Annotated in this window: 48 protein-coding genes; 19 read left to right on the forward strand and 29 right to left on the reverse strand. The window is 38.4% G+C overall.

Going from position 1 to position 55,963, the window contains the following annotated elements; all coding sequences use genetic code 11:
• Window positions 1-307: 307 nt before the first annotated feature.
• The 11 genes from ystJ to GPDM_RS12520 all read right to left on the reverse strand — a co-directional run bounded on the left by ystJ (window position 308) and on the right by GPDM_RS12520 (window position 13,452).
• A complete protein-coding gene (gene ystJ / locus GPDM_RS12470) occupies window positions 308-1,552 on the reverse strand; it encodes an NADP-dependent malic enzyme (RefSeq protein ID WP_008431902.1) in 1,245 nt (414 codons plus the stop codon).
• A 245-nt stretch (window positions 1,553-1,797) separates the two neighbouring features.
• Complete coding sequence (locus tag GPDM_RS12475) at window positions 1,798-2,481, reverse strand: hypothetical protein (RefSeq protein WP_008431904.1); 684 nt, start codon at window positions 2,479-2,481, stop codon at window positions 1,798-1,800.
• Between the two features lie 46 nt (window positions 2,482-2,527).
• Entirely contained in the window at window positions 2,528-2,857 is a 330-nt protein-coding gene (locus tag GPDM_RS12480; RefSeq protein WP_008431905.1) for a hypothetical protein, read from the reverse strand.
• A gap of 124 nt (window positions 2,858-2,981) precedes the next feature.
• Window positions 2,982-4,268, reverse strand: a complete 1,287-nt coding sequence (locus GPDM_RS12485) for a nucleotide sugar dehydrogenase (protein WP_008431906.1) — start codon at window positions 4,266-4,268, stop codon at window positions 2,982-2,984.
• An 81-nt stretch (window positions 4,269-4,349) separates the two neighbouring features.
• Window positions 4,350-4,853 (reverse strand): sugar-transfer associated ATP-grasp domain-containing protein, encoded by a 504-nt coding sequence (locus GPDM_RS12490; protein WP_008431907.1) that lies wholly within the window; start codon window positions 4,851-4,853, stop codon window positions 4,350-4,352.
• An 18-nt stretch (window positions 4,854-4,871) separates the two neighbouring features.
• Window positions 4,872-5,807, reverse strand: coding sequence for an SDR family NAD(P)-dependent oxidoreductase (locus GPDM_RS12495; protein WP_008431908.1), 936 nt, complete (start codon window positions 5,805-5,807; stop codon window positions 4,872-4,874).
• Between the two features lie 33 nt (window positions 5,808-5,840).
• Window positions 5,841-6,536, reverse strand: coding sequence for a CpsD/CapB family tyrosine-protein kinase (locus GPDM_RS12500; protein WP_008431909.1), 696 nt, complete (start codon window positions 6,534-6,536; stop codon window positions 5,841-5,843).
• On the reverse strand, window positions 6,478-7,266 hold the full coding sequence (locus GPDM_RS12505) for a YveK family protein (protein WP_008431910.1): 789 nt from the start codon (window positions 7,264-7,266) through the stop codon (window positions 6,478-6,480). Before GPDM_RS12505 ends, GPDM_RS12500 begins: the two co-directional genes overlap by 59 nt.
• A 201-nt stretch (window positions 7,267-7,467) precedes the next feature.
• Complete coding sequence (locus GPDM_RS12510) at window positions 7,468-8,163, reverse strand: response regulator transcription factor (RefSeq protein ID WP_008431911.1); 696 nt, start codon at window positions 8,161-8,163, stop codon at window positions 7,468-7,470.
• Between the two features lie 18 nt (window positions 8,164-8,181).
• Entirely contained in the window at window positions 8,182-11,472 is a 3,291-nt protein-coding gene (locus GPDM_RS12515; RefSeq protein ID WP_008431912.1) for an ATP-binding protein, read from the reverse strand.
• Window positions 11,473-11,778: 306 nt separating this feature from the next.
• The gene (locus GPDM_RS12520) at window positions 11,779-13,452 is read right to left on the reverse strand and encodes a diguanylate cyclase domain-containing protein (RefSeq protein WP_008431913.1); all 1,674 of its coding nucleotides are present in this window, start codon (window positions 13,450-13,452) and stop codon (window positions 11,779-11,781) included.
• Window positions 13,453-13,716: 264 nt separating this feature from the next.
• On the opposite strand from GPDM_RS12520, the gene GPDM_RS12525 reads away from it, so the two are divergent.
• On the forward strand, window positions 13,717-14,475 hold the full coding sequence (locus GPDM_RS12525) for an NRDE family protein (protein WP_008431914.1): 759 nt from the start codon (window positions 13,717-13,719) through the stop codon (window positions 14,473-14,475).
• A 60-nt stretch (window positions 14,476-14,535) separates the two neighbouring features.
• Here the strand turns inward: GPDM_RS12525 and GPDM_RS12530 are convergent, their stop codons facing one another.
• Window positions 14,536-14,955 carry a GNAT family N-acetyltransferase gene (locus tag GPDM_RS12530; protein ID WP_008431915.1) on the reverse strand — a complete coding sequence of 140 codons (420 nt, stop codon included), beginning with the start codon at window positions 14,953-14,955 and terminating at the stop codon, window positions 14,536-14,538.
• Window positions 14,956-15,104: 149 nt separating this feature from the next.
• On the opposite strand from GPDM_RS12530, the gene uvsE reads away from it, so the two are divergent.
• Window positions 15,105-15,977: a UV DNA damage repair endonuclease UvsE gene (uvsE, locus tag GPDM_RS12535; protein WP_008431916.1), complete on the forward strand. Its 873-nt coding sequence runs from the start codon at window positions 15,105-15,107 to the stop codon at window positions 15,975-15,977.
• A 28-nt stretch (window positions 15,978-16,005) separates the two neighbouring features.
• Here the strand turns inward: uvsE and GPDM_RS12540 are convergent, their stop codons facing one another.
• Window positions 16,006-17,274: a sensor histidine kinase gene (locus GPDM_RS12540; protein ID WP_237704162.1), complete on the reverse strand. Its 1,269-nt coding sequence runs from the start codon at window positions 17,272-17,274 to the stop codon at window positions 16,006-16,008.
• Window positions 17,275-17,367: 93 nt separating this feature from the next.
• Entirely contained in the window at window positions 17,368-17,850 is a 483-nt protein-coding gene (locus GPDM_RS12545; protein ID WP_008431919.1) for a sigma-70 family RNA polymerase sigma factor, read from the reverse strand.
• 238 nt (window positions 17,851-18,088) lie between these two features.
• On the opposite strand from GPDM_RS12545, the gene GPDM_RS12550 reads away from it, so the two are divergent.
• Window positions 18,089-18,559 (forward strand): competence protein ComK, encoded by a 471-nt coding sequence (locus GPDM_RS12550; RefSeq protein WP_008431920.1) that lies wholly within the window; start codon window positions 18,089-18,091, stop codon window positions 18,557-18,559.
• Between the two features lie 70 nt (window positions 18,560-18,629).
• Here the strand turns inward: GPDM_RS12550 and GPDM_RS12555 are convergent, their stop codons facing one another.
• Window positions 18,630-19,151 carry a GyrI-like domain-containing protein gene (locus tag GPDM_RS12555; RefSeq protein ID WP_008431921.1) on the reverse strand — a complete coding sequence of 174 codons (522 nt, stop codon included), beginning with the start codon at window positions 19,149-19,151 and terminating at the stop codon, window positions 18,630-18,632.
• A gap of 240 nt (window positions 19,152-19,391) precedes the next feature.
• Between GPDM_RS12555 and GPDM_RS12560 the strand changes: the two genes are divergently transcribed.
• Together GPDM_RS12560 and GPDM_RS12565 are read left to right on the forward strand one after the other, a co-directional pair.
• The gene (locus GPDM_RS12560) at window positions 19,392-20,210 is read left to right on the forward strand and encodes a TetR/AcrR family transcriptional regulator (RefSeq protein WP_008431922.1); all 819 of its coding nucleotides are present in this window, start codon (window positions 19,392-19,394) and stop codon (window positions 20,208-20,210) included.
• 18 nt (window positions 20,211-20,228) lie between these two features.
• The gene (locus tag GPDM_RS12565) at window positions 20,229-23,369 is read left to right on the forward strand and encodes an efflux RND transporter permease subunit (protein ID WP_008431923.1); all 3,141 of its coding nucleotides are present in this window, start codon (window positions 20,229-20,231) and stop codon (window positions 23,367-23,369) included.
• Between the two features lie 216 nt (window positions 23,370-23,585).
• Here GPDM_RS12565 and GPDM_RS12570 read toward each other — a convergent pair whose 3' ends face one another.
• From GPDM_RS12570 to GPDM_RS12585, 4 genes are all read right to left on the reverse strand, one after another.
• Window positions 23,586-24,461: a DUF1028 domain-containing protein gene (locus GPDM_RS12570; protein ID WP_008431924.1), complete on the reverse strand. Its 876-nt coding sequence runs from the start codon at window positions 24,459-24,461 to the stop codon at window positions 23,586-23,588.
• An 88-nt stretch (window positions 24,462-24,549) separates the two neighbouring features.
• Window positions 24,550-25,368 (reverse strand): teichoic acids export ABC transporter ATP-binding subunit TagH, encoded by an 819-nt coding sequence (gene tagH / locus GPDM_RS12575; protein ID WP_008431925.1) that lies wholly within the window; start codon window positions 25,366-25,368, stop codon window positions 24,550-24,552.
• An 18-nt stretch (window positions 25,369-25,386) separates the two neighbouring features.
• On the reverse strand, window positions 25,387-26,193 hold the full coding sequence (locus GPDM_RS12580; RefSeq protein WP_008431926.1) for an ABC transporter permease: 807 nt from the start codon (window positions 26,191-26,193) through the stop codon (window positions 25,387-25,389).
• 49 nt (window positions 26,194-26,242) lie between these two features.
• A complete protein-coding gene (locus GPDM_RS12585; protein ID WP_081458213.1) occupies window positions 26,243-27,361 on the reverse strand; it encodes a CDP-glycerol glycerophosphotransferase family protein in 1,119 nt (372 codons plus the stop codon).
• 331 nt (window positions 27,362-27,692) lie between these two features.
• On the opposite strand from GPDM_RS12585, the gene tagD reads away from it, so the two are divergent.
• The 5 genes from tagD (at window position 27,693) to GPDM_RS12610 (ending at window position 32,697) form a co-directional block, all read left to right on the forward strand.
• Window positions 27,693-28,085 (forward strand): glycerol-3-phosphate cytidylyltransferase, encoded by a 393-nt coding sequence (gene tagD / locus GPDM_RS12590; protein ID WP_008431929.1) that lies wholly within the window; start codon window positions 27,693-27,695, stop codon window positions 28,083-28,085.
• A complete protein-coding gene (locus GPDM_RS12595; protein ID WP_008431931.1) occupies window positions 28,082-29,251 on the forward strand; it encodes a CDP-glycerol glycerophosphotransferase family protein in 1,170 nt (389 codons plus the stop codon). The genes tagD and GPDM_RS12595 overlap by 4 nt, the downstream gene beginning before the upstream one ends.
• A 238-nt stretch (window positions 29,252-29,489) precedes the next feature.
• Entirely contained in the window at window positions 29,490-30,686 is a 1,197-nt protein-coding gene (locus GPDM_RS12600) for a LysM peptidoglycan-binding domain-containing protein (protein WP_008431932.1), read from the forward strand.
• Window positions 30,687-30,856: 170 nt separating this feature from the next.
• Window positions 30,857-32,044 (forward strand): processed acidic surface protein, encoded by a 1,188-nt coding sequence (locus tag GPDM_RS12605; RefSeq protein ID WP_008431934.1) that lies wholly within the window; start codon window positions 30,857-30,859, stop codon window positions 32,042-32,044.
• A complete protein-coding gene (locus GPDM_RS12610) occupies window positions 32,044-32,697 on the forward strand; it encodes a class D sortase (protein ID WP_008431936.1) in 654 nt (217 codons plus the stop codon). The genes GPDM_RS12605 and GPDM_RS12610 overlap by 1 nt, the downstream gene beginning before the upstream one ends.
• Before the next feature lie 48 nt (window positions 32,698-32,745).
• On the opposite strand, the gene GPDM_RS12615 is transcribed toward GPDM_RS12610, so the two are convergent.
• On the reverse strand, window positions 32,746-35,412 hold the full coding sequence (locus tag GPDM_RS12615; protein ID WP_008431937.1) for a CDP-glycerol glycerophosphotransferase family protein: 2,667 nt from the start codon (window positions 35,410-35,412) through the stop codon (window positions 32,746-32,748).
• A 204-nt stretch (window positions 35,413-35,616) separates the two neighbouring features.
• Between GPDM_RS12615 and GPDM_RS12620 the strand changes: the two genes are divergently transcribed.
• Complete coding sequence (locus GPDM_RS12620) at window positions 35,617-36,717, forward strand: acyltransferase family protein (RefSeq protein ID WP_008431938.1); 1,101 nt, start codon at window positions 35,617-35,619, stop codon at window positions 36,715-36,717.
• 68 nt (window positions 36,718-36,785) lie between these two features.
• Here the strand turns inward: GPDM_RS12620 and GPDM_RS12625 are convergent, their stop codons facing one another.
• Entirely contained in the window at window positions 36,786-38,186 is a 1,401-nt protein-coding gene (locus GPDM_RS12625) for a trypsin-like peptidase domain-containing protein (RefSeq protein ID WP_008431939.1), read from the reverse strand.
• A 273-nt stretch (window positions 38,187-38,459) separates the two neighbouring features.
• Here GPDM_RS12625 and GPDM_RS12630 point away from each other — a divergent pair, with 273 nt between their 5' ends.
• Window positions 38,460-38,849, forward strand: a complete 390-nt coding sequence (locus GPDM_RS12630) for a DUF805 domain-containing protein (protein ID WP_008431941.1) — start codon at window positions 38,460-38,462, stop codon at window positions 38,847-38,849.
• A 46-nt stretch (window positions 38,850-38,895) separates the two neighbouring features.
• Here GPDM_RS12630 and GPDM_RS12635 read toward each other — a convergent pair whose 3' ends face one another.
• Together GPDM_RS12635 and GPDM_RS12640 are read right to left on the reverse strand one after the other, a co-directional pair.
• Window positions 38,896-39,261 carry a hypothetical protein gene (locus GPDM_RS12635; protein ID WP_008431942.1) on the reverse strand — a complete coding sequence of 122 codons (366 nt, stop codon included), beginning with the start codon at window positions 39,259-39,261 and terminating at the stop codon, window positions 38,896-38,898.
• 114 nt (window positions 39,262-39,375) lie between these two features.
• The gene (locus GPDM_RS12640; protein WP_008431943.1) at window positions 39,376-40,506 is read right to left on the reverse strand and encodes a cysteine desulfurase family protein; all 1,131 of its coding nucleotides are present in this window, start codon (window positions 40,504-40,506) and stop codon (window positions 39,376-39,378) included.
• 100 nt (window positions 40,507-40,606) lie between these two features.
• Between GPDM_RS12640 and nadB the strand changes: the two genes are divergently transcribed.
• From nadB to nadA, 3 genes are read left to right on the forward strand one after another with little or no spacing between them, the layout of a single operon-like run.
• Window positions 40,607-42,145 carry an L-aspartate oxidase gene (nadB, locus tag GPDM_RS12645; protein ID WP_008431944.1) on the forward strand — a complete coding sequence of 513 codons (1,539 nt, stop codon included), beginning with the start codon at window positions 40,607-40,609 and terminating at the stop codon, window positions 42,143-42,145.
• On the forward strand, window positions 42,142-42,996 hold the full coding sequence (gene nadC / locus GPDM_RS12650) for a carboxylating nicotinate-nucleotide diphosphorylase (protein WP_008431945.1): 855 nt from the start codon (window positions 42,142-42,144) through the stop codon (window positions 42,994-42,996). The genes nadB and nadC overlap by 4 nt, the downstream gene beginning before the upstream one ends.
• On the forward strand, window positions 42,993-44,087 hold the full coding sequence (nadA, locus tag GPDM_RS12655; protein ID WP_008431946.1) for a quinolinate synthase NadA: 1,095 nt from the start codon (window positions 42,993-42,995) through the stop codon (window positions 44,085-44,087). Before nadC ends, nadA begins: the two co-directional genes overlap by 4 nt.
• A gap of 241 nt (window positions 44,088-44,328) precedes the next feature.
• Here the strand turns inward: nadA and GPDM_RS12660 are convergent, their stop codons facing one another.
• From GPDM_RS12660 to GPDM_RS12685, 6 genes are all read right to left on the reverse strand, one after another.
• On the reverse strand, window positions 44,329-44,880 hold the full coding sequence (locus tag GPDM_RS12660) for a divergent PAP2 family protein (RefSeq protein WP_008431947.1): 552 nt from the start codon (window positions 44,878-44,880) through the stop codon (window positions 44,329-44,331).
• Between the two features lie 116 nt (window positions 44,881-44,996).
• On the reverse strand, window positions 44,997-46,085 hold the full coding sequence (locus GPDM_RS12665; RefSeq protein ID WP_008431948.1) for a threonine aldolase family protein: 1,089 nt from the start codon (window positions 46,083-46,085) through the stop codon (window positions 44,997-44,999).
• Between the two features lie 143 nt (window positions 46,086-46,228).
• Window positions 46,229-47,905 carry a glycerol-3-phosphate dehydrogenase/oxidase gene (locus tag GPDM_RS12670; RefSeq protein WP_008431949.1) on the reverse strand — a complete coding sequence of 559 codons (1,677 nt, stop codon included), beginning with the start codon at window positions 47,903-47,905 and terminating at the stop codon, window positions 46,229-46,231.
• Window positions 47,906-48,163: 258 nt separating this feature from the next.
• On the reverse strand, window positions 48,164-49,666 hold the full coding sequence (gene glpK / locus GPDM_RS12675) for a glycerol kinase GlpK (RefSeq protein ID WP_008431951.1): 1,503 nt from the start codon (window positions 49,664-49,666) through the stop codon (window positions 48,164-48,166).
• Between the two features lie 20 nt (window positions 49,667-49,686).
• Entirely contained in the window at window positions 49,687-50,517 is an 831-nt protein-coding gene (locus GPDM_RS12680) for an MIP/aquaporin family protein (RefSeq protein WP_008431953.1), read from the reverse strand.
• 181 nt (window positions 50,518-50,698) lie between these two features.
• Window positions 50,699-51,244, reverse strand: a complete 546-nt coding sequence (locus GPDM_RS12685; protein ID WP_008431954.1) for a glycerol-3-phosphate responsive antiterminator — start codon at window positions 51,242-51,244, stop codon at window positions 50,699-50,701.
• Window positions 51,245-51,829: 585 nt separating this feature from the next.
• On the opposite strand from GPDM_RS12685, the gene GPDM_RS12690 reads away from it, so the two are divergent.
• The 4 genes from GPDM_RS12690 to GPDM_RS12705 all read left to right on the forward strand — a co-directional run bounded on the left by GPDM_RS12690 (window position 51,830) and on the right by GPDM_RS12705 (window position 55,953).
• The gene (locus GPDM_RS12690; RefSeq protein WP_008431956.1) at window positions 51,830-52,540 is read left to right on the forward strand and encodes an MBL fold metallo-hydrolase; all 711 of its coding nucleotides are present in this window, start codon (window positions 51,830-51,832) and stop codon (window positions 52,538-52,540) included.
• A gap of 136 nt (window positions 52,541-52,676) precedes the next feature.
• On the forward strand, window positions 52,677-54,212 hold the full coding sequence (locus tag GPDM_RS12695) for a glucosyltransferase domain-containing protein (protein WP_008431957.1): 1,536 nt from the start codon (window positions 52,677-52,679) through the stop codon (window positions 54,210-54,212).
• Window positions 54,213-54,334: 122 nt separating this feature from the next.
• Entirely contained in the window at window positions 54,335-55,510 is a 1,176-nt protein-coding gene (locus tag GPDM_RS12700) for a DUF2157 domain-containing protein (RefSeq protein ID WP_008431959.1), read from the forward strand.
• Window positions 55,507-55,953, forward strand: coding sequence for a GDYXXLXY domain-containing protein (locus GPDM_RS12705; protein WP_008431961.1), 447 nt, complete (start codon window positions 55,507-55,509; stop codon window positions 55,951-55,953). Before GPDM_RS12700 ends, GPDM_RS12705 begins: the two co-directional genes overlap by 4 nt.
• Window positions 55,954-55,963: the final 10 nt, after the last annotated feature.

The following is a 55,963-nucleotide window of genomic DNA, read 5'->3' on the forward strand; positions in this document are numbered from 1 at the left end:
TCTCCGTGGACCATCCCAGTTGAAGGCTTCTTGCTACGAACAAAGTGAAATGCTTTAGTGCGCTTCACCGTATAAACAACGTGTTAAAATATTTTCCCTACTCACTCTAGGATTCGGAGCACCTAGTGGCGACTCCAGCGGAAAAACGAAGTGATGAGACCCCGCAGGAGCTTGCGACGAGGAGGCTCAGCGCGGAGTCCGCGGAAGGCGTCCACTAGGTGTGGAGAATCCCGCATGCATACAAAAAAAGAAGTAAATATTCTTTTGGCTACAAGCTAAAACCATCCGTCTTCGGATGGTTTTGCTTTTAACTATGCTTTTCTCCAATTGCCGATAAACTAGCTGTTTTTTGCTTTAAGTCATCTGTTGCAATTGTTTTCCGGGCTACTCCTGTTTCGATAGCTGCTTTAGCCACTGCTGCCGCTACCGCTGAAGCTACACGTAAATCAAATGGTTTAGGAATTACGTACTCTTCGTTTAATTCATCTGTTTCTAACAAGCCTGCAATGGCTTCGACTGCGGCGATTTTCATCGCATCGTTGATATCAGTAGCCAATACATCTAAAGCCCCTCTAAAGAGCCCTGGAAATGCCAGTACATTGTTGACTTGGTTCGGAAAGTCAGAACGACCTGTTCCCACAACTCTTGCTCCTGCACTTTTCGCCAAATGCGGAAGAATTTCTGGATTTGGATTTGCCATTGCAAAGATAATAGCATCGTTATTCATTGTCTGAACCATCTCTTCAGTCAATGCACCTTCAGCTGATACACCGATAAAGACATCCGCGCCTTTTATTACATCCGCTAGCAAACCTTCTTTGCGTTCATAATTACTCATTTCAGCCACTTCCGCTTTAAATGGATTCATACCATTTTTGCGTCCTTTATAAATGGCTCCTTTTGTATCACACATAATTAGATGGGCAAAGCCAAATTTGCTTAGTAATTTGACAATCGCAATACCTGCAGCTCCGGCACCGTTAACAACTATTTTCGTTTCTTGAACGTCTTTTCCAACCAATTTCAATGCATTGATCAATCCTGCTAACGTGACAATAGCTGTCCCGTGTTGATCGTCATGAAACACCGGGATGCCCATTTCCTTTTTCAGCCGTTCTTCTACAATAAAACAAGTCGGAGCGGCAATATCTTCAAGGTTCACTCCACCAAATCCAGGTTCAAGCAGTTTCACGGTTTGAATAATGGTTTCAGCGTCTGTTGTATCTAAACAAATCGGGAAAGCATCTACACCAGCAAACTCCTTGAACAAAATTGCTTTTCCTTCCATGACAGGTAGCGATGCTAAAGGACCAATATTGCCCAGACCGAGAACTGCAGTACCGTCTGTTACCACTGCGACCATATTGCTTTTCATCGTATACTCGTAAACTTTCGATGGGTCAGCTGCGATTTCTCTACACGGTTCCGCTACTCCAGGAGAATAAGCGAGACTTAAGTCCCTCTCGTTTTCTACTGCTACCTTTGAACGAATCTCCATTTTTCCCTGATGCGTTCTATGCAATTGCAGCGAATCATTTTTTAGATTGGACATTTGCCTCATCTCCTTAGGTTCATAATTGTTCATTATAAAGGGTATTTAGATAATTGAAAGACTTTTCAATCAATTCTAACAATAATCAGACTTTAGGCGGATAAAGCGTCAAAAGATTTAGTAGGTCCAACTAAATCTATTTACTCGAATACTTTAGCCAATGAACAAATTAGTGATGATATCCGCAGGCGATATTTTCTCACAAAAAAGCCTACCTAATATCGGTAGGCTCGTCATCTATGCGCTTACTCTATTTCAACACTTTCTAATACAGAAGTTACAACAAATTCTTCTTGTCCTTCTTCTTGCATCCGAAATTCACGCTTTACCTCACCATATCCCTCAGCAAAGTAAGTTTTATTCATCGCATTTTCAGTTTCTTCACTTTCAAGAACAATTGCGTTTTTAAATTTTTGAAAAGGCGTCTCACCGGTCGCATCTGTTTCAGTAACTGTCCAGTTTTCAATTACCGTTCCTACTTCTAACGGCAAAGTTAAATACGTTCGAATTGGTTGTAATGCCTCTAATTCTTCTGAACTTGCAACAAAGTCCTCATAAAATTCAGTTTGCTCTTTCACTAGTTCTACCGCATTTTCGCCCACTCTGTAAACTTTCAACATCACTGTTCCGCCATTGTCTTCATAAGTAGCGATATGTTGATCATCCATATAAACGGTCCGAAGTGTAAAACTTGCGTATTCATTTCCTTCTCCAAGAAAAGTAGCTGTAGAAGTGTCTGGCATAAAAAAAGTAGACAAATCTATATATACGGTTTCTTCATCGTCAGTTTGCTCTTCTACTGCATTTTCTGATCCTTCTTCAATTAGATTACTATCCTCTTCTGGAGACTGTTGTTCTTCTGAGCTTTCACTATTGCATGCTGTTAATAGCAACAGTATAGCTAAAGTAAAACTCATGAATTTCAGCATATCGAATCTTCTCCTTTAGGAAAGTCATGTGCATGATCGAATGCTTTTAGAGATGGAAAGAGTCGTCGTATAAAGGTTTCATATGCAAATCATATTCCTTTTTCACATCTTCAATATCGTAAATAGTTCCTGACTCATCTGAATGACTCATTTGTTCAATTTGTTCATGAACCAAATCGGCAAAATATTTTCCACAGGCTACATCATTCGGGTATTTTGCTTTTACTTTTTCCACAAGTTCCTCGTCTAGTATTTGGTTGAATGCATGAAACATTGCTGCATTTACAATCGTTAACGACTTTTTAGAAGCATACGATACCATGTAATAATTTCCGTAACGATCTTTTAGTAAATCTTTTTTCGGCACTATTTCCATAACTTCGCCCTCCTTTATTTCTATAGTATTCCATACCCTTCTGCTCTTCTGAAAAAACAGTTAGACTCTATAATACAAAAAACCCCCTGCCCTGTGCAGAGAGTTCCAATGGTGACGTATACTTTTATAAGCGCCATAAGTGAATCTTTTCTGGTTTTTTCGCTTCCTCTAGTACACCTTTAATATCAAATACGATTCCTTGTTGCTCGATTAATAAGTCTTCAAACAGTTTCCAACTATTGTTCCTATAAGCTTTATGTGGAACAGCTAACACCACTGCATGGGCCGGTTGCAATTCTTGATGAGGTAATAATTCAAATTTGTAATGGCTTTGCGCATCTTCAACAGAAGCATAAGGATCGGCTAACTGAACATCAATGCCATGCAATCTTAGTTCTGTAACAATGTCTACTACTTTAGAATTGCGTAAGTCAGGAACATCTTCTTTAAAGGACAGTCCTAAAATAATCACGCGACCCTCAGATAAAATAACATTTTCTTGAATCATTTTTTTCATCAAAGCTTGTGCAATAAACCGGCCCATACCGTCGTTAACTTTTCGCCCTGGTAAGATAACTTGAGAGCTATGTCCAAGCGCTTTCACTTTATCTGTTAAATAAAATGATGCGAGTTCGATCTCTTGTCCCCCTACTAAACTTGGTACAGTCTTCACAAAATCCCGTTTGCTCCCAGCTGTCGCCAATACTTCTTGTGTGTCAATTTCTAAATGCTCACAAATTAACGCCAATTCGTTTATCAAAGCCACATTAACATCTCTTTGAATGTTCTCGATTAACTTTGCTGTTTCAGCAACTTGGATAGAAGGTGCTTTGTAAATGCCTCCATTCACTACACTGCCATATACTAACGCAAGAAAAGCAGTGACTTCTTCGTTTTGGCTGGCAACTACTTTTTTCATATTCTTGAAGTTATTCTTTTTATCTCCTGGTAATGTTCTTGCCGGAGAATAGCCTACAAAAAATTCCTTGCCATTTTCGTAGCCTGAATACTTTTCTAGCAAAGGAATACAGATGTCTTCAGTCATTCCAGGTCCGACGATTGTTTCATAGACCACAACTGCTCCTTTTTTCATATGTTGTCCTACGCATTTACTTGCTATTTTTATAGCAGATATATCTGGCAACTGATCTTTATCCAGAGCAGAAGGTACCGCTATAATAATAAAACCTGCATCTTGTAAATCTGCAGGGTCGGTTGTAAAAGCAATTGTTGCTTTTGTCAGTTCCTCACGGCTTATTTCATGAGTCTTATCCACACCTAGCATTAATGCCTGAATTCTGGCTGTACTTATGTCGTAGCCTGTAACTGGATATTTTTGATTAAAAGCAACCGCTACGGGCAATCCGACATAACCCAATCCAACTACTGCTATTTTCAGATTGTCTAACATAGTGACAGTTTTCCCCCTTTTTTACTTTCCCATTGAGCTATTCGGATTGCCCTCTCTCATTGTTCAAATTGTGTTGCATTTTTAAAGTAAATTTTCTTTTTCTCTCAACCACGTAATTAGAATAGCTTGTCCTTTTGAATCTAGTGCAAACTTCCAAGAAATCACATCATCTACTTTATTTTCGATATGAAGGTTAATAGCAAAAGCCTTAAGTTGGTCAAAATTCGGGATTTTACCCCCTTCAAAGACAAACCGCGTTTGCGGATGCTTGTCGATTTTTTGAAGAGTTTTTAAATGATAAGCATACGGTTTCAAATTTCCTTCTTGATCCAAACCACATGAAACTTCTCCAATTTGCTTTTCTACGTCCACATTACTATCAACTGTCCCAATTTCTAAACTTCCTGATAGCAATGCAACTGTATTGTTTTCGCAATACGTTACCAAATGGATGATATTCAACGAATAGGGATAAATTTTGTTTAAAAAGGGATGTTGTTCTATCATATCGTCATTTTGGAATGGCACACTTCTTCCAAAAACTTCTTCGAAAAGATACTCATTATGATATTTTTCTGCTCCCATTTCTTCCACCCTTTCTTTTTATTGCTTAATAATTGATATTACAAGTTCTTGTACTTCATCCTCAGAGGCTGTTTTCAGCTGCTTTAATAGACGTGCCATCTCTATTTGACTAAGCTCTTCCTGTTGTTGAAGTTCTGTATAAACAAACTTATTTTTGTATTGCGTTAAGTCTCCTTTATCAAATGCAGTTGTTGTACCACCAATTTGAAGAACCTTTTGGACTGCATTAATAACTTCTACTTGCTGCTCAAAAACTGGATAAAACTTTGAAGCTAACTGCTCAGTAAAGAAAAACCCTGGTAATCGAATAATGATGTATTTTGTTAAACTGGTTTGTGAAATACTCTCCACAATAACTTCTGATAATCTTTTAGTAACTTCTAGTAAGTTACTGGGGTTTTCTGCCTGTCCCGAGGAAACTAGAACAAATACCCCCACATTATATCGGTTCGCTGCTTCTGCAATATTATTTGTTCCTAGTGCATTCGCGTATACAGCTTCAGCAAATTGTTCTTCTGTAAAATCAATTTGATGATTGCCTGCTGTGTGGTAAATCACATCTGGCATATACAGTTCAACCACTTCAAAAATTCTTTTTTTATCTTGAATATTCATAATGATGGGGATGATTTCTGTTTGATCCCCCAATTGTTTTCTTAGCTCATACTCGATTGTATAAATCGATTGTGGACCATGTCCGACTAGCAAAATACGTTCGGGAGAAATTTTCAGTAACTGACGACTAATTTCTGAACCGATCATTCCCCCTGCTCCGGTAATCATCACGACTTTTCCTGTGAGATGCTCCATCTTTGACAAGCTTTTGTGCTCAAATTTTTGTTCGAAATGTTCAAATCCTTCCAACACAAACGTACGGAACTGCCGATAAGCAAGAAGGAAAGTCTTTTGAGAACGATGAAGGCTTTTGCGTATACGTCGTTTATCGATCTTCATACGTTTTCTTCCTTTCCTTTTGAGTCAGCTTTTTCAATCATTATAATTATGGTAATAATAATTTTCGCTTGTTAACGGATAATTATTCAAAACGACCCCTAAAATAAATGCTTTCGCAGTTGCTAAAGAATCTCGTGCCTTTTCGACACTTACTTTTTCTGATTTTCCTGTGTTTACAACTAATACCGTTCCATCGCATCTGTTCGCTAAGATTTTAGCATCGGTAACGGAAAGGATTGGCGGTGAATCAAAAAGAACATAATCATATAGTTCCCGCATCTCTCCCATTAATTCATCCAAAGTATCTGACTCTAGTAATTCAGCTGGATTTGGCGGAATTTGTCCACTCATTAGCAAATCCAAATTTGGAATTCCACTCGCTTTAACCGAATGTTTCAACGTGCCTTTCCCCAACAGTAAATTAGACAGACCTGTATTATTGCCTAATTGGAAAGTTCTAAATAATGTCGGACGTCGCATATCTGCATCAATTAATAAAACTCGTTTTCCAGTTTCTGCAAAAACAATAGCCATATTTGCAGCAGTGGTTGATTTACCTTCTTCTTTTGAAGCCGATGTAAACAAAATAATTTTCGAAGTTAAATCAGGCATTGAGAAGTTAATGTTCGTTCGTATTGTTCGATATTGTTCAGCTGCAATTGAATGTGGATTAGTACGAACCACCAATTTTCGTGGCATTAATCTTTTTGTCTTGTTCGCTGTCCGCATAATTATCCTTCTCCAATCTATCTGATAAATTTAATGGCTTTTCCATTTTCAAGTTGCTATCTACGGGACTTACGATTCCTAATACTTGAAGTCCTTGCATGTCTTCTATATCCTCTTCTGAACGAACTGTCGTATTTAACTGATCCAAAATTAGCGTTATGCCTACCCCAAAAACCAAACCAACCACTGCGCCAATCGCCATATTAAAAATAGGATCGGGACGAATCGGTTTTGGATTTGCCGTCATCTCTGCTGTAGCTAATATACTGACATTATCAACTTTCATCATTTGTTGGATTTCTTCTTGAAAAACTTTGGCAATCGTATTAGCCAAAAGGACAGCTTGCTCCATAGAAGAGTCTTCAACGGATAACGTTACAACTTGAGAACTTTCAATATTGGTTACCGTAATTCGATCCGTCAACGATTGAACCGTTTCCTCAAGTTTTAACTCTTCAATTACAGTAGTTAAAATGGCTGGACTTTTAATAATGACATTATACGTTCCAATCAATTGAAGATTGGTATTAATATCAAGACTGTTAACATCTTGGCTATTAACTGTGTTTTGGTTTACTAAAATTTGTGTCGTTGCTTTATAAACGGGTTGCATGATGGTGTAGCTTGCTACTGCCGCAAACACCACAAAAGCGAGAGTAACAAAAATGATCAAAGCTTTTCTTTTGTGCATCGCTTTCAGGAATTTATTCAGATTAAATGTACTCTCCATAACTAAATCCTCCTAAGGTTCATCCTTTATAACTAGTATATTAGAAGTCCAAGGTTAAATAAACGTTAAATAATCTAAAAATTCAAATAAAAAGGAAAAATATAGTCTTAGACAACTCCCGAGCAGTTCTTTAGTATTGCATTATTTTCAAAAAAAGCAGGATATATATAAAAAACACTCGGTTTTATAAACCGAGTGCTTTTACTCCCATATAAACTTGTAGCCAAAACCTCGAACCGTTTGAATGAATTCTGGATTTGCTGGGTCTTTTTCAATTTTTTTACGTAGTTTGCTAATGTGTACTTTAACTGTCTGCACATCACCTTCAGAATAATAGCCCCACACTTGATCGTATAATTGCTCAGCCGTCCAGACTCGATTTGGTGTCTGAGCTAATAGCAGCAATAATTGAAACTCTTTGTGGTAAAGCTTTACTTGAGCTCCTTCCAAATACAGTTCACGAGCATCTACATGAATGTGGAGATCTTTGTATTTTAAAATGGTCAATTGATCTTCTACGTTATTTCTCCAACCGTTTCTCCGAAGAATTGCACGTATACGAGCCTCCAACTCATTAAAGTCAAAGGGCTTTGTAATATAATCATCCCCACCAGCTTCTAACCCTTGAATTTTATAAACCAATTCTTTGCGGTAACTGACAAATAAAATGGGCAAAGTGGTTTTCAGACGAATTCTTCTGCATACTTCCAGTCCATCCATGCCCGGCATTTCAACATCCAGTAAAATAAGATCAGGTTTTTCTTTTTCCAATAACGCTAATGCTTGAAATCCATCTTCTGCTTGCACAACTTCGTAACCTTTTTTAAGAAGAAATAATCGCAGCAGTTCACGGATACCATCGTCATCTTCTACAATCATTATAGTCGCAGCATTCATCTGTCTTCCTCCTTTCCTCTATTGAAAAGTTAATGGCAGTACAATGATAAATTCGCTTCCTTGCCCTTCTGTACTGTCTGCCCAAATTTGTCCTTTATGCGCCAAAATAATTTCTTTAGCAATTGCCAGTCCAAGTCCGCTCCCTTTATAGTTAGCAGAATTATTGATTTTATAAAACCGTTCAAATATATGAGGTAATGATTCTTTCTTAATACCACTGCCATTATCTGCAATTCGAATAAAAAGCTCTCCATCGCAATCTTCATCTAAAAGAGCATTGTCGCTATCTTTAGCTAAAATTTCGATCATCAACGAAATTTTTCCATCTTCAGCAGAAGTATGCTTAACAGAGTTCCATAAAATATTGGATACTACTTGATCTAATCGATCTAAGTCTACTTTTAGTAATGTATGGGTAATACCATCTTGATTTTCTATGCCCAAAAATTCAAAAGCTCGCCCACTTTGTGTAACGTCAGATGCCATTGATTCTACTAGCCTCGTTACCCACTCATCCAAGTTTCTTTCTACAAAACGCAAAGTCATATGTCCTGACTTGTATTCTGTCAACTCTACAAGATCTTCTGTAAGACGTTCTAGAAGTAATAGCTTTTTATGAATCATATCCAAATAACGCGGATTATTTTCTTCGATTAAACTTTCTTTAACTGCCTGGATATAACTATGAATCAAAGTAATCGGTGTACCTAATTCGTGTGAAATTGCGGATAACATTTCATTTCTAGATTTCTCAATTTCTTGTATTTCATCATTAACTGTTAACAAATTTAGGTTGGTGATTTCAAGCTCCATTGTTCGCTCTTTCACATTACGTTCCAGGAAAAAATTCAAATTGCTGATTTCCTGCGTTAAACTGCTGGTATTCGCTAAAGTTCCAACACGCAGTAAAAACTCTTCTTTATCACAAGGCTTTAGTAAATAATCATTGGCCCCAGCTATAAAGGCTTCCTTTTTTTCCTGAAGACTATCTACGTTGGACAACATTAAAATTGGCAACTCCGTTAAAGTAAATTCTACACGGATGCGCCTGCACAATTCATCACCCGTCATATCGGTTAAGAATCCATCCATCACGATTAAATCTATGGGTTTATACGACAGTAGGTGCATAGCTGACTGTCCATCCTCTGCCCCTATGGCGTGATAACCTTCTGCTGATAATTGACGAATTAATACGATTCGATTAATTTCCTGTGAGTCGATGACAAGAATGTGCAACTCTTTGCTAGATGAGTGTTGTTTCATGATTGACTCAGCTAGCTGCGGAGCTGTCATCTCTTTAGTGATTGACTCATAATTTTTTATAAGTGTTACTGAACCATCCTCTTTTTGTAACGGGACGGTAAAGCTGAATAGTGAGCCAACTCCTTCTTGTGACTCAACGTTTATTTTGCCACCTTGAAGCTCTACTAAATTTTTAGTAATTTTCAATCCCATGCCATGATTTTCATACGTTTTCCCTTTTGATATATCCCACTCAAATAATGTTGGAATCTTTTCTTCTTTTATACCTATCCCCGTGTCTTTTACTAAAATTTCTAGTTTTTCTCCTAAAACACGAGCTGATACAACAATTTCTCCTTCATGCGTATGACGAATCGAATTGTCGACCAGATTGTATAAAATCTGTTGCAAACGATCTGCATCTGCAACGACTTTAGGCAATGTAGATGGAATAGTATGATATAGCGTTACCGATTCTGTTCGAAGCAAGGGGCGACAAAGTGCTAAAACTTCGTTGCATAACTCATCCACCGCTAGAGCTTTAACATGAATGTGCGACAAATCTGGTTTATGTTTTGAAGAATTGAGGAGCTCATTTACTAAATGCGCCATATTTTTTCCATTTGTCACTAAATCATTTAATTGATTCATCATAGTAGGTGTGATTTTTCCATTAGCTGATGCCCGGAGCGTTTCTGCAATGCCGATCATGCCGTATAGAGGTGTTCTTAAGCCGCTTGATGTATGCGCTAATAATTCCTCTTTTCGTTTATTGGCATTTTTGAGTGCTTCTATTTTCATCAATTGACGTTCATTTGCTTGACGCTCAAGTAGTTCATGTTTCTCAAGTTGTGCTTTTTCTTTTGAAAATAATGCTTTTGCAGTAAGCAAGATAATCAGGTAACTACAGAAACAAAGGAGATATTGAACAGTTTCAGCATAAGGCAAAATTGCTGCAGCCGTTAAAAAGGAAATAACGAGGATAGTAATGGCTAACAATAAAGCTGCAACATATGGGCTAATGTAAGAAACTCTTTTGTTCCAAGCATATAGAGTCGCACTTAAAGACAACACTATAACTAGAGCTGCTAATGCAAATAGCATGGCGCATGCTACTGTATAGGTAAAAAAAGAAAGAATGAATGAAATTAAGATGTAAACTCCTGTCACCTTGGTCATTTTTGAAAGCCAGGATAATTCAAGCACATTTGCTAAAAGTTCTTTAGTAAGCAAGATAAGCATTAAACTTACTGTACCGAAAGTAACTAAAATGGTTTGTCCATACCACCATTCTACATCCGGCCAAATATAGGAAAAGCTCCACCCTTTCCAAGAAGAAGAGGCAACTAGCACTGAAAAAGCTAAAAAGATGAGGTAAAGAAAGCTGACTTGTCGAGAAGTTCTATACCATTTAATGCACCATAAACAAAAAATGAGGCATAGCCCGCTGATTAATCCGATTAATGCCATTGTCTGGTTAGATTTTGTGTTGAATGCTGTATGTTCCCAAATTGTCAAAGGAAGATGCATGCCGCCTTGTGATTCTACTCTCATATAAAATGTATTTCCGTTCTCATTCGGTAGAACTAATTTGAAAACAGGAGGCTGTTTTGAATACACACCTTCTGAAGCTGTCTGTCCATTACTTAATACAATAGAAGAATATTCTCCAGAAGGTTCTGGAGAATATAGAATCGCATTATCAACAAAGGCGTTTGCAAGTTCAAGTAGCCATTCTTCGTTTTTTGAATTGTTTTCCACAGTAAATCTCACCCAATAAACATCAGAATAAAATCCCCCATTTGGAACTCCCTTTTCATTTTGAACAAACTTCCAACTTCCAGGAGGATCTAACAAGTCTTCTAAGTCGTATGTCCCTTTTGGATCTTTCAGAATCTGAAGATTTTCTGATAGAGAGACTTTGCTAATAGTGTCATTTAATCGAACCGTCTCTTCATGACTATCGGCGCTTACTATTTTTTCATTGGCGAGGACTGAGAAAAAAATCCAAAAAACACAAAAAAGCTGAATAATCATCAAAATTTTCGAATGTGTTTTCTTCATTTCCTCACCTCAACTAGTTAAAAAACCTTATTATTTGAATCATATAGTAAATTTTTTCTCTGCCTACAATAGTAAGGATACATATAGCATCTTATTACTATAAATAAGTGGTAATAAGGTATATATAATTACAAAAACGACCATTATTTGTATTTTAAATGGTATTAATGATTTAACAAAATCATACCATTTTTCATATTAAAAGAAAACTTATTTCGTTTCTGAAAATTCAAACACAGCTTGATCTTTAACGTAATTTTGTAACACTTCGTTAACTGTCAACAAAAAAACATGAACCTAATTGGTTCATGCTGGACTTACTTGAAATGAATTTTTTTCCTGCCGTTTTGCTTTATACATAGCTAAATCTGCTCGCTTCATCATAGTTGAAATAGACACTCCCTCTTCAGGAGCCATCGTAATACCCATGCTAATGGATATCTCAAAAGATAAATCCTGTACGATAATTGGCATCTTCATTGCTTGGTAGATAACATCAGCTATTTTTGTCACCTGCTCTTTGCTCTCTATCTCAGTTAAAAGAACAATAAACTCATCTCCACCTAAACGAGCAGCGATATTTTCTCCAAGTATGCAGTGATTTAAGCGCTTTCCAAATTCTTGAATAACCCCATCGCCAACTTCGTGTCCCCATTGATCATTGATCTGTTTAAAATCATCGATATCTAAAATAAGAACAGCCAATTTTTCCCGGCTTTCATTGCTCATTTCTAACCTTTTAGTTGCATACTCCTGGAAATAACGACGATTTGGCAATTCTGTCAAGGTATCGATATAGGCAAAATGTTTGAGTTGATTTTCGTATTCTTTTTGAATCGAAATGTCTCTTGCGACGATCACCATATGATTGAATTTATTATCTTCTCCTAAAACAGGAGTCCCCGCTACTTCTGTCCATATCCATCCTCTATTTTTATGCAATAAACGAAGCTGCTCACGAAACGTAATGCTATTTTTAGCAGCATGATCAAAACTACTGCCAACTCGTTTAATATCATCAGCATGAATTTGATAATAAGCTTTCTTTTGAACAATTGACTCAGCTTTAAAACCAAATATATTTTCAGAGGATGGCGACACATATAGATATTGTCTATTTTGATCCATCAAGACAATGACATCGTGAACATTTTCAGCAATAATTTGAAAGTTTTCTTCCCCTGCCTTGTAAAGTCCCGAGATTTCATCTAATTCGGTCATGTCTTTTGCAGACATATAAAACCCTGTAATCATTCCTTTTACATTGATTGGGATAAACTTCACTAAACAAGATATCAACTGCTCAGATTTGTTAGCGATTCGAAGACGTTCGTCTTTCATTTCCCCTACCTTTGACAGCTGAAAATGTTCTTTTGCTAGTTTTCGATCTTCCACACTGATCAAGCGTACAAAATTTTCTTCTAACAACTCTTCCTTCGTGTATCCACTAAGTTCTAAGCTTGAAGAGTTACCTCCTATAATTCGCCCATTAAAATCTAATGTGAATATAGCACTCGCATTGCTATCAAATAAGGATTGGTAACGCGCACTACTTTCTTCAAGTCGAGCGTGAACCTCTTTACTTTCTAACAAAGCTCTTTTTTCATTTGTAATATCTTTTACTAGACTAACAACATGCGTACATTCTCCCGTTTCATCGCACAGTGGAGTAAGTAACGTCTCCGAATATAACAACTTATTTTCTTTAGAATAAAAAGAGTCTTCATAGCTCGTTTTTTTCTTTGTTTCAACTACTGCTTTGTATTTATCATATAAAAAGTTGGCCATTTCTTTGGAACAAACTTCGCTAAATGCCTTGCCCATAGCATCAGAAGTTAAACCCGTTTTTTCTACTACTGCCTGGTTAAAAAAGTCATATGTGAAAGAGTCGGCTTCATCAACTTTTACAACGAATACCATTTCTTTAATTCCTTCCATCAATATACGCATAAAAGATAATGAAGCTGTTTCTTCCACCATAGCTTTACCTCCTGAATACTTAAAAATTTCCAATTCCTTTGAATTCTCTTTTAATAGTATAACAGAAGAAATTTTGGATTGAATCGATAGTCCTTACTTTTTTCTATTAAATCAATAAAACATAGTTTTATAGAATCAGAACTGGTTTCTATGCATACACCTACTCTTATTATTTTTACTATGGAAGTCTGCATTTGTTCACAAGGTGCTCTTCTGTCATTGATAATAATTATTGTATATAATAAATCAAAAAGGGGATAAGTTATGTGCTTGATAAACCTGCAATTTCGAAATCACCCAAGCTATAAATTGATCATCGCCGCTAATCGTGATGAATTTTATAGTCGTCCTGCAGCTCCTGCTCATTTTTGGAAGGATGAACCTTCCATATTGGCTGGTCGCGATTTGACACAGTTAGGAACATGGTTAGGCGTTACGAAGCAGGGGCGCATTGCCGCTTTGACAAACTTTAGAGATCCGACTAATTTAGAAGCAGGCCCTTTATCAAGAGGAGCTGTTGTTAAAGATTTTTTAGCTAATAAAAGTTCTCCAGAAGACTACTTACAGTCGATTGATCCAAAGCAATACGCCGGCTTCAACCTTATTGTAGGGGATGCTGAAAAATTAGTTTACTACAACAACATTCAAAATGAATCTTACGAGATTCCCCCAGGTACCCATGCTCTCAGCAACCATTTTTTGAATACACCATGGCCAAAGGTTACAAAAGGCAAAGAAAATCTTGCTTCCTATATGGCCCAAACAGAAGAGGCTGATTTAGAAGAGCTCTTTACGATTTTGGCAGATGCGGATCATGCACCCGATACACATCTTCCCGATAGCGGAGTCGGCTTAGACTTAGAACGAATGTTATCGCCTATTTTTATTAAAACTCCTGATTATGGTACACGCTCTGCAACTGTTGTTTTAGTTTCCCATGATAATACACTTACCTTTGTTGAAAGAAATTTCGATAAAGGTAAATTTAAAGAAGATCATCAATTTAATTTCAAGATCAATTAGGTGGATTACTATTCCACTCAAACTAAAGAGCAACGCCAATCAAATGATTGGCGTTGCTCTTTAGTTTAGCTCTTTATACATATAATAATGCGTATACCCTTTAGGAAAATCTTCTAATTTCCCCATCTCTTTAAATCCTAATCGTTTATAAAACTCTGGTGCTTGAAAGCTGAATGTTTCTAGACGGATAAAGCGGCAGCCCTTTTTAATCGCTACCCCTTCTGCTTCACGGATTAATTCTTGTCCTTTTCCTAATCCACGTAACGACTCATCGACCCATAAGATATCGACAAAAAAACATTCCCAATCAATATGACCTACAAGACCTCCAAGTATATTTTCTTCATCATCTTTTAAAATGAGGTTAATTTTTTCTTCTTCCGTGTAAGCTACTTTCCCTTTGTTATGTTTAATTAATTGGTACTTTATAAAACATGTTTCTTCTTCTTGATAGCCCGTATGCAAAGTTAAACGAGTCATGTTACTCACCTCTTCTTTAAATGTGCTTTACTATAAACTAGTATACCTCGCTTGTTATGGCACTCACTATACAATTACTGGATTTATCGAAAGAATAGGAATGCAGAAGGTAGAGAAAGGGTATACGTTGAAGAAGGAGTTGAAAATGCATGAGATTAGGCTATGCCTGCATGAACACAGAATTGAAAACCGTATTTAAAACTTTGCGTGTAGCAACTGCAGAAGCAGAAGGTACTGACAAAATAAAAGAATTGACGCTAAAAAATTTAAACACCACACTTGAAGTCATCCATTGGAATTTAGAACACGATATTTATTTTTACCGAGCTTCTAGCTCAATTGTTCCGCTTTCCACTCATCCCATCAATGACTGGATATGGTGGGATGATCCGGACGTATTAGCCATCACAGAAGAAATTCGATCTTTTGTCGAAATGCACAATATGAGAATTTCCGTTCATCCCGGTCAATACACCGTCATTAATTCACCAAAACCTGAAGTTGTTCGAAAATCTATAGAAGATCTTGAGTATCATGACAAACTCATTCAATTGCTAGGTGGCACTGACATCATTCTCCATACCGGTGGCGCATATGGTGATAAAGAAGTTGCCAAACAGCGCTTTGCTGATGTTTACCTTGAATTATCCCCTAGTATTCGCCAGCGATTGCGCTTAGAAAACGATGATAAAACCTACACGGTGCGTGACGTTTTAGATGTTCATCGTATGTGCGGTGTGCCTATCTGCTTTGATATCCATCATCATAATTGCAATAATGATGGAGAATCTGTAGATTTTAAAGAAATTCTTACTACTTGGCAAGGATACGGTAAGCCGAAGGTTCATATTAGTACAGGAAAAGAAGGATTTACAGACCTTCGCCATCATAATATGGTGTCTGAAACCGACTTCCAAGAGTTATTGCTTGTATTAAATGGCATCGATGCCGATATTATGTTCGAAGCTAAACTAAAAGAACAATCTGTTCTTCCTTTTATCCATCAATTTACTAATAAATAAACCAGCATCCTCTTCGGAGGACGCTGGTTTATTTATTAGTGGAGTTTGTAAGATTAGGGAATTCCAATCGAAATTCGGTGCCTTTATCTTTTTCTGAATCCACAAAAATATGTCCGTTCATTTGGCTAACGATGCTATAAGTTACCATCATCCCAAGTCCGGTTCCTTTAATTTTGCTTGAGAAATATGGCTCGCCTAAACGTCGCACCTCTTCTTTTGTCATGCCAATTCCTTCGTCGGTTACGTGGATGCTTACTATAGCCGGTGTCGATTTAACCGCAATCGCCAACATTCCGCCATTTGGCATTGCTTCAATACCATTTCGAATGATATTGACTATGGCTTGTTGAAACTTATGACGGTCCATTAAAGTTTCAGCATCCCTGTCCATTTCCGTAATATGCATTTCTATACCTTTTCCATTTGCATAAGGCATCATGATTTTTAAAACATGTTGAACTTCACAAGAAACGTTAGAGGCTTCCAACTGACCATAGGTAGGTTTTGCATAAACAAGATAATCATCGATTAAATCTTCTGCAGATTCAATTTCGTTTAACACCATTTCGTGAAACTCGATTTGTTTGTCACGACTGTACTCGTACTCTTTCATTAGTTGAACAAACCCTTTAATACTTTGTAGAGGATTTCGCAATTCATGCGAAACGGCTGCCGCAAAATGACTCACAGTTTCCATCTTTTCGTGTTTTAACAAAGAATTATACATGTATTCCTGTCGCTGTATATGTTCAATCAGTAAGGCCGTTAAAGCAGTTATCGCTCCTTGGTTAAGCATTAACATGAGCCATATACCAATAATGTCATGAATTGGATCTCCAAAAAAGAAATAACCCGCAAGCATATTAAACAGTAACGAAACTATCGATATACTAAATACCAACCCGACCTTCATTAACCGATTTATGCGCATATACATTGGCCGTAAAAAAGGAACTCCTGCTGCAATGATCAATTGATTGAGTACCGCAATGTACATTCCATCTCCACCGATGATAATTCGACTAATCGCTGCAACCAAAAATAAAACAGCTGATACGAGTGGCCCTCCGTATAACGCCCCTAGAATCATTGGAACTTGACGCAAATCAAAAATATAGTCTTCTGAAACAACTTGATAAGGAAAAGTCATACAAAGAACAATAGAAATAGAAAATAAAATGGTCAAGCTTAAGCGATGACTACCAAAAAAATTCCGTTGACCTGTTGTCGTCAACAATTGATAAACAACAATCGGAAAGATGATGAAGAAAATATTATTGATCATGCCAGTCATCATTGCTTCCAAATTTTCCATCTCCACTTCTTTCCATCAGTTTCTATTAGTATACAATTCCCTTTTGTTCCCTACCACCTTTTTATGGCGCACACTCTACTTCTTATAAGGATGAGGTGTTGTCTCTCGTAACTTAGTTATTAAGCGCTCTCGCCTTTTTTTCATGCCTGCCAGCGAAATATTTTCAATAACAGCCAATTCTCTTAAGCTACATTCTTGTACATAAAGTGCATTTAGCAACCTTTTTTCATGCTCACTCAACATGTCGATTCCGAGCCATTCTGGCAGACATTCTTTGATTTCTTCTATATTCTCTTCCTTCATATCAGGTCCAAGATAACTGATCTGTTCATTTCGTTTTGTTTCTCTTTTTAATTCATCGAGCATTGCTCCTTGAATGCTGCGATAAGCAAACGGTGTAAAGTTTCCTTTAGTATCATCAAAACGCAGCCATGCTTGCCATAAGGCGATATTGCCGAGTTGACGGAAGCTTTCATAATCACGATAAATATGCAATTTGCGAATGATCGCTGAAATCATTGGCGCATATTGAACTGCTACTTCTTCAAAATTTCTCATTGTCTTATCCTTTTGAACGTTCGTAGATTCCCGGGTCAGTTCAGAATAAGATATGAACTTACTAACAGCCACTCACCGATCATAACGTTTTCTATGGCAAACTATCCGTTTCTCTTTATGAAACAAATTGTTCAAGCAGATAAATAGTCAGAACAGTATCTATTTTCTAAAAATATATTGTCACTTAAAGTTGGAGGTGGTAAAATTTTCATGTGTTGAGAAAGGGGAGCTTTTGATAGTGAAGAATTATGATGACAATTTACTTGATCGATCCGTGTTGTTTGTGGAAAACTATTTTGAAAAAGATAAAAAATCAAAGATTACAACAAAAGACGGCGTGTTTTACTCCCGCCATTCTGTTTTAACTTTGATTGATAAAACATGTATGATGTTCGCGTCTACATACGAAGGCCGTGTCAAAGCAACACGCCATAACCTCAAACAACATAAAAAAACAACACTTCTCATCTCAGAAGATGGACTGGCAGCCTATCCCACCAAATCTCCAGATCATCCTGACTGCGTATGGATTTTCAATCATCATTACCGCCTCGAAACTATCGCTTCAAACAGGGCTCGTGTCTTGTTTGATGAGTTCAAGGTCTCGACAGAAATTAATGTCTCTATTGGTATTCTACAAAAGCAACGAAGCCGTATGTATGAAATGATTTATTACTATTCCAATGTTCGCCAGAAAAATAAATCTTAACTGTAATAGTAAAGACACCTCTCTATGTACTGGTTGAAGCCCAGTACATAGAGAGGTGTCTTTTATCGCTTTATGCTGCGTCGTCCCCTAGCAGTAAAAATGCAATTTCAATGGCCCACTTGTTTAAATCTTCTTCTGCTTCTATGTCCGTCACATAAAATTCAAAACGCCCGTTCCAAATTTCCGCTTCGCCTTCCCAGCGTTTGTCAATATCCAATCCTTCCTGCATAGCCCATTGCTCTAACGCTTCAAGAGACTTTTCCAAATTCTCAGGATGACCTTTGTGCAACGCGGTTACATAGGAACCTCCTGGTATATATCCGACTACTACACGTCGATCTCCCGCGACCATACGTTTAACTGGTACACCAACTTCCATTTTATACTTACCTTCTGAATCCCCCATACACCAATAGCGAAAAAATGGTGCACCTGCTGGCTTGGTACCTTGCGTTTTTAGCCACTCAAATAGTTCTCCCACAAGTCCATTGACCTCTTCCCATTCCGAAAGTCCTGCTAAAATCGGAATTCCAACATAAGGTTGTTCTGTCCGTTCTTCAACAAATGGCTCACTGATGTATTTCTGTAGCATCCAACCCTCTCCTCTTTGATCGATTAAAGGCATCACTATCTCTTCTATACCCGCTAGAGTAGCTTTTTTAATCGCTTAGTAAAAAATAACTAGTTGTCAATAGTAAAGAAATTTACGAACCATCACTAAATACGTAATAAATCCAAGACATCCAAATTGACTTTACCTATTTTTTTATATAATCTAAAACAACTGACCAATAAGTCACTTTATGTGACTACGCAGTCCAGGAGGAGTCTAATGGATAAAAAAACAGAATTAATGAAACATGCCGTACGTCTATTTTCTTTGAAGGGTTTTCACCAAACCTCTGTGCAAGAAATCGCAGAAGCCACTGGAATTTCAAAAGGTGCTTTCTACAAACATTTCGATTCAAAGGAAATTCTTTTTATCAAGATTTTACAGCAACATCACCAAGAAATAATGATGGAAATTTCGAATTCCCAGTCTACCCAGGAAGATGATAGCAAAGACATTTTCAAGAAAAAATTAGCGATTGAAATAGAACGCACGCTTTCCAACCATGAGTTTTTCATGATGGTGTTTAAAGATTTCACACTTACCGAAAGCGAAACATTAAAAGACGTTTTTATGGAATTGAGACAGTCTACCATTACGCTACATAAAACTATTTTATTAGACACTTATGGAGCAAGTATCGAGCCGTTTCTCCCTGATTTAGTCGCAATTCTAGAAGGGTTGATGCAACAATACATTTTCGTGCTGGTATTTGAAAAAAAACAAGTATCCATTGATAAGCTCGTCAACTTCATCACAACGACAATCGATGCAGTTGTAAATAACTTAGATTTCATGGAACCTGTTTTAAATGAGGCTCGTTCTCCGGCCGCTACAATTGAAGAAAGCTTTCTGCAAATCACTAAAAAAATTAAAGCTTCTGAGACAAATCAAGAAAAGCTATTAGCAACACTCCATTTATTAAAAGAACAAGTCGAACAAGATGAACCGCAGACATTTTTAATTGAAGCTTTATTGGGTTACTTAAAGCAGTTTTCTTTTATTAAAAATGAAGTTGCCTATTTAGAAAAGTTTATTTAAAGAAAAGGAGCAACCACCTTGAAACAAATTATTAATTTTTCATTAAACAACAAATTTGCGATTTGGATTTTAACGATTATGGTCGTAGTGGCTGGTTTATATGCCGGCTTGACGATGAAACAAGAATCCATACCAAGCATTACCCTTCCCGCGGTTACAGTTGTTACTGTATATCCAGGTGCAGCACCTGACGAAATTATGGAAGAAGTCACAGTGCCTATGGAACAACGAATTCAAAACATGAATGGCGTTGAGTTGATCACGTCTACTTCGATGGCGAACGCATCCACCATACAAGTACAATATGATTTTGAAGTCGATATGGACCAAGCAGCTCGTGAGTTAGAAGATGCCTTATCGAAAGTCACACTTCCTGAGGCTGCAAATGACCCTCAAGTTTCTCGTCTTAGTTTAGATGCCTTCCCTGTTCTAGCATTAAGCATTAGTAATTCGGAAAGTTCACTAGAAGAACTAACAGATACAGTGGAAAACAATGTCTTGCCTGCGCTTGAAGGTGTATCTGGTTTGTCAGAAGCCCAAGTATCTGGACAACGTATTCAAAAAGTCACGATGACTTTTGATCAGCAAGCTTTAACGCAATACGGTTTAACTGAAGACACCATTCAACAAATCATCAAAGGATCGAATTTGACATTCCCATTAGGATTAACGAATTTTGATGGCGAATTGAAAAATTTAGTCATTGATGGCGATATCACATCTGTTGATGATTTGAAAAACTTACAAATTCCAGCTATTCCTCAAGCTGCTGCTACTGCACCAATTGAAGCACCTACTTCGGTTCCAGGCGCATCTCAAGCACAGCCACCTGTTGCTGCACCGGCTGCGATTCCGACGATTGCACTGAGTGAATTAGCGGACATCCAAGTTGTCAGTGAAGCCGAGTCCATTTCACGGACTAATGGTGAAGAGGCAATTAGTATTTCCATTATCAAGTCCCCCGATGCAAATACTGTTGAAGTCGTGAATGGGGTTCAAGAAATCGTTGCCGATATGGCAGACGAATACAATTTGACCGTTTCTTCATCATTTGACCAAGGAGAGCCGATCGAAAAATCGGTTGAAACGATGCTCAGCAAAGCCTTATTCGGTATTTTATTTGCAGTGGTAATCATTTTGTTATTCCTACGTAGCTTTAAAACAACATTAATTTCGATTATTTCAATCCCGTTATCGTTATTAATGGCGATTTTCTTATTAAATCAAATGGATATTACGCTAAATATTATGACACTTGGTGCATTAACGGTTGCCATCGGTCGAGTGATTGATGACTCGATTGTTGTTATCGAAAATATTTATCGTCGTATGGCATTACCTGGCGAAAAGTTACGTGGTAAAGCATTAATACGTGAAGCTACACGTGAAATGTTCTTACCGATCTTTTCTTCTACAGTGGTTACAATCGCAGTGTTCTTGCCACTCGCGCTTGTTAGCGGACAAATCGGAGAGTTATTTTTACCGTTTGCATTAGCAGTTGTTTTTGCACTTTCAGCTTCTCTATTAGTCGCTGTTACAATTGTTCCAATGATGGCGCATTTAATGTACCGCAAGCAATTAACGAATATGGATACTGTTACATCCGCGCACAAAGAACACAAGCCAGGGAAAATGGCCGCAAGTTACAAACGTATTTTGGAGTGGTCATTAAATCACAAGATCATTACTTTTGGCGGGGCTTCGCTCGTACTTGTCGCTAGTTTATTCTTAATACCAATCATCGGTGTAAGTTTCTTACCTGAAGAAGAACAGAAGATGGTAATGGCTACTTATAGCCCAGAACCCGGACAAACACTTGAAGATGTAGAAGCAATAGCGCTTGAAGCAGAATCTGCCATTAGCGACCGTGAAGGCGTGACGTCTTATCAATATTCGCTTGGTGGAGATAATCCAATGTCCGGAATGGGCAGCGGTGGAAATAACTCCGCATTGTTCTATATTGAATATGATGATGATTTTGTAGACTTTGGTGATGAAAGTACAAAATTGATCGAAGACTTGAATAGCTCAACAGAATTTGGCGAATGGGCAAGTATGGACTTTGCGCCTACTGGCGGAAATGGCTTAGAATTATTCGTCTATGGGGATAATGTTGAAGATATTCAATCGGCAATCAAAGAAATCCAGCCATTCATGGAAGATAACGATGGCCTCGAAAACACAGAATCTAGCTTGACTGATGCTTACGATCAATTTACATTAGTCGCAAGTCAACAAAGCTTAAGTGAAAATGGATTGACTGCCGCACAAATTGGCATGGCTTTAAGTAGTGTCGGTGAGGCACCTGTCTTAACGACCGTTACTCATGAAGACAAAGACATTAATGTGTATATCGAAACAGAAGAAACCGAATACGCTGGAATCGAAGATGTTACTTCTGTTGAAATCCCAACAGCTCTTGGAACTTCTGTTAAAGTCAGCGATGTGATGACTGTAGAAGAAGGCAAATCTCCAGATACCATCAATCGGAGAGATGGTCAAATGTTCGCTTCTCTGACGGCAGATGTTTTAGGCAATAACGCTGCTGAAATTACTACGGAAATTGATGAGCAAATTGCTGAACTTGAATTACCAGCTGGAGTTACAACAGATCACGGTGGTGTCACAGAACAAATTAATGAATCGTTTACGCAACTTGGTTTAGCCATGCTTGCAGCGATTGCCATTGTATACTTTGTACTAGTTGTCACATTTGGTGGCGCATTAGCACCGTTCTCCATTTTGTTCTCACTACCATTTACTGTGATTGGTGTTCTCGTAGCATTATGGATTACGGGTGAAGCATTGAGTGTTAACGCATTGATTGGTGTGTTGATGTTAATCGGTATCGTTGTCACAAATGCGATCGTCTTGATTGACCGCGTGATCCATATGGAAGACGCTGGACTCAGCACTCGCGAAGCACTTCTTGAAGGCGGTGTAACTCGCTTGCGTCCTATCTTAATGACTGCTTTAGCTACAATCGGGGCATTGATTCCTCTTGCTCTTGGTGTCGAAGGTGGAGGCGGCGGATTGATTTCTCAAGGCCTCGGAATTACTGTAATCGGCGGGTTAATCAGCTCGACTCTCCTTACGTTGGTCATCGTACCAATTGTTTACGAAGTCGTAGCGAAATTCCGCAAGAAAAAAGTAAATTAATTTAAAACAGGCAGCTCACGCGGATGAGCTGCCTGTTTTTTTATGCCTCTTTTTAGCTGAGCGCACCTTAATTGGTCAAAAGCGCACCTCAAACGGCAAAGTCCGCACCTCGCAGCGCGATAACCGCACCCCAATCAGCAAAGTCCGCACCTCAACTAGCAATAACCGCACCTCACAAATAAAAGCCTGTCCAGTTAAACTGAACAGGCTTCACCTTTATTGTTTCTTCAAGTATTCCAATACCGATTCATCAATCAATGCCTCTTCTGACCAATGATCGTCAAAATTTTCGCGGAGACAAAACGTTTTCAGTGCCTCTTTTACTTCCGAGTCATAGTTGCTGTGCTCTACTGATGCCAATAAATCAAGTTTTACCAGTTGTTCCACAATTGTTACTAGCACGTCTTCTTCAATCGGCAACTTTTCTGCTGATGGCGCAGCATACATTTTATGAAGCTCATACAACCGCTGTAACTCTTCAATTGGTTCTGGATGGTCATCGACGCGCAAATCAACTTTCACATCGTTGTAGCCACCGTATCCCGCCTCTTTTTGCAAAACATAAACCGCAGCAGACTGTTTGCCTCTGCTGTCGCCTCCGGCATGTTGAGCCGCCGATATGGCTTGCAGCAAGCGTTCAGCAAGTGGACCTGATGACTCTTCAAACGTTTTACTCATTTCGCTGACCGTTTTCTCACTAACGAGAATATTGCCTTGGCACGAGTGATGTTTCCCTATTTTATGACCTGCCCAATCGTAGCATTCGTGGCCGGTGAAGGCACTTGCTTCGCCATCCGCATTAATAATAGCCACTTGACGCAAACTTCTGCCGGGATCATCAGCAATCAATTTATCAATCACTGCATCAGGCGATAAACCTTTTTCCAATAACGCTAGTCCTTCGGGTCCGTATGCCGTATTGGCCCACGATTGCGTTGCAACTGCCCCGACACCCGCTTTTGCCCACGGCACGACTGAACCAACCGCTAAAAATTTTGATTGTACCGCCACACCCACTTCTCCCGTAACTGGATCCGCAGCAACAATTGAAAATGTCGCCACCAATTGGTCTTTTTTCACTTTGTTCTCCATGTATATGCCCCCCTTTCTTCTACTGTAATTCAATCAAACAAAATTTTCCTGTTTCACAAATCGTATTTACAAAAAACCTGTAAAAATCCTAAAGGATTTCTACAGGTTTTTCATTTTTCTTGGATTGGCGATTGAGCGCGCTCGTTCTGTATTTCTTTTTATCCGTTTTTGATAATGCCTTGTACTCTTCTAAGAAAGTTTCGTATTTGGCAATGACTTCTTTTGTGGGGCCATATTCTTTAACGACGCCAAATTCCAGCCATAAAATCTGATCACAGAACTTTTTCATTTGTGCAATGGAGTGACTAACAAAAAACATCGTTTTTCCTTTTTTCTTAAACTCCATCATTTTGTCTAAGCTTTTTTCAGAAAAGGCTTTATCGCCTACGGATAAGGCTTCATCCACGATTAAAATATCGGGATTCACACGTACCGAAATCGAAAATCCTAGTCGCGATTTCATCCCACTAGAATACGTTTTTACAGGCTGATCGATAAACTTCTCCAGTTCTGCAAACTCGATAATTTCATCTTCCATCTCAGAAATCTGTTTTTGAGAAAATCCAAGCATCAATAATTTGAGCTCGATGTTTTCACGACCTGACAACTTGCCATCTAATCCTGCGTTTACTGCGATCAAAGCTACGTCACCGTTGCTTGTCACATGACCATTGGTTGAAGGAATAACACCTGCAATAATGTTTGCTAAAGTCGATTTCCCAGATCCGTTAATACCAACAAGTCCGACAATCGATCCCTCTTCCACCGTGAAAGAAACATTTTGCAAAGCATAAAAATTCTCCCCATAATCTTTATAAGGGACTAGCAAATCAAAAAGTCGTTCAGATTTTTTCTTATATAATTTATAACGTTTTGAGACGTTTTTCACTTCTACTGAATTACCCAAATTTTTCACATCCAATTTTTATAAGAAGTCAATAAACTGACTTCTGAATTTCACGTGAAGATAAGAACCAACAAGGAATGTTAATACAACCACTCCTACGAAATAAAGGGTATACGTTGGATTTTCAACAAAGTACCAGCCTTCACCAAGTAGTGAATAACGATACCCTTCTATAACGTAATAGAAAGGATTGAGTTTCAAGAACACTTGCCATGACTCTGGTAGCAACGTTGGCGGCCATAATATCGGTGATAAATACAGTAGCATGCGCATAACTGATTGCAACAGCATTTGTACGTCTCTAACAATAGTGGACAGCGTCGATGTAATTAGCGAAAGGCTAAACAAGAATACAAGCAGTCCAACGATATAGATTGGCAACTGTATGTAGTAAATGGAAATCGGAAAGCCAATAAACTGTAATACAATCATTCCAATAGCTAACAAAATCAGATGCGGATATAATTGCGCAAAGATTGTATAATTTGGAATGACACTCATTGGAAAGTTCATCTTGGCCAGCATCCTAATCTTAGTGTAGATCGACTTAGAAGCTTTCATGACACTACCGTTGATAAAAAACCATACGAGAATTCCGGCGAACATCCATTGGAAATAGGGAATCTCTCCAATAGCTTCTCGCTGCCTAATTCCAAATCCGAAAACAAACCAATAGATCATAATTTGAATAGCTGGGTTAATAATCTCCCAAGCTGCCCCTAAATAATTTCCTCTTGTTAAGCTTCGCAACTCATAAACAGACAGCCGGTTAATTAAATAAGAGAATTTCACTTGCTCTTTAAGAACTTTTATCGCTGATTTCATAGGTATCCTCACTTAATCACTTTTTATCTTATTGACTAACTTGCAACGATTACTTTAAAAAAGCGTTCACAACGCGCTCCGTCGCTCGCCCATCTTCAAGAGAAGAAAAGCGTTTTTTAAACTCAGCAAAAGCTTGATTTGATTGGACATCAAGGTCTTTCAACTCTCTAATTGCCTCAAACAATTCACTTTCTGTCTGGACAATCGGACCTGGTGCCTCATTTTCAATATCAATATAAAAACCACGTAATTGATCGCGATAATTTTCCAAGTCGTACATAAAGAAAATAATCGGGCGATTCAAAATAGCATAATCGAAAAATACAGATGAATAATCTGTGATTAATAAATCAGCTGCTAAGTACAAGTCACGAATATCTGGGTAACGCGACACATCGTAAACAATTCCTTCATACGCTGAGAAATCAAAGTTCTCAGCAACTAAGTAATGCATACGAGACAAGAGTACCCAGTCTTCACCAAATTCCTTTTCCCAGTTTTTCAAGTCAAATTGAAAGTCAAACTTATACTTCCCTTTTTGATAAAATTCATTATCTCTCCATGTAGGAGCATATAACATAATTTTTTTATGCTCAGCAATGCCGAGGTCTTTTTTCAAATTACTCACTAAAGTAGAAGAGTTGTTGCTTAAAACATCATTCCGAGGATATCCAGATTCAATTACTTTTCCATTGTAGTGGAAGGCACGTTTAAAAATTTCGGATGAATATGTGTTAGGAGAAATTAAGTAATCCCATTTCTCCGACTCCAGCACGAAATTTTTTTTATATGAATCGGTTTTCGTATTCGGCATATGAACTTCTTCTATATCTAGTCCAAGTTTTTTCAAAGGAGTACCATGCCAAGTTTGCAAGTATACCGTTTCTTTAGGTTTTGGCATCCATAATGGAAGCCTAACATTGTTGACCCAGTATTCCGCTCTTGGGAACGTCCAAAACCAGTCTATCGTAAACCTTTGGATATAAGGTACGTTAAATTCTTCAAAAAGCTTGATTGCACTTTTGTCGACACTCCACAAAAGTTTATAATCCGGGTAATGTTCTTTCATATATTCATATATAGCACGTGGATTATCGCTAAATTGCTTGGCATGAAAACTTTCAAACACCACTAATTTTTTCTTTTTTGGAAGTTTTCCTAACACCACAAATATCGCTCGAAATGCCCTTCTTGTATAGCTACTATCTTTTAGACTTTTTAGTTTTTGGATGAGGCTCAAATTTTTCACCTAACTTCTTTCTAGTTAAATGGAACAGACAAAATCTATCACAATAAATAGCATCCGTTCTTTTTTTATTTTATACTACCTTTAAGCGTTTCTGTGGAACTTATGAATGCAACTTTTCTTCTATGAAAGCGTCTAATCACTCATACTTCTCCCATATTTTCAATAGCTATTACACATGATAACATATAAGATGGTATCATAGCATATTGTGAAAAAATCGAAAATAAGCATTTTTGGAGTGAATACATATATGAAGAAAGTAATAACTTACGGAACCTTTGACTTGATTCATCATGGGCATATAAACATTTTGAAACGAGCAAAAGAAAACGGAGATTATTTAATCGTCGGCTTATCAACAGATGAATTTAACGCGATTAAAGGCAAAGCTGCCTATCACTCCTACGAAGAGCGAAAACTTATACTAGAAGCTATAAAATACGTTGATGAAGTGATTCCTGAAAGCAATTGGGGCCAAAAGGTGTCGGACATCACTAGTAACGAAATTGACTTATTTGTTATGGGGTCTGATTGGGAAGGTAAATTTGACGAACTGATGGACTATTGTGAGGTTCTTTATTTGCCACGAACAGAAGGCATTTCAACCACTAAAATCAAAACAGACCTTTTTAATCGCAAATGATTAAAGAATTTGGAATTTCCATCTACCTCTTTCTGTTCAAAGTCCTGTTTGCCCTGTTCAAACTATTCCCACTAAAAAACAAAACGGTCTTCCTTTCTTCTTTTGGTGATAATGCATTTTTTATTGCGAACGAGTTATCAAAATCACAACAGCATCAAATGATTTTCATCAACCAAGCAAAATGCAAACTCGATTTCACAACTATTCCAACGGACAATAAAAAGATTTATAGCTTTGAAACGTCCAATATTTTGGATACTTTTTTATCCATCTATCATTTGGCAACTTCAAAATATGTCTTTGTTGATAATTATGCCGGAGTTCTTTCCGTCATCAAGTTTCGACATGAAGTAAAATGCATACAATTATGGCATGCAGCTGGCGCTATTAAGAAATTTGGTTGGAGCGATCCTGAAACTTCGGCAAGAAGTGAACGGGCAAAGTTGAGATTTCAACAAGTGTATGATCGTTTTCAATACATTCCTGTAGGCTCTCAGCAAATGGCAGATATTTTCTCTGAATCTTTCCATGTGGATCAAAGTCATTTCATCTACACCGGCGTTCCGCAAACAGATTTTTACTTTGATCCTGTTGCTAAAGAGCAAGCACATGCTAGGTTACAAAACTTGTACCCCGCGATTACGGGAAAAAAGGTCGTGTTATACGCTCCTACTTTCCGTAAAAATTCGCTGAATAGTATGGAGCTCCAGTTGAACGTAGAAGAGCTTCTAGAAAGGCTAGACGAGCAGTATGTAGTATTGATTCGTCTTCACCCTTCTGTTCAAGAAGTGACTAATTTTACTGAACACTCGCGTGTTCTGCTGGTAAATGATTATCCACACCTTAGCGAATTGCTTATTGTCAGTGATATTTTGATTACCGATTATTCCTCGATTCCGGTGGAATTTTCATTGCTTGAGAAAAAAATGATTTTCTTCACATATGACCTTGAAGAGTATGGGAAAACGCAAGGCATATGGGCGGAAAATAGTTTATACTTCCCTGGTCCAATTGTGAAGACCACAAGCGAAGTAATTGATCAAATTTTAGATCCGTCGATTGACTATGAAAAAATTGATCAATTCCGCAAGCATTGGAATACGTATTCAACAGGTAAGAGTACATCTCAATTAATTACCGTAATTTACGATCCGAATGACCTATAACTCACTTACCAGCAATCCATTAGATGGGATTGCTGGTTTTTTTATTTTAAACCAAGTCGTTTATTTAAATTAATGTAAATCCACTATATTATTTCAAAATATTCAGTCATTAATAAGGCGAATCGACTAATTTTGTGGTATATTAAAAGTATAAAACTCATATTTCCCCTCCATATTGCCCCCTCTCCTATACATACGCTGACGTAATTTCAGCGCACTAACCAAAGGGGTGAGAAAGGTGCTTTCTTCTAAATGGGTCAAAGTCATAGCCGCGTTGCTTCTAATCCTATTTACCGTATTTTCTTTCTCTAGTCAGTCACAAGCAGCAAGTTCCACATATATCTCAAAAGGCAATACAACGAGTAAAGTGGTTGCTCTTACGTTTGATGATGGTTCAGACGGTACTAACATCAACAAAATTTTAGATGTCTTGTCTGCCAACAAAGTAGATGCTACGTTTTTTTTAACAGGGTCTGGCGCGAAAAACCATCCTTCATGGATCAAAAATATTTCAGCTAAAGGTCACCAACTTGGCAACCACTCTTATTCACATCCTGACTTCACAAAACTGTCAGCTGCAAAAATCAAAAGTGAACTTGATACAACTGAAGCAACGATTAAAGATCTTACAAGTGAAACAACAAAGCCAATTTTCAGAGCTCCATTTGGTGCATCTAATTCAGCTGTTTTAAAAGCTGTTGGGGATGCTGGATACACTCACACCATTCAATGGAATATTGACACTGTCGATTGGAAAGGTGTTTCTGCCACACAAATCACCAATAAAGTTATGGATAATATTGTACCTGGGTCTATTGTGTTAATGCATACAGGTGCAGGAGCATCTGGAACTCCAGGAGCTTTGCCTAGCATGATTAGCAAATTGAAAGCTAAAGGATACACGTTTGTAACTGTATCCGAATTGTTAAACTTACCTTCCACTCCTGTCAGTGGTACTAAATATACAGTCAAAGCTGGGGACACTCTATACAGCATCGCGAAAAAATACAATGTGACCGTTTCAGCATTGGCCAAAGCCAATAATATTACCAACTATAATTTGATCCGTGTCGGACAAGTACTCACCATTCCAGGGAAAACCACGACACCTCCCGCTACAGCTGTTAAATACACAGTTAAAGCTGGGGACACGCTTTACGGCATTGCGAGAAAATACAATGTTACGGTCTCAGCATTAGCTAAAGCCAATAATATTACCAACTACAATTTGATCCATGTGGGTCAAGTCTTAACGATTCCAGGGAAATCTACAACTCCTCCAGCTACGTCTGTTAACTACACAGTTAAAGCTGGTGACACGCTTTATAGCATTGCAAGAAAATACAACAGCACCGTTGCTAAAATAGCCGCTGCCAATAATATCTCGAATGTCAATGCAATTCGCGTAGGCCAAGTGTTAGTGATTCCACAATAATCTTTTTCTACGCATTTAAAGAAGTTGGAAATTATTTCTCCAGCTTCTTTTTTGTGTTTAATAATTTCTTCGAATTTCAAGTTATATGATTATTTATACCTATATTATAAAATTAAAGCCAAATCTATAATAGTATAGATATTCCATTTTTTATAAACAGGAGGAAGAAAATGAAGCGTTTAGTTGGGTTTTTAGTCGTTTTTGGGTTTGTACTTAGTACATTGCCTTTGTCTGCATTTGCGATCAAGTCGGATGAGGCAGAATTTAATGCATTTTTAGTAGAAATCAATTGGGAGAAACAAGATTATCTAAACTACTTAGCAAGCAAAGATTGGTCTTTAGATGAGTTTGAGACAATTGATGAGCTAGGAACACCTTTAACTGAAAAAGGCATTCAGCTTTTAACAGAAAAGTTAGAGATGACCCGCACAGAATTAAATGAGCTACTTTATGAATACGGCGACCTCGAGTATGGCGAAGATGTGCTTGATGGTGTCTACTTAATTTTCATTGAAGATGTTGAATACTTTAGTGAATTTTATTTAGATGATTACACAGGTACACCGATTGACGATGAAAACCTACAAGAATTAATGGATAACTTTGGCTTTGCATCAGAACAAGAGTTAGAAGAATTTCTACAAGGTTATTCTGATTCTCTAGAAAACTACGACTTTATCGAAGACTTAGAAGAATCCCTTCTTTTTTATACAGAAATGGATGATTACGAGTTAGATTTCAACGGCCTTTTCACTGAACTTGGTTTGACTGAAGAAGAAGTGGAAAGATTGATTGCTCATTTAGAAACTTTGAATTATGAAGACCCTGCATTTGAAGAACAATTAACACAATTAAGTGATCGCATGATGGCCATGGAAGATTTTGAAACAGCTGACGAATTAACAGCCGAACAAATTGCCGAAATGATGGATATTTATAGCGACATGATTAACTTGTTTGAATTGAAAACAACGTACTTTTTTGTAAAAGATGGCGTGAAAAAGCCGGTTTCATTGGCTACATTAATGACACTTCAATCAACTGAAGGTGCAGACTTATTAATTGAAATCTACAATCTAAAAGATGTATTTTTAGCGGATGTTTTGTTGACAGCCGATATGTTTGGATCTGATTTAATTGCTGATACAGGAAAAGACTTAGGTGCGGTAGAAACTATCATTTCAACTCCTACTGTGACGCAAAAACCAACTGTATCTACACCAAGTGCAACAAAAACGGTTAAAGGTGGCAAACTACCGGTTACTGCTTCTAACTTTGTGCCTACTTTACTTTTCGGACTGGCGCTACTTTTAAGTGGAGTTATTTTATTCCGTCGCTTGAGAGCTGAAAAAATTTAATGATAAACGACCAACTAAAAAAAAGAAGAAGCAAAAAATCGCTTCTTCTTTTTCTATCGATTGCCTTGGTTGTTTCCGGTTTATGGTTTAGCACAACGAGCACAGCAACTTTCATCAAAGGTTATATGCTTTATAAAACAGGAAATGTTGAAGCTAAAGATTTTAGCGGCAAGCCTGAGTCTCCACGACTTGAAATTGATGAGAAACACGCAAAAAATGACTTACTGAATCTTGAGTATCCACAAAAACCTGAAGTTGGCGACTTGATGGGAGAACTATTCATTCCAAAACTTGAAGCCAGCCTACCCATTATTCATGGCACAGACGAAGATGAGTTAGAAAAAGGCGTCGGCCATTTCGCCCAAAGTGTACTGCCCGGTGAAGATGACAATTCCGTATTGTCTGGGCACCGCGATACCGTCTTCCGCGAACTGGGTAAAGTCGGAAAAGGCGACCTCTTAACGGTTAAAACCTATTCAGGCACTTTCACTTATAAAGTGCGTCAAGTTCGAATCGTCGATCAAGACGATCGAACCGTTATAGTTCCAAAACCAAAAGCTACCTTAACCGTTTCTACATGCTATCCATTCGATTATATTGGATACGCTCCAGAACGCTATATATTAGTAGCTGACTTGGTTTCAAGTAAATAAAAGAGCGGTGAAGTCAATTCACCGCTCTTTTTTCTAACTTATTTTTAGTTACGAATTTCTTTTAGCTTCTAGCAGTTTTTGAACTTCATCGTATATGCGACGACTATTGTTTTGATCTTGATACTTAATAATCCCTGTAATTTCGTATTCGAAATTCGCAAAGTTACTCTTAATTCGATCTTCAATAATAGTCACAAGCTCTTCCTCAAAAGACCCAATCCCACCGATAAACGTTTCTTCAATAGGACGTAAAATGCCTTTACGGAAAAATCGTTCTACATCAAAGTGATAGTAAACGACCGGTTTGTTGAGCAAGGTAAAGTCAAAGCTAACGCTACTATAGTCCGTTATGAGCAAAGCATGGTCAATTAGCAATTGTTGAACGGTTTGTGAGCCTAATGGGATAAACTTAATGCGTTCATGCATATCCTCAATTTCACTTTGGAAATAGTCTTGTGCACGGTAATGTGGGTAAAAGTTAATATTCACATTATATTCTTCAAGAAGTCCAAGTAATTTTTCGTTTTGGATTAAGTTTGAATAAGCCATGAAATATTCACTCTTCAAAAATTGTTCATCCGTATTAATCCAATCTCGCCATGTAGGCATCAGTAAAATGTCTTTAGGCGGATCCACTTGAATGAGATTATCAAAACGCGCCAAACCAGTTGCGACCACTTCATGATCGTCATAACCCATTTCATCCATAACAATCACTTTCTTTTCAGGCTCAGAGCTAACAATAAACAAATCAAATGGCATATCGTAATTTTTCTTATGGTATTCCACATTTTTGCGTCCTAATACGCCATGTTGAAGGAATATTTTAATCGTTTCTTCATAGCCAAAAAATCCTTTTGCTGGCTTGTACGGCAGGATGTTTTCTAAATCATGTGTCCCCAGCAATACTTTGGCTTTAAAAGCAATTTCAAAATGTTGATCGGACCCGAAAATCAATACATTCGGAAGATGCTTAATGTGTTCATAATCTGTACTGTCTTCTTCTATTACATAATAAGCTTCGATTGATGTATGTTCTTGCAACCATTTGAAAAAGACGATGCCGTTGTCTTGAGCAGTATTTGTGCGCTCTCCCATCAACCAAACGTTTTCATCTTTTGTTTTCGTATCTTGCGGGATTTCCACATCTTTTCTTACAGTAAATGATTCCACTTTCACGTTATTAAATGGAGTCGTTGTAATCATGAAATGATGTTCATTGCCGTTATCATCGAGTTGTTTCATATAGCTGTAGTAATTATCCTTTTTATACTGCGCTTTAGTGTATCTGATTTTTTCTTTTCGGATAACATCTTGTGAATTGTTTTCAATCACCACAAAAAGATCGAGAACGGTTTTATCTTTACTTTTTATACCGATCAAATCTAAGCTTTTAAAATCGATGGAAAACTCTCCAGAAATGGGCACTTGAAGAGACTCTTGAGACGCTCGGTCTTCTATCATCAAATATGCTTTAGAACCTATAAACTCTTCGATTGACCCTATTATGCCGTCTATTTTAAAGTCTGTTACTTCACGGATAGATTTTTTAAGCTTAGCTGGAGTCATTGCTAATCCTAGAGACAAATCTTTTCGTCGGTAAAATTTAAGTTTAACCAACTGCGAATTCGAAATTACCTTAAACCGAGTCGTGGTATTTTGTAACGTACGCTTATCTAAACTAAAGCGATAGACTTTAGGCTCATCACTATGTTCCACAAGGAAAAAACGTTTTACAAATAGATTGTCCATCAAATTGTACATTGGCAAAACGGTTTGAAAAAGACCGTTTTTGTTTTTTAAGGGATAAGTTTCGAGTAGTCCGCTTTTCGGTTCATCTACTTGAAGGGAATATTCTACATCGGTCATTTTGTCCTTTAGGTCAAACGATAACAGAAACTCAGACACTTGCTTTTCTTCTATCGAAACAGAATCAGTTTCCATCGCATGTGGTTGTAATTCCATATACAGAAAAGAATCTCTACGGAGAATTTTATACTGATGGTGATAAGAATTGAAAAACTCATTAAACTCTTTATCCAACTTTAATGAATACAACTTGTTATCCGCATAAAGAAACAACCTCCATAAACCAGCGGCCATTTCAGAAAAATCATCAAACACAAAAGGTTTACTTTCAACGTCTCGCTTACCAGTTAATACGCGGAATTGAAAGTTGTTAAAAGCATAAACTTCAACACTTTTGATGTCTTTACTCATCACATTCGATAACTCTAAAGACATCGTTAGAGCTTCATATTGTACAGATTCTACAGCAGCATTTATCGAACTATCCTTGAAGTAAAAATCAGCAAAGCGATTGTTAATAATGATGTTCTTTTTCACTTTTGTTGATAATAGTTTATTAGCGATTAATATTGATTCTTGAAAATCTCCTGCTTTATACATTTCATGTTGGGTAATCCAAATTTTTTTATTATTAATCGTTAACTGTATGCTTGAACTCGAGGTAACCGCAGAAAGTAAGTTTTTTGGTAACGAGACAACCAAATGATTTTTTTCCACAAACTCACACGTCAATGGATAGACTTCTTCGTTAACTAGAAATTCTGCTTTTGCATTTTTTTTGGGAGTAAAGAAGTTCGACAATTTAAACTGAAAAAGCAAATTTTGCTCATCAAAATAGTATTTTTCTACTTCCACTCTTTTCACTAATATTCTTTTTACCTTGTTTTTAAATCTTTTTAAAATCATAGCTCTTTATCTCCTAGACAATTTTATTATGGCAATATCTTATATTATCATTCTTCTAATTTCTGTCAATTGAATTAAAGATAGACAGTCAGCAAAAGAATACTTATACTGTAATAATGTGAACAGATACATATATGTATTTGTCGATCAAATATAGAAATAACCTGGCTAATTGCAGCCTAGGGAATCAATTGGAGCAATCAAGTGAAAAATTTAAATGAAATCAATATTATAAGAGCCATTATGTGTCTTGCTATTGTTGTTACCCATTCCATCTCAAATTATTTAAGAAATATAGAAGTCGATCAAGTTGCTTACGATCAATATATCTTATGGATCCGGTTTGCATTGCTTTGTTCTACCCCAATCTTTATTTTATTATCTGAAACTCTTTTATCAAAAAACTATCCAAATGGATTAAAAAAAGGATTCTTCGCTAAACGAATACAATTTATTTTAATCCCTTATTTATTGATTGGGTTAATCGTTAGTTACCGTGGTTCAGCTAGAGACTTATCGTCTTTCCTTGAAGTAGCTTACCAAAAAATTGTGTTGGGTCAATGGTACGGATTTTTTGTCATCGTCATTTTCCAATTTTATATTTTGCACTGGCTAATCGGAAAATACTTGGCGCGCGTTAATCCAATCGGGCCAATTCTAGTGTCGTTTGCTATTTCTTTTGCTCATGTATATGGTTACGTGCATGTAGAGACTTATCAGAACTTCATTTTAACAAATTATCCATTATGGTATAAAACCCATATCTTTATGTGGTTGTTTTATTTTATTGTCGCATTTTATATCGGCCAATACTATGAACAACTTATCACATTTTTAACCGCTAAAATATGGATACCGATTTTGACGACAATCATGAGTTTTGGAATTATTATGTACAATTATATCGAATTGGACTATACAAGAATTTCAAGTGAACGATATGATATGTTACTGTATTCTGTAAGTGTCTTCTTTCTTTTAGTAACATTAATCCGTAAGTTTAACTTTAATAACCAGACATTGGTGATGATTAGTAACTTTTCATTTTTCATCTATTTAACACATATGATTTTCTTACCTTACTTTGTTAAACTTTCAATGACTTTCGGTGAGAATTTCTTCACATACGTCATCATTATGACGTTCCTTACGATTTCATCTTGTATTGGTGTAGCATTTCTATTTTACCAAAATGGCCTTACCCGTCATTTTACAGGAAAAATAAAATACTTGGAGCCAGCATCTCCAAAACCAAAACAAACATCGTTCAATAAGGAAACACGTCAAGTCAATTACGAGCAATAAAATCCGTTTTCACAATCATGAAAAACCGCCTACCAGCATAAGCTGATAGGCGGTTTTTTACGATTATATTATTCTTTGTTCACAATATCCGAAACATAATAAAAGCCATATTCATCCATCACGATAGTGTACGTTTTACTACGTTCTTGAACGGACCAATTACCCGCTGCATCTTTAAAATCAAAAGCTTCTTCTGTCTGAACAACTGCATAGTCATCAAAAATTTCTACGTCTGAGATTTCTAATTTTGTAAAGTTAAATTCCATGCCTTTTCCTGAGATATCGGAAATGTATTCACTTATGCCATTGTAGATTTCACTTTGATATACGAGTAAATTCTGAACATAGAAAAAGTCTTTTTCTTTTAATGCCGTTTCGTAGTAATAACGGAAATCTCCAATAAACTCACTTAAATTCGCTTCGTCAAACTTCATTTCCAAGTCGATATCGTATTCATAATCTTCATCTTCATAGCTATTGAAATCATCATATACATTAAATACGGCAGCGACTTCTTCTGCCGTCATTGGATTAGTTACCCATTGGGATAATTGTTCGTGCATTGAATACAAAGGAATTGAAAAACCAATGGAATCTCCTTCTTCAATAACTAATGAGTTGATCCCGATGACTTTTCCAGTAGTTGCATCAACTAAAGGTCCACCACTGCTTCCTGGCGCAATTTTAGCATCGATTTGATAAATGTCTTCATACGTAAACTCTTGATAGAAGTCACGATCAATTCCTGTTAAATAACCAATTGATGCTGTGTTTTCTAGACCAGCTGGACTGCCAAGGGCGATAACTTCCGTTCCAACATCAGTCTTGTCCATTTCAGCTTCCAGTGGCGTGATGCCTTCAAATGCTTCAACGTGAATCAATGCAATATCCGATTCACCAGAAATTCCGACCACTGTACCCGGATGGTCTTGTCCATTAATGTTGCGAACGACCACATCCGTATAACCAGCCACAGCATGAGCGTTTGTTACGACCATTCCCGTATCTGAAAACAAGAATCCTGATCCTTGTCCGCCTTCTGTTAAAACGGTATAAACTTTTTGTTGTACTTCCTTAATAATAGCTGTTTTTTCTTTTTTCTTTGGTTCTACTTTTTCCTCTTGTTCAGAAGGTGGCACGACGTTTTCGACCTTAGTTACCGTTCCCGCTGTTTGTTCTTCAGCTGGTACCGTTTCTTCAGGCTCTTCGATTTTTTCTGGTTCTTCTGGTTCTTCAGTTACTTCTGGGACTTCTGGTTCTATCTGTTCTTGTTTAGGTGGCTCCGCATTATCGCTCATCAATTGAGCAGACCCAATTCCTACACCAAGCAAAGTCAATGCTAAAATAATAGCGTACGTAAGCTTACGCTTTTTGTGTTTTTTATTTCGAGTCTGTATAAGTGAATGCCCGCAATCTTTACAGTATTTTGAGCCCTCAACGTTTTCAGCTCCACATTTATTGCATTTCATAGTTGTACCTCCTTGATGATCTAGCATAAAGTTCTTTATTTTCTTCCATTATAAACCTTATAACGTCAAACAACTACTCAGGGTTGCAAGATGTAATGAAGTCTTCGCATTTGTAATAAATCTATGTATTCAGAACACATTATTACTATATAAATCAAAATAACATACTAAAATATAAATAATATGTAAAATTTCAATAAAAATATTTACTTTAATCTCCCATATAATGATATAATCGATTCAGTTAAATACTAATTTTTAGGAGATGAAAATTTGAAAGAATTTCTAGATGTATTTAAAAAAACCTTGGATTTTAAGAGTAGATCACGTCGTAAGGAATACTGGATGTTTATATTATGGACCACTATCATTTCAGTTGTTTTATCTATTATCGAAATTATAGCAGGATTAGAAATCGCACCAGATATTGGACTTTTAAGCACTATTTTTACTCTTGTCATTTTAATTCCTAGTATATCGGTCACGGTTCGCCGATTACACGATATCGGTCGCACAGGCTGGTGGCTATTGCTTAGCTTTATCCCGATTCTTGGATGGATTGCTTTATTCGTATTTACATTACTAGATAGCGAATCAGGCAGCAATAAATACGGTTCAAATCCAAAAGAATTTGAACATGATTTCAAGCCGGTCAATAACTAAAGATAAAAACACACCGCAATCGTCGAAAGACAATTGCGGTGTGTTTTTATTTCACATCAATTTCCTGTAATGTTTTTTGAACTGTGACTAATTGGTCGAATTGATCGGTTAAGCCTGTTGGTTCTGTTTGTCGTGAAATTGTAGTTGTATCTTGTATTAATCCATTCAAGCTCGATTGATAACGTTTGTATTGATCAACGCTTATGGTATTTTCTTCTTCTATTTGCGCACTTAAAATCTGCAGTTGCTTCTCTAGCTCTCGTAGTTGATTTTCATAAGGAATACGTATTTCACCCAACTCATAAGATGCTGAGTATTCTTTCATTTGACCAGTTTGTGTGTTTAGTTGCGTCATCCAAACAAATCCCATAACCAGAATAAAAATAGATGTTTTCAAGAACAAAGTGTTCAACTATTTTCCTCCTTCAACCGATTAGTTGTTACATCTAGTTTATCTCATCCACTAAATGCCGTCTCTTCTCTTTTGAAGTCTTTAAAGTTTCTTAACCCCTAATTTACAATCGATTTATCTCGTTGTAGTTTTTGCCATTGAATTTCTTAGTATTAATAGAAATGTATCGAGCTCCTGCTTTGTTGTGTCTTTTGCAATTGATAGTCGGATAAATTTCCGGGCAGCATCTTGTGCGATGCCTATAGCACTCATTGCAGACATTGCTTCACCAGCACCAATTTTGCAGGCAGTTCCTGTAGAAATGGCCATCTCATGGCGATTACACTCGAGCATCATCCATTGCCCTTCTACATGTGGTAATAAAACCCCTAAAATAAATGGCGATTTTTTAACACTCTTTCCGATCATCTCAACCTCTTTCGGTAGGTGTTCTTGTAAATAAGACTGCAAATTTTCAGCGTGCTGAAAAACTTGTTTTTGTTCTGATATGGCTTCTTTTGCAGCAATAGTTGCCGATACAATTGCTGGTACGTCTATCGTTCCGGCGCGAAAGCCTTGTTGATGTACGGTGCCCTCATAAGTCGACTCCCAGTGGATACTAGGGTTTAGCCAGACGATACCAACTCCCTTTGGCCCCCCGATTTTATGTCCAGAACAAACGGCACTTGTAACACCAAGACTAGTCAAATCTACTGGAATCTTTCCAAGAGCTTGGACAACATCACAGTGAAAAGGCACCCTATTTTCTTTCGCAATAGCTGCACATTTTGCGATTGGCTGAATGGCTCCCATTTCTGAGTTGACCAGCTGTATAACCACTAAAGCTGTTTGATCTGTAACCATTTTTTTATATTCATCAAACTCAAGAACTCCATCTTTACCCACTGGTACATAACGAATTCTGTACCCTTCTTTTTCTAGCTCATGCAATGTCGTTAGCACAGAAGCATGTTCAAGTTGCGTGGTAACAATTTCTCGCTGCTCGCCTTTTCTTCCACGCAAAAATGAGCGTATAGCCAACTGGTTCCCTTCTGATGCGTTGCCAGTAAAATAAACGCCTTCTCCTCGAACTTTGAGCAAGTCTCCCCATGTACGCTTGCATCCTTCATATAATTTCAAAGCGTCTGAGCCATTGTCATGCAAACTTTGTGTATTTCCGAAAACCTCTTTAGCTGCAGTAACATAAGCCTCAATAGCCGATTCGCGCATAGGAGCAGTTGCAGCATAATCCAAATAAATGGTCATTTTTTCATCATTTCCTTCACATACGATATTTTAATCTTGTAATCACTTTAGCTTTATGTCATTAATAGTGTCAAGACACTTGTAAAGTTGGTGTAAACTTATGTTTGATGTTTGTATAATCGGAGGCGGCATCGCTGGATTAATGTTAGCCCACTCTCTTCCTTCTTCTTTATCCATCGCCGTCCTCACGAAAGAAGATTCATTTTCTAGTAATACGGCGTTAGCACAAGGAGGAATTGCCGCAAGTATTGGTCCAGGAGACCACCCAACTAGTCATGCGCTGGATACTTTATCTGCTGGCGCAGAGCATGCAGATGCAAAACGTGTAAACCTTTTAACAACTGAAGGTCTATCCATAATCGAAAGCTTGTTATCACGAGGATTACCTTTTGATGCCACGGAAGAAGGACTCCCACTCTTGGGTCGAGAAGCAGCACATTCTACAAAACGAATTCTTCATGCAGGTGGGGATCAAACAGGTAAAATGTTTTTGCAATATTTCTTAGCCTTAACAGAAGATCACGTTAAACGCCTACCATACAGTTCTGTTCTTGAGCTCATTATAAAAGACGGGGAATGCGTTGGTGTGTGTGTAGAAGACGCCATAGGCAACCGTTCTACCATTCAAGCGCACCATACCGTTTTGGCGACTGGGGGAATCGGTCAATTGTATAGTCAAACTTCCAATTCTTTCGTTGCTACAGGGGATGGCTTATCGCTAGCCTTTCACGCAGGTGCCGTATTAGAAGATTTGGAATTTGTTCAGTTTCATCCAACCGTTTTGACTCTTCATGGCCAATCTCATGGATTGATTTCCGAAGCAGTTCGCGGGGATGGCGCTTTGCTCGTCAATGCTGCTGGAGAACGCATCATGACCGGTATTCATCCATTAATGGAACTTGCACCAAGAGACGTTGTTGCTCGTGCCATTGAAAGACATTGGCAACAACAAGGACCTGTTTTTTTAGATGCTCGATCTATTGAGCAATTCCAGTCAAAATTCCCTTCTATTTTCAAAAATTGCACCAATCTACATATCGATCCTGAACAAGAGTTGATTCCAGTTAGACCCGGTGCTCATTTTCATATGGGCGGAGTTCAAACCGACGAATGGGGTGCAACAACAGTTCCCCGTCTTTATGCCATCGGAGAAGTTGCGTCTACCGGTGTACACGGCGCAAATCGTCTAGCCAGCAATTCCTTGTTAGAAGGCTTAGTGTTCGCAAAACGGTTAGCGAGCAAATTACTATGTACCGGCTTTAACTTTGTGGAGAAAGAGATTCATTTAGCCGAAGGGACAAAAGAATTTATTTTACCTACTGAATTGCAATTGCGTATGACACAGCAAGTGGGGATTTTAAGAAATGTGGAGACTCTACAAAAATTCAATGCCGACTTCCCTTTATACCGATTTGATTTACAGCATCATTCTAGTCAGCATATAAAAGACATTCATCGGTATACCGCTAGCAGTTTAATTGCCACAGCTGCCTTACTGCGAAATGAAAGTCGGGGCGCCCATTACCGTGACGATACGCCCGAAGCTTCTGCACAGTGGACAGGTAAAACAATCGAATTGTCTTTAGCTGGCCACACATTTGGAAAACGTTTAATACAACAAAAGGAGACCGTGTTATGAATCGTTTAAAAGCCGAAGAAGCTATTAAAGCATTTTTATTAGAAGATATTGGAGACCGAGATTTGTCATCTATCCTTTTTAGTCCAGAAGATCAGGGTGAAGCAGTAGTTCGTTTAAAACAACGTGGAGTTATCGCGGGCTTACAATGCTTTCAATGGGGATACAACTTATTAGATCCTGCAGTGACAGTAGAGTTTTTAAAAAAAGATGGCGATTGGGTAGAGTCTGATGAAGCGATTATTCGCTTAAAAGGACCTGTTGCCACGTTATTAGCAGGCGAGCGAGTGCTTTTAAATTTGGTGCAACGCATGAGTGCGATAGCGACTTTGACTGCGAAATGTGTGGAAAATTTAAACTCTCCCCACACACGCATTGCCGACACAAGAAAAACCACACCTGGACTGCGAATGTTTGAGAAATATGCAGTGCGGATTGGTGGTGGCTTTAACCACCGGAATGGGCTATATGACGCTGTTATGTTAAAAGACAATCATATCGCCGCTGCTGGGTCTATCTGCCAAGCCGTAAAAAAAGTGCGCGAACAAGTTGGACATACGACCATGATTGAAGTTGAAATTGAAAATTTAGCTCAATTACAAGAAGCGATCGAGGCACGCCCTGACATTATTATGTTCGACAATCAAACCCCGGAAACGCTAGCTGAATGGGGAAAACTTGTGCCAAAGTCGATCTGTACAGAAGCTTCAGGTGGAATTGGATTAGAAAATTTAGCTGCCTACCGTCGTACGGGGATCGATGTAATTTCTATCGGAGCATTAACTCATAGCGTTCATAATCTTGATATCAGCATGAACCTGTCTATTTCACCCAAGGAGGCAATTTATCAATGACTCTATTTTTAAAAGAATTACAGCAAGAAGAGGGTATGCCCGCTTCATACTTACAAGCGACAACTGAGGAACTCCATAAACGGGCACAATTAGCTCGTACAAAACTTGGAGACCGATTGTATATACTCGGTCATCATTACCAGAAAGACGAGGTTATCCGCTACGCTGATGTTACAGGCGACTCGCTTCAACTTTCTCAAATTGCGGGTCAGCAAACGGCAGACTATATTATTTTTTGTGGTGTTCATTTTATGGCAGAAACTGCAGACATTCTGACAAGTTCTGAGCAAGCCGTGATTTTGCCGGATATGCGCGCCGGTTGTTCTATGGCAGACATGGCCAATATTGATCAAACTGAACGCGCTTGGCTGCACCTGCAAGAACTTTTTGGTGATACGATTGTGCCATTAACTTACGTCAATTCAACTGCAGCGATTAAAGCGTTTGTTGGACGTAATGGCGGAGCAACCGTTACGTCTTCTAATGCCGAGCCTATGGTGCGCTGGGCGTTAACTCAAAAACAACGCATGCTGTTTTTGCCAGATCAACACTTGGGACGCAACACAGCCGTGAAGTTAGGCATTCCACTCGAACAAATGGCCATTTGGGATCCGATTAAACAAAAGCTCGAAGCCCAATGTCCTCTAGAAGACGTTCAAGTGATTTTGTGGAAAGGTCATTGCTCTGTACACATGAATTTCCTGCCGAAACACATCGACACCTTGCGGCAAAATGAACCCGATCGCAACATTTTGGTTCATCCGGAATGTACATATGAAGTGGTGAGTCAATCCGATTTTGCCGGATCGACAAAATACATTATTGATATGATTCGAGCGGCTGAACCCGGCTCCAAATGGGCAATCGGCACCGAGATGAATTTGGTAAACCGACTAATTGCAGATTACCCCGAACTTGATATCGTGTCGTTAAACCCTTATATGTGCCCTTGTTTAACAATGAACCGCATCGACTTGCCCCATTTAACATGGGCTTTCGAAGAATTGGTAGAAGGACGTGTGATCAACCGCATTCAAGTCGATACGCAAACGGCGATTGAAGCAAAATTGGCTTTGGAGAAGATGATGTGATTTAAGGAAGGCATAGCGCCTTCTTTTTTATTTTTGTTACTTTTATTTGCGCGAGGTGCGGAGTTTTCCTTTTGAGGTGCGGTCTTTGCCTCGTGAGGTGCGGTCTTTGCCTCGTGAGGTGCGGTCTTTGCCTCGTGAGGTGCGGTCTTTGCCTCGTGAGGTGCGCTCTTCTCCTCTCGAGGTGCGCTCCCACCAATTTCACACAAAAAAGCCATTCCCCCAAAGGAATGGCTTCATATATTTATTGAGAACGGGTCATTCTACGACCGCGTCCATCATAGGCTATTTGATTTTTAGAACGTTTTTCTTTTTCTTCGATTTCACGGAAACGGTTTTCAATCGCTGCTGACACCAATCCGAGAACTGTACCGAAAGCCGCTCCTGCAGCTACTTCAACAGGTTGATGACCCAGTAATTCTTTTAAATCTTTTTCGCGTTCAACAAATTCAAAACTCGGAAATTCTCCAGAGAACTTCACAAAGCTATCTTCTAGTTCATTGACCAGTCGCGCGATTTCGCCTGTGTGGCGACGTATACCTTGCGCATCGTACATAACAATGACGCCAAACACAATCGCAAGAGCCGTTTCTGTATGCCGCGCACCTTTATTCGCAGCTACGTATGCCGCAAGCGCCGATACACCTGCTGAGTGAGAGCTTGGCATGCCACCTGTTGTAAAGGCTTGCCGCCAATCCCAATTACCCGTTACGGTTTTGTGTGTCACGATTTTCAATGCTTGTGCCACACCAATAGCTCCTAATGAGGTGATCATCCCTCTGTTCATCTTTCTCATCTGCTCATCCCCCAGTTATCAGTTTGACAACTTGCTGCTGCCATTCAATATACTTCTTTACCCCTTCTTACAAAAGAATATGTATATTCGAATAAAAAAAGGAATTTTTCTACCCTCTACTTTAACGTTTCCATCTTATCACCTAACCATTCAAATAGAACTTTCACTTTTGGCTGCGGAATTTTATTGTATTGATCGCCTATACTGACTTCAAACGAGCAGCCTTGCGTTTCTTTGCGCAAATAGCCGGTAACGCCTAAATTCATTATTTCCTGTGCTTGCGCTAGTATCGGCGAGACTTGTTCAGGTGTTTTGTCAAAGTGCACATGGAACATATTGGTGACAGGCACTTCAGGTACAGTGAAAATCCCTGTGCATGAATTAAAATACATAGCCAATTCTTTAGCTTGTTCGTAATAATCTCCCATGCGATCTTTGCGCTGCGCAAAATACTTCTCTGCGCTCAAAATATATGGATACAAAGAAATCAAATCGCCGCCATGCCGTTTTTTCCAAATTTTTGATTGGGCTATAAAATTTTGGTCGCCGGCTAAAATGGCCCCCGCAATCCCGCCAATTCCTTTATACATCGACACGTACACCGAATCGAATAAAACACAAACTTCTTTAATGGTTTTCTCATAGTACGGAAGACATTCTAAAATTCGCGCACCATCCAAATGAAGCTTGATCTCTTTTTCGCGGCAATACCTTGAAATGGCTTCAAGCGTTTCAAAACTAGGCAGTTGACCGCCAATTTCACGCTGAGGCAATTCCAGCAACACGCATGCAACATCTTCGCTCAACGAAATGACATCTTCTAATTCAATCACCCGATTTTCATCTGCCAATAAAATCGATTGAATGCCATGCAATTCTTTCAATCCATCTTCTTCGTGGATCTCTAAATGACTTAAAGGATGGTAAGCCACTTTTTTCAAATCTTTTTCATCGCACCAAATCCGTAAAGCTATTTGTTGCGCCATAGTGCCGCTCGGGAAAAATACGGCCGCTTCTTTTCCTAAAAAACCAGCCATTTGTTTTTGAAAATCTTCGATTACAGAACCTTGTCCATATTTATCACTGCTAACTTTTCCATCAATTGACTCGAAAGCATTTTTCAACACCGCTACATTTCTTGGGCCGTGCCCAGCTAATTGTTGAGTTGTTTGTTCATAGCTAGCTAATAAATTATTTTGACTCATTGTATTGGCTCCTCCAATAGTCAGACTATTTCCCACCTAACTATAACATGAACTAGAGCCGTACAAGTTTGTATAAAAAGGCTCTCTAAACAAAAAATCCTGTCCAAAGTCATTTACAGACAATGGACAGGATCGATGTTTAATTAGTTTAGGCTTTGAGAAGATACGTCAACTGGATGCGTTGCTTCATAAAGCAACCCTTCCAATTCAGAGCGGTATTCTTCTGTTTGTTCATCAGACCACACAAGCGTTTTGCCCATATAAGCAATGACATTTTCTTTATGCGCATGTACCCAGTGAATATCGAAGAACAATGCACCTGTACGACGGATAAAGAAGTCGACTGGTTTAAATGCTGATTCGTATTCCATTGAATAACGCAACATCGCGTACACAATTGGATCGAGTCCAGCTTCCGCTGCAGCATCTAATCCTTGTGTATAGAAATGAAGGACTTTATCGACGTTTGAACCATAGCGACTTACAAGCATATCCATCGCGTCAGCCGTCAATCCCATACTAGCCGCTTGGTTTACACGGTCAGCTCTGAATGTTTTAAGTCCTTTCGAACCGCCTACTTCGCCACCAGAAATTGGCAAGCGTTTTGTTGAGCTTTTCGGATACTTCGTTCCTTGCTCTTTTTGCAATTGTTCTGCCACAAGATCCACTATGCTTTCACCCATCTTACGGTAACCGGTCAACTTACCACCCGCAATTGAAATTAAACCAGAATCTGAAATGAAAATTTCATCTTTACGTGAAATTTCAGATGGATCTTTGCCTTCTTCGTGAATTAATGGACGTAATCCAGCCCAACTTGACTCAACATCTTCTTTTGTAATTCCCACTTCTGGGAACATAAAGTCTACGGCTTTCAAAACATAAGCACGATCTTCTTCTGTCATTGTTGGGTGAGCAATATCTTGCTCGTACACCGTATCGGTTGTCCCCACATATACTTTTCCTTGGCGTGGAATTGCAAACGCCATCCGGCCGTCTGGCATATCAAAATAAATTGCTTGTTTTAAAGGGAAACGACGACCATCAAACACTAAGTGAATGCCTTTCGTCAATTGCAACGTTTTACCGAATTTCGAATGATCTTTGTCACGCAACGTGTCTACCCAAGGTCCAGCTGCATTGACAATTTTTTTCGCAAAAATTTCATGAACATTGCCATCAATCTGATCTTCAACCCGGACACCAACTGCTTTGCCATTGTCATAAATAAAGCTTTTCACCTTTGCATAGTTCATTGCCATGGCGCCTTTTTCAATCGCTTTTTTCATCACTTCCATCGTTAAACGCGCGTCATCTGTTTTGTATTCTACGTAATAGCCTCCGCCTTTAAGCTCTTTTTTCTTCAATAAAGGCTCACGACGCAATGTTTCTTCTTTGCTTAACATTTTACGGCGTTCAGATTTTTTTACGCCTGCTAAAAAGTCATACACCCGAAGACCAACATTTGTGCTAAGCGGCCCGAATGTTCCGCCTTTATAAAACGGCAATAACATCCATTCAGGAGTCGTTACATGTGGTCCATTTTCATAAACGATTTCTCGTTCTTTCCCTACTTCTGCAACCATCTTCACTTCGAATTGTTTTAAGTAACGCAAGCCACCATGAACCAATTTTGTAGAACGGCTACTTGTACCTGCTGCAAAATCTTGCATTTCGACTACTGCAATGTCCATACCGCGCACAGCTGCGTCTAGTGCAATTCCTGCACCTGTAATTCCGCCCCCAATAACTAAAACATCTAATTGGGATTGTTTCATTTGGTTATATCGATCATTTCTGTTTAAACTTGAAAATTTCATAAGTTCATCTACTCCTTCTTTTTTGTTTGAAATATAGCCATTTATTTGCCTGAGTTGATCTGCCCAAAAATTGCATTAGCACACAATGGCTTATGTGAAATATGGAGAAAGCAGTTTAAAAAATGGCTCTTTCTAACTTGTATACCCATTTTTCCAAATAAAAAGAGAGATCCAGGCACAGTTACAGAATTTTTTCTGTAAAACTGGCTTGGTCTCTCAAAGTCTCCGGCCGTATATCTCTCGTTATTAACTTTTAGGTTATTTTGCTGGTTTGAATAATCGTGTTGCTGCTACCGCTTGTTTCCAGCCTTCATAAAGTTCTTCGCCCTGTTCTGTCGACATATCACGCGTAAACGTTTTGTCGATTCTCCATTGCTTGGCGATTTCTTCTTTGTCTTTCCAGAATCCAACTGCTAGTCCAGCTAAGTAGGCTGCACCAAGTGCTGTTGTTTCTTGAACCACTGGACGTTCTACCGGTACATCTAGAATATCACTTTGGAACTGCATTAACAAATCATTTGCAACGGCTCCGCCATCAACACGCAAGGTCTTTAATTCGATCCCTGCATCTTCTATCATAACATCTACAACGTCTTTCGTCTGATAAGCAAGTGATTCAAGCGTTGCACGAATAAAGTGAGCTTTTGTTGTTCCGCGTGTTAAACCGAACACCGCACCACGTGCATCTGTATCCCAGTAAGGTGTTCCAAGTCCAACAAATGCAGGAACCATATAAACGCCATCTGTCGATTCAACTTCCATCGCATAGTTTTCACTCTCAGGAGCATTTTTAATAATTTTCAAGCCATCTCGCAACCACTGAATCGCTGAACCGGCTACAAAAATACTACCTTCTAGTGCGTATTCTACTTTGCCGTTAACGCCCCAAGCTAAAGTCGTCAACAAGCCATGATCAGATTTAACGCCTTCTTCACCCGTGTTCATCAGCATAAAGCAACCAGTTCCGTAAGTATTTTTGGCCATTCCTTTTTCAAAGCAAGCTTGTCCGAATAAAGCAGCTTGCTGATCTCCCGCCATACCTGCAATTGGTACTTCGTGACCAAAGAAATGATAGTCTACTGTATTAGCATAAACCTCTGAAGACTGACGTACTTCCGGCAACATGCTCTTCGGTACAGTAAGAATATCTAATAATTCCTGATCCCAGTCCAAATCATAAATGTTGTACATTAATGTACGTGAGGCGTTACTGTAATCCGTTACGTGAGCTTTGCCGCCTGATAGTTTGTAAACTAACCATGTGTCCATTGTTCCAAACATCAAGTCGCCATTATCTGCTTTTTCACGTGCCCCTTCAACATTATCTAAAATCCATTTTACTTTTGTTCCAGAGAAGTAAGCGTCGATTAAAAGACCGGTTTTATCACGGAATAAATCGTTCAAACCTTGCTCTTTTAACTCATTACAAATGCCGTCTGTTTGACGCGATTGCCAAACGATTGCTTTGTAAATTGGCTTTCCAGTATGACGATCCCAAACCACCGTTGTTTCACGTTGGTTTGTAATACCGATTCCCGCAATTTGAGTTGGGCTAATATCCGATTTGCGTAATACTTCTGCCATACACGCCAAGACAGATGTCCAAATTTCATTTGCATCGTGTTCTACCCAGCCTGGCTTTGGAAAGAATTGTTGAAATTCTTGCTGGCCAGTTTCTACGATTTCACCGTTGTGATTAAACAATACCGCACGTGAACTTGTCGTACCTTGGTCGATAGATAAAATGTAATCTTTAGTCAAAATAATCTCCTCCTAAGGGTTTATGAAATTTTTTCTTCTACTGTATCCGCTGGTGTATGGTCTTTTTTCAATTCTACACTTGCTGCTCCAAATAATACCAGTAATAAGATGACACTCATGATCCAAAATGGTATGTCATATGCACCTGTGAACAATGCTTTATAAAATAACGCGCCGTAAATACCACCGAAAATCGGACCAACAACCGGTACCCATGCATAAGACCAATCTGAACTTCCTTTACCTGGTATTGGCAACAATGCGTGTGCAATACGCGGACCTAAGTCACGCGCCGGGTTGATCGCGTATCCAGTAGTGCCACCAAGTGACATCCCGATTGCGACAATCAACAAACCTACGATTAATGGATTCAAGCCTTCAGTAAAATCATTCGCACCAATGAACAATAAGCCCATTACTAGTACGGCAGTTCCGAGAATTTCACTTACTAAGTTGGAAAAAGGACTACGGATAGCTGGACCAGTTGAAAATACTGCAAGCTTCGCGCCTTTGTCTTCTGTGCGTCTCCAATGAGGTAAATAGTTTAAGAAAACAATAACTCCACCAAGAATAGCTCCAAGAATTTGTGCAGCGATATACATTGGAACTTTAGCCCAAGGAAAATCACCTACAGAAGCAAGACCTAAAGTTACTGCTGGATTAATATGTGCTCCTGAAAAACTTCCGACTGCATACACAGCCATTGTAACCGCTAGACCCCATGCAAGCGTTATCAAAACCCATCCGCCATTTTCTGCTTTAGAGTCTTTTAATACCGCCCCTGCGACTACACCTCCACCAAAAATAATTAAAATCATCGTACCAATTACTTCTGCTAAAAACTCCGTCATCGTTTTGCACCCCTTTATTTTTTTCGGATAAGAACTGTCTTAAAATATAAAAAGACCCACACTGAACCAGCCACTCTTTTGTTAAAAGCGCTCTTTTCAGTGCAGGTCTCCAATTCTCCAACACAGTTCTTAACTTGTAAGTCTAAGTTATCAGTTAATGAAAACGCTGTCAACAGTTATTTTACAATTCCCAAAGTTCTGGTTGTGATGTTGAAATCGCTTTAGCTCCTCCATCATAAGCAAGTTGAATGTCTTCCTTCGTTCGAATCAATCCCCCCGCAATAACCGGTATGCCTGTCTTATCAAAAACTTCTTTAATAACAGATGGAATAATTCCTGGCAAGATTTCAATATAATCAGGCTTAACTTGATTGATTAACTTAATATTGTGTTCTAGTGCCTGACTATCGAGCAAAAACAATCGTTGAATTGTCATCAAATTATTTTTCTTCGCCAACGAAATAACATTGCTTCTTGTAGAAACAATTCCGTCTGGTTTGACTTCTCTCACCAAATATTCAAACCCGTAAGCATCTGCTTTTAACCCTTGGATCAAATCAACATGAAGAATCACTTTTTTTTCCGTTTTTTTCGCGGCTTGTACCAATTGTTTTAACTGAGATAGCCGTGTTTCCAAAAAGATAATATATTCATGATCACTATCGAGTAAACGTTCAAACTCTTTCATATTGCGTAAAACAGGTAAAACGCCAGTTAGCTCGTGCACCAAATTCCCTCCTCTAATTACTTTATATTTTCTATCCAAACAGCTTCGCAATCCTCAAGAGATTAATAACCATGCCACCAGAGCCGTCCGTAAACTTTCCGATCGCTATGACTATTCCACTATGGCGCATTTTTTCCAAGAACGAAAGATGTTACGCACGGAAATCTCGACTTTTACCGATATCTTTCATGGACAATAACACCGCAAAGTATTTCATGATCCCGTCCCTCTTTTATCTATTATAATGAGTCAGTTTGGAAATGTCTGTTGTTGTTGTGAATTTCGTTAAAAGCGCGCTTCTGTTTTCCATATTTTGGACATACCGTCCGGTTTAGCTCAAATACTGTCCGATTTTGTGAAATACTGTCCAACCGACACCATTTACTGTCCAAATCAAACCAAATACTGTCGGAACTCAATTTTTCCAGCGGAAAGCGCGACTTTGCGCTTTCCTGGTCTTCGGTAATAAAGCTCTTGAACTTTGAGATGGGAGAATGCAGATAAACTATCCATTTTTCATCATTTACTGTTAAAACACTATAAAATAGAGTAAAACAAATACCCTCTTAAAGGAGTGAATCACCAATGCAGATGACAAAAAGTGGCCCTGTATACCAATTAACGTTCTTACCAAAATTACTCCCGATCAATTGCTACATTATCGATGAAGAAACTGAATTGACTTTAGTAGATGCTGCACTCGGTTTTAACGCGAAACAAATTTTATTATCAATTCGTGTTATGAAAAAGCCATTAACGCAAATCATTATTACCCATGCCCATATGGACCATCTCGGCGCACTTGACGCCATTAAACGCGAATGGCCAGATGCAGTAGTCAGCATCTCTTCACGTGACGCTCGTATACTCAAAGGCGATACTGACCTTCTTCCTGGTGAACCCGACTCGCCAATTAAAGGCGGTGTACCCAAAAATATCAAGACACAGCCAGATCGTTTGCTTGAAGAAGGCGATCAGATCGGGTCACTTGAAGTGGTGAATACACCTGGGCATACACCTGGCTCGATTTCGTTGCTCGACACACGCAATCGTTTTCTCATTGTTGGAGATGCCCTTCAAACTCAAGGTGGACTTGCCGTTTCTGGCACTCTCAAAGCGCTATTTCCATTTCCCGCATTAGCTACATGGAACAAAAAAATAGCACTGGAAAGCGCTATAAAAATTAAAAACTTGCAGCCGCAATTATTGGCGGTTGGTCACGGGAAAATGATGGCTAATCCTTTACAGGCTCTCGAACTGGCAATTTCAGAAAGTGAAAAAAAGAATTGGCACTAACAACTCAAGTAAAATAAATCTTTTAACAACTAGAAAAGAGTGTCCTATTTTTCCACAGCAAAGTTTGCTATGATTGAAATTGGAAATTATAAACCAAATTCAATAAGAGTTTGCAATAGATTAGGAGCCATTTTAAATGCCCGAAGAAATTCTACAAAAATTAAAATCAATCATAAAACCTCAATGGAAAACAGCATTTCTCACGGCTGTTGTGATGGGATTTTTATGTCATATGTACGTTCTCACAAATACCCTTCCTAATCATGACAGCCTGATTAATACACACAGTCCTCAACTAAAAGCTGATTCTGGACGTTTTTTCCTATCACCTTTTAGCGGAATCAGTTCTTATTTCGACTTACCGTGGATAAATGGAATGCTCGCTATCTTTTATTTAGCTTTAATAGCAGTCATGCTCACTGAATTGTTTCAGTTGAAAAAAACCTTCTCTATTTTGGCTGTTAGTTGTTTGGTGGTCACGTTCCCAACGATTGCCTCTACTTTTTCTTATATGTTTACAGCAGACGGGTACCTAATTGGATTTTTGCTAACAGTTTTAGCTTTACTCATCACCCAAAAATACAAATTTGGTTTTATCCCAGCTTCTATCCTTTTCTATATAAGTGTCGGAATTTACCAAGCCAATTTGCCACTTCTGTTAACGCTGACCTTAGTTTTCTTAATAACTGAAATTATGGGCAAAAAAATCACCAGCATTCAATTAACAAGTTATTCTGCACGTTTCTTTGCCTTAGCTAGTATTGGTATGTCTTTGTATATCATTAACTTTAAACTTTATACCACTTTATTCGTAGGAAACATTACGAGCTATCAAGGGCTTGACTCGGTAGGACAAAACAATGCTTCTATTGTTGAGCAATTCGAGCAAATCCATGAAGCCTTTTCCCTCTTTTTCTTCCGAGGATTTATAACAGACTTTCCAATAAATTTATTTGAATGGCTGAATGTTGCAGTCTTTTTACTAATCTTCTTTGGCTTTGTTTTATTGTTCATTCAAAATAGCAAATTCATATCAAAACTACATGCTTTTTTCGCTGCAGTAATGGTGTTATTTATGCCACTCTCTTCTTATATATTGTACTTTATGTCAGCAGACTTGACTTACCATATGTTGATGGTGTTCGCGCTTGTTAGTTTTTATATATTGCCTGTTGTTTTTTATGAACACCTTTCCGTTCCGACTGTTTATGCAAAGAGCTTTTCATGGTTAAGCGTACTAATTATTTCCGTAACGATTTTCAATTTTGCACTTATCTCAAATATCGCATATTTAAATATGGAACTAAAATATGAAAAATCAACTGCTTTTGTCAACCGGTTAATTAGCCGAATTGAACAAACCGACAATGTCACAAACGCTTCTAAACTGGCCATCATCGGGCGTTATAGATTGGATTCAACACTGAGTTCAAGTAATATTCCCGAAAGCATTCCGAAAATGACTGGGCCTTTAGGAGACAGCATCGTTTTATATCCTTACCATTATAATCAGATGATGCAAAATCATTTTGGTGTTACCTATAAATTCGTTTCTGAACAAGAATATCAAGAAATTGCAGCTTCTGATTCATTCGCAGAAATGGACGCGTGGCCATCTCAAACTGCAATTCAGGTCATTGACAATATCATTGTTGTTAAGTTACAAAATTAGCAACACACCAAACCTGGGGCAAAACTCTGTGGTTTGGTGTGTTGCTTTTTCTAATACCATTTTCCTATATGTTTTAGTAATTTTCAGCTATAATGAAAGTAATAAACTAAGGAGGAGTGACAATGGAAACGGAGAGAAAACTGAAAAGGTGGCAACAAGCCGATTTGATCGACCAAGCTACGGTCGAACGAATTTTGACTTTCGAAAAGCAGCAGCCTCCACCTAAAAAACTGCCCTTGCTTTTAATGATTGGTTTGATTTTCTTTGCGCTTGCCGTATTTAGCTTTATAGCAGCCAATTGGCAGTCGATACCCGATATAGCAAAAGTTTTGCTAATGCTATCATTAATGTGGCTGTTTTATACCGTCGCTTTTTTTTCCGAAAAGAAAAATTTTGGCTATCCACTGTTATTTAGGGTTATCGGTCTTGCGATGTTTGGAGCAACTCTGTTGACAGCTGCTCAAACTTTCCATTTTCCACTCGCGAACTCCGTATTGCCATGGGCGATGTTTTTAGCAGCGCTTGCACATTATTTTTACTGGCGACATCTTGTATATTCTCTCGTTGGATTTTACTTTGGTGGATCTGTTTTAGTCTCGTTCTTGCCGAACATCGGTTGGGTAGAATGGGGTATTTTTATCGCCATTACATTTGGTTGGTTTTATTTTAGTAAACATTTTGCACCTACTGCATTTAGTTGGATCTTATTATTTGCTTCTGGCTTTATGCTGTGGGGACTTGTAGAGTACGACAGTGTTCTTTGGCCAATTTGGACGTTGTTCGCGCTTGTCTTACTTCTACTCCTTGTTCCCGAAAATAAACAACAAATGATTCGACCACTTTATTTAATGACCGCTGGGTTACTACTTATAGTTTATTTAGCCATTCGCGGCCAAACATTTATCAGCATAATAGATGAAAGTCATTGGCTAGAGTCCATTGTTTTAGCTATAGTGGCAATTGGCGTACTGCTCATCAGCTATTTCAAATTCCGCTCTCTCATGTGGATAGCAGTTCCGGGTGTTATCGGGTTGCTACTGTTTGATAAAACCGCAATTGGGCTTGCTGTGGTCGCTGAGCTAAGCGCCCTTGCTTACTTGATTATTGCTCAGCGACAAAATGAAAAGCTGGGCTTGGGCTTTGTTTATTTTATCGTTGTCCAATTTGTTATTTACATTATTTACGCTTGGGAACGTCTCGACATGTCTCTCTTTTTCCTTATTGGCGCCATCCTCTTGTTTCTCCTATCAGGAGCAGCTTGGTGGATTAATCGCAGGAAAGAAGGTGTGAAGCCATGAAAGCCTGGCTCTTCCCGATTATTCAAACCGTATTTGTCGTGATACTACTCGTAAGTTATTACGCGGCCTCCTGGTTCGGCGAACAATATCTATTAAGAGCAGAACCTTTTGACCCGTTCGATCCTTTTTATGGGGAGTATGTCATGTTGCAATACCCAGACTTAGTGATCCCTAACACGATCGACAGCCGTGCCATTTACTTTACGTTAAAAACTGCGGATGATGGCTACGCCGTGCTTGATCGCGTTGAAACAGAGCCTTTCTTTGGAGCTATTGAAGGCTATGTATATGATCGCCGCGTTACAACCCCTCAATTAGAGCAGTTTTATGTAGAACAAGGCCAAGGCCCTCAACTCGAAGAAGCGCGCGACCTACAAGTAACGATCGATGTTTCAAGCTGGGGCACCATTCGTCCTGTCTCACTCGAAGAACGAAAAGAATAAATAAAAAAAA

This window comes from Planococcus donghaensis MPA1U2, from assembly GCF_000189395.1.
Taxonomy (GTDB): Bacteria; Bacillota; Bacilli; order Bacillales_A; family Planococcaceae; genus Planococcus; species Planococcus donghaensis_B.

What these genes read in the sequence shown, in the direction of transcription:
- ystJ (WP_008431902.1), bottom strand. Translation starts at nt 1,552, where the DNA reads ATGTCCAATCTAAAAAATGATTCGCTGCAATTGCATAGAACGCATCAG.
- GPDM_RS12475 (WP_008431904.1), bottom strand. Translation starts at nt 2,481, where the DNA reads ATGCTGAAATTCATGAGTTTTACTTTAGCTATACTGTTGCTATTAACA.
- GPDM_RS12480 (WP_008431905.1), bottom strand. Translation starts at nt 2,857, where the DNA reads ATGGAAATAGTGCCGAAAAAAGATTTACTAAAAGATCGTTACGGAAAT.
- GPDM_RS12485 (WP_008431906.1), bottom strand. Translation starts at nt 4,268, where the DNA reads ATGTTAGACAATCTGAAAATAGCAGTAGTTGGATTGGGTTATGTCGGA.
- GPDM_RS12490 (WP_008431907.1), bottom strand. Translation starts at nt 4,853, where the DNA reads ATGGGAGCAGAAAAATATCATAATGAGTATCTTTTCGAAGAAGTTTTT.
- GPDM_RS12495 (WP_008431908.1), bottom strand. Translation starts at nt 5,807, where the DNA reads ATGAAGATCGATAAACGACGTATACGCAAAAGCCTTCATCGTTCTCAA.
- GPDM_RS12500 (WP_008431909.1), bottom strand. Translation starts at nt 6,536, where the DNA reads ATGCGGACAGCGAACAAGACAAAAAGATTAATGCCACGAAAATTGGTG.
- GPDM_RS12505 (WP_008431910.1), bottom strand. Translation starts at nt 7,266, where the DNA reads ATGGAGAGTACATTTAATCTGAATAAATTCCTGAAAGCGATGCACAAA.
- GPDM_RS12510 (WP_008431911.1), bottom strand. Translation starts at nt 8,163, where the DNA reads ATGAATGCTGCGACTATAATGATTGTAGAAGATGACGATGGTATCCGT.
- GPDM_RS12515 (WP_008431912.1), bottom strand. Translation starts at nt 11,472, where the DNA reads ATGAAGAAAACACATTCGAAAATTTTGATGATTATTCAGCTTTTTTGT.
- GPDM_RS12520 (WP_008431913.1), bottom strand. Translation starts at nt 13,452, where the DNA reads ATGGTGGAAGAAACAGCTTCATTATCTTTTATGCGTATATTGATGGAA.
- GPDM_RS12525 (WP_008431914.1), top strand. Translation starts at nt 13,717, where the DNA reads ATGTGCTTGATAAACCTGCAATTTCGAAATCACCCAAGCTATAAATTG.
- GPDM_RS12530 (WP_008431915.1), bottom strand. Translation starts at nt 14,955, where the DNA reads ATGACTCGTTTAACTTTGCATACGGGCTATCAAGAAGAAGAAACATGT.
- uvsE (WP_008431916.1), top strand. Translation starts at nt 15,105, where the DNA reads ATGAGATTAGGCTATGCCTGCATGAACACAGAATTGAAAACCGTATTT.
- GPDM_RS12540 (WP_237704162.1), bottom strand. Translation starts at nt 17,274, where the DNA reads ATGATGACTGGCATGATCAATAATATTTTCTTCATCATCTTTCCGATT.
- GPDM_RS12545 (WP_008431919.1), bottom strand. Translation starts at nt 17,850, where the DNA reads ATGAGAAATTTTGAAGAAGTAGCAGTTCAATATGCGCCAATGATTTCA.
- GPDM_RS12555 (WP_008431921.1), bottom strand. Translation starts at nt 19,151, where the DNA reads ATGCTACAGAAATACATCAGTGAGCCATTTGTTGAAGAACGGACAGAA.
- GPDM_RS12560 (WP_008431922.1), top strand. Translation starts at nt 19,392, where the DNA reads ATGGATAAAAAAACAGAATTAATGAAACATGCCGTACGTCTATTTTCT.
- GPDM_RS12570 (WP_008431924.1), bottom strand. Translation starts at nt 24,461, where the DNA reads ATGGAGAACAAAGTGAAAAAAGACCAATTGGTGGCGACATTTTCAATT.
- GPDM_RS12580 (WP_008431926.1), bottom strand. Translation starts at nt 26,193, where the DNA reads ATGAAATCAGCGATAAAAGTTCTTAAAGAGCAAGTGAAATTCTCTTAT.
- tagD (WP_008431929.1), top strand. Translation starts at nt 27,693, where the DNA reads ATGAAGAAAGTAATAACTTACGGAACCTTTGACTTGATTCATCATGGG.
- GPDM_RS12595 (WP_008431931.1), top strand. Translation starts at nt 28,082, where the DNA reads ATGATTAAAGAATTTGGAATTTCCATCTACCTCTTTCTGTTCAAAGTC.
- GPDM_RS12605 (WP_008431934.1), top strand. Translation starts at nt 30,857, where the DNA reads ATGAAGCGTTTAGTTGGGTTTTTAGTCGTTTTTGGGTTTGTACTTAGT.
- GPDM_RS12610 (WP_008431936.1), top strand. Translation starts at nt 32,044, where the DNA reads ATGATAAACGACCAACTAAAAAAAAGAAGAAGCAAAAAATCGCTTCTT.
- GPDM_RS12615 (WP_008431937.1), bottom strand. Translation starts at nt 35,412, where the DNA reads ATGATTTTAAAAAGATTTAAAAACAAGGTAAAAAGAATATTAGTGAAA.
- GPDM_RS12625 (WP_008431939.1), bottom strand. Translation starts at nt 38,186, where the DNA reads ATGAAATGCAATAAATGTGGAGCTGAAAACGTTGAGGGCTCAAAATAC.
- GPDM_RS12640 (WP_008431943.1), bottom strand. Translation starts at nt 40,506, where the DNA reads ATGACCATTTATTTGGATTATGCTGCAACTGCTCCTATGCGCGAATCG.
- nadB (WP_008431944.1), top strand. Translation starts at nt 40,607, where the DNA reads ATGTTTGATGTTTGTATAATCGGAGGCGGCATCGCTGGATTAATGTTA.
- nadC (WP_008431945.1), top strand. Translation starts at nt 42,142, where the DNA reads ATGAATCGTTTAAAAGCCGAAGAAGCTATTAAAGCATTTTTATTAGAA.
- nadA (WP_008431946.1), top strand. Translation starts at nt 42,993, where the DNA reads ATGACTCTATTTTTAAAAGAATTACAGCAAGAAGAGGGTATGCCCGCT.
- GPDM_RS12660 (WP_008431947.1), bottom strand. Translation starts at nt 44,880, where the DNA reads ATGAGAAAGATGAACAGAGGGATGATCACCTCATTAGGAGCTATTGGT.
- GPDM_RS12665 (WP_008431948.1), bottom strand. Translation starts at nt 46,085, where the DNA reads ATGAGTCAAAATAATTTATTAGCTAGCTATGAACAAACAACTCAACAA.
- GPDM_RS12670 (WP_008431949.1), bottom strand. Translation starts at nt 47,905, where the DNA reads ATGAAATTTTCAAGTTTAAACAGAAATGATCGATATAACCAAATGAAA.
- GPDM_RS12680 (WP_008431953.1), bottom strand. Translation starts at nt 50,517, where the DNA reads ATGACGGAGTTTTTAGCAGAAGTAATTGGTACGATGATTTTAATTATT.
- GPDM_RS12690 (WP_008431956.1), top strand. Translation starts at nt 51,830, where the DNA reads ATGCAGATGACAAAAAGTGGCCCTGTATACCAATTAACGTTCTTACCA.
- GPDM_RS12695 (WP_008431957.1), top strand. Translation starts at nt 52,677, where the DNA reads ATGCCCGAAGAAATTCTACAAAAATTAAAATCAATCATAAAACCTCAA.
- GPDM_RS12700 (WP_008431959.1), top strand. Translation starts at nt 54,335, where the DNA reads ATGGAAACGGAGAGAAAACTGAAAAGGTGGCAACAAGCCGATTTGATC.
- GPDM_RS12705 (WP_008431961.1), top strand. Translation starts at nt 55,507, where the DNA reads ATGAAAGCCTGGCTCTTCCCGATTATTCAAACCGTATTTGTCGTGATA.